The following is a 55,862-nucleotide window of genomic DNA, read 5'->3' as shown; positions in this document are numbered from 1 at the left end:
GAGCGGATCGAGGTGGGCATTCAGGGCATCGATCTCGGTCTCCAGGCGGGTTGCCTGGGCTTCGATGATGCGCAGCGGCTCGTAGTCCAGTGCTTCGCCCGTATCGGGTGCTGCAAGATCGGCGCCGAGATCGAAGAGGTCGTTCTGGATGCGGAAGAGCATAGCATCGAGCTCGGCCATGCCCGCGGTATGGAGCCGGGCCAGACCGACAGCCGAATTCGTTTCGTCGACAGTGCCGTAAGCCTCGACCCGGAGATCGTATTTCTCCCGCCGGGGGCCGGAAACCAGCGACGTCGTGCCCTTGTCGCCCGTGCGCGTATAAATCTTGTTGAGCTTTACCATCCCGCCATCATCAGAATCAGCTCGGGCGACCGCCGCCCGTGATCCACAGTGTGAGCATGATGAGGACGATTGCGATTGCCTGCAAGAGGATACGCAATTGCATCAGCTTGTTGGATTTGTTCGCATCCGTACCCTTCATCATGTTGAACAGCCCGCGGATCAGGACGATCACGACAAGCCCCATGACGATCACGGTAAGGACGGTGGTGAAAGTGGACATTCTAGGATTGCTTTCGTTCAGTCGAGCCGGCGCATGAGTTTGTAGAAGAGGTCGGCCGGAAGTATTCTTTTCAGGAAGGCGCCCTGCCTGGCGGGCTTCGTTACCAGATAATGTGGCCTCGGGCGAGGCGCGGTCAAGGCGTGCGTCAAGACATCATAAACCGCTTCGGGTCCGAGTTTGTGGCGGCTGATCGGACCTCTCCCATCGAGGCGCTTGAGCTGCCGCTTGTATTGCTGGGCATGCACCGAGCCTTCGAGATCGATATTCTCTTTGATCTTGGCGAGCGCGTTGGCCGTAAAACGGGAGGCGATCGGCCCCGGTTCGATGAGGCTCACATGGATGCCACTTCCTTCCAGCTCCATGCGCATCGTGATGGTGAGCCCTTCGAGCGCATGTTTCGAAGCCGTATAGGCGCCGCGATAGCGATAGGGCAGCAGGCCGAGGATCGACGAGCAATTGACGATGCGGCCGTGGCCCTTTGCGCGCATGATCGGGATCACCCGCCGCGTCAGCTCGTGCCAGCCGAAGACATTCGTTTCGAACTGTTCGCGCAGCACGTCGGTCGACAAATCCTCCACGGCGCCCGCCTGGCCATAGGCACCATTGTTGAAGAGGGCGTCGATCCGGCCGCCTGTGCGCTCCTTCACGGTTTCCACAAGTGCGGCAATCGTTTCGGGCTTCGTATAGTCCATCAGCAGAGCCTCGATGCCGTCGGCTTCGAGCGGAGCGAGATCGCTCTCTTTGCGCACGGTCGCGAAAACCCGCCAGCCATCCGCCTTCAGGGCACGGGCGCAATGGGCACCGATGCCGGAGGAACAGCCGGTGACGATGATCGTTCTCCTGTCATCCATTTGATCTCATCCCTTGCACAATGGAAAGGGTTCCTCACATATTTTGCGCCAAGTCACAACGGAGTTGCCCTTGTCCGAAGAGAACCGGCCCTACAGGTGGTACAAACTCGCCTTCAAGGTGCTTTGGGATGCCTATTGCCACTTTTCCGACGACGATGGTTGGGCGATGGCGAGTCATGTGGCACTCTCGGGCCTGCTGGCTCTCTTTCCGTTCCTGATCTTCGGCACGGCGCTGGCCGGTTTCCTCGGGGCCGGCGGTTTTTCCGAAACGGCGATACATCTGCTTTTCGATACCTGGCCGGCGGATATCGCGGCACCTATCGCATCCGAAATCCAGCGCGTCCTGACCATGCCTCGCGGCGGCCTTCTGACCGTATCCGTGCTGGCGGCAGCCTATTTCGCTTCGAATGGGGTCGAGGCGCTGCGGATTTCACTCAATCGAGCCTACCGCGTCACCGAAACCCGACCCTGGTATGTGACGCGCCTCGCCAGCCTCGGCTATGTGGTGATCGCGGTCGTGATCTTTGCCGTGATCAGTATCCTTCTGCTTGCCGTGCCTGTTGCAATGCGGTTCGCTGAAACGCGCTTTCCCTGGCTGATCAGCGATCTGGCAAGAGCCGCCAACTGGGGCCTTTACGGCACGGGGCTGCTTTTGATGATCGGTCTCCTGCTGTCGCATAAATGGCTTCCGGCGGGGCATCGGCGGATCATCGACATCCTGCCGGGCGTGCTGATGACGATCGCCTTGTGGATCGGCTTCGGCCTCGGCTTTGCTGCCTATCTCTCGACCTTCGCCAATTACGCCGCGACCTATGCGGGTCTGGCGTCGATCATGATCGTGCTGATTTTTCTCTACATGGTCGGCGTGATTTTCATGCTGGGGGCCGAACTCAACGCCGCCCTGATGAAGTACCGGGTTTATTCGGTATTCTCCCGGTTGAGGAATGAGCGTCGCCGGCGCGAGGAAGCGCTCTCAAAGACCGACGAGGCGGCGGATGTCGTGGGGAGCGAACCCCTGGTCGCGGAGCGCCGCGAGCCCCGTTGAGCCCTCGCTTTTCGAGAGTTTCTTGCCGTCCGGCCCAAGGATCAGCCTGTGGTGATGATAGACGGGTTGCGGAAGCTCAAGCAGTTCCTGCAATAACCGATGCACGGCGGTCGCTTCAAAAAGGTCCAGCCCGCGCACCACATGGGTAATGCCCTGGGCCGCATCGTCCACCGTTACCGAAAGATGATAGCTCGACGGCGCATCGGAGCGGGAAAGCACCACGTCGCCCCAGGCCGTGGGGTGCGCAGTGATTTCGCCGCGTGCGCCGTCACCCGTCTCCGTCCATTTCAACGCATCGCCCGTCAACCGGAGCGCCTTGTGCATATCGAGCCGGAAAGCGTGCCGCACGCCCTTTGCAATCAGTAACTGCCGTTCCGTCTCGCTGCGATGCCTGTCATCCTCGGGATAGAGCGGCGACCCGTCGGGATCGCGAGGCCAGCTCTTCCCGCTCTCCTCATGCTCCGCGACCCTGGCCTTCACCTCTCCGCGGGTCAGGAAGGCGGGATAGACAAGGCCCATTTCCATCAGCCGGTCCAGCGCGGCGCGATAGTCGTCGAAATGCTCCGATTGCCTCCATACCGGTTTTTCCCAGTCCAGCCCGAGCCAGGAAAGATCGCGATAGGCGGCCTCCTCGAATTCCGGCGTACAGCGGGCGAGGTCGATGTCCTCGATGCGCAGCAGGAAGCGCCCGTTCGTCTTCTTCGCCATGTCGTGGTTGAGGATCGCCGACAGCGCGTGGCCGAGATGAAGCAGCCCGTTCGGGCTTGGCGCAAAACGATAGGCCGGTTTATCAAAGGACATGGCGGGCATGGCTTCTTCTGCCATGCTTTTCGACAAACGGCCATGGGAGAGGTTGAACGGACTGATGAATGCCATTCGCGATCATTCGGACATCGAGGCAGGCCTCGATGCGCTTGTCCGTCTCGACCCGCGGCTTGGGGCGGTCGTCGAGGCCTCGGGTCCGGTGCCGCTGCGTCTCAGCAGGCCCGGTTTCGAAGGCCTTGCCTCGATCATCGTATCCCAAATGGTATCGAGAGCGAGCGCGGAAGCGATCTGGAGACGAATCACTGCGGCGGGGCCCGTAACGGCGGCCGATTATGCAGCGCTTTCCCCGGATGTTGTTGCGACATTCGGCCTCTCACGGGCAAAGGCGGCGGCGCTTCTCAATCTTTCCACAGCTATTTCGGAAGGGCGTTTCGATCTCGATTCCATCGGCAAGTTCGAAACAGCGGAAGCGATCCGGCGGATAACCGCGCTTCCCGGCATCGGCCCGTGGACGGCGGAAGTCTATCTGATGTTCTGCAGCGGTCATCGGGATATCTTTCCTGCCGGTGACGTGGCGTTGCAGGCGGCGGTCGCGCATGCCTTTGGCCTGGAGGCTCGTCCCTTGGCCAAGAGCCTGGCGTCCATGGCGGAAATCTGGAGCCCGTGGCGATCGGTCGCGGCGCGGCTTTTCTGGGCTTACTACGCGGCGAAAATGCGTCGCACCGTCACGCCTCTGGTGTGAAGGCGGGGTCGAGTTATCTCACTGCATTTATTGGGCTTCACAATCCTGTAACAACAGACCTAATATAGAAAGTACAGATGCCGAATCGGGTAGGAGCGTCACTTGACGATTGCAGTCTCCCCGCAGGCCCTGCCGGCGCTCGTGCTGAACGCTGACTACCGGCCGCTGAGTTATTATCCCTTGTCGCTGTGGTCCTGGCAGGACGCGATCAAGGCGGTTTTCCTCGACCGGGTGAACATCATCGCGGAATACGAACAGTCGGTCTGCTCGCCGAGTTTCTCGATGAGACTGCCGAGCGTCGTCAGCCTCAAGACTTACGTCCAGCCGACCCGCAACCCGGCCTTTACCCGGTTCAACGTCTTCCTGCGCGACAAGTTCGAGTGCCAGTATTGCGGCGAGCATGATGACCTGACTTTCGATCACGTCATCCCGCGCGCCCATGGCGGCGAAACGACCTGGGAGAATGTCGTGGCGGCCTGTTCGCCCTGCAACCTCAGGAAGGGCAGCAAGCTGCCGAAGCAGGCCGGCATGTTCCCGCACCAGAAGCCCTATCAGCCGACGGTGCAGGACCTGCACAACAACGGCAGGCTCTTCCCGCCGAACTATCTGCATGAAAGCTGGATGGACTATCTCTACTGGGATACGGAACTGCAGCCGTAACCCAGGCATCGTCGAAGGCTGTTCAGGCGGCCTTTTTCGCACCGATAAAGGCTATGGCTGCCAGCATCACGCTGGCGATGACGTTCCACCCCGCAAAGGACAAGCCCAGAACGCGGAGCGCCGCTTCCGTGCAGGAGGGGCCATGCACCGCGTTGAGATCCGACAGGAGGTTGCCGGCATTGGTGGTCACGCCGGCGCCGCCTCCGCAGCTTGCTGGGCCCTCCCAGAAGCCCCATTCGACGCCCGAGTGATAGACGCCCATGCCGGCGCCGACGAGCATCATCACGCCGATGGCGACGAGCAGCGCACGGGTGACCCAGGCGGGCAGGCCGATTGCGGCGGCGACAATGGCGAGAATGCCGACCGGAATACCGTAATAGTAGGGGTCGCGCTGCAGCAGGCAGAGGGCACAGGGAATATAGCCGCCGATATACTGGAAGGCGAGCGCGCCACCCACGGTCGCGGCCATGCCGAGCGTGACGAGAACGGCGTAGCCGATACCGGCGCGGGAGCCAGGGGTGGAAGCTGTCAGCGCCATTGCGCTCTTCTCCTGTTTCATTCCTGGCTCACTTAGAGCAGATCAAGCAGGGCTGTAAATGATTGTGGGCGAGACACATCGTCTCCATTCCGGCACTTTTTCGTGAGTTTGCGGAGGATTTGTGGTGTTATTTCTCCAAAAGAAGGCTATCCGGAAATAGCGCGACGATCGGCGATCGGTTCCCGGCTGCAAGCCGCAGCCATGCACTCGGTAAAGATAAAATTCATGTTCAAGACGGATGTCTGCATAGTTTCAGCCCGACGGCCGGATCTGCTCTCCGATACCCTTTCGAGCCTGTCACAACGGATTTTCAGCAACCTCGATCTTGTCAACGTCTACATGAACCTTGACCCGATCTTCGGCGATGCCAAGGATCACGAGGCCTGTGTTTCGCTGTTCCGGGGCCATTTTCCGACGGGCGTGCTTTTTGAGCCGGAGGCTCCCGGATTCGCCAATGCAGTCCGGAGACTGTGGCTGGCGACAACTGCCGATTTCGTCATGCATTTCGAGGACGATTGGGTTGCCTTGACTGACATCGGTGAGGAAGCCTTCGAACCCTTTTCCGACCCTACTGTCGCGCAGGTCTCCTTCCATACGGAGGAGAAGAATTGGGACGTCAAGAAAAACGGACATCTTCATCGGAAGAACGAATACTTCAGGCTTGCCGGCGTGAAGCTTCCGAAATTTACGCACAGGCCGATCTTTACGACCTCGCCGTCGATCCTGAGAGGTCCCTTTGCCCGCGCATGTGCGGGGCTTATGGACGTGACAAAAGATCCGGAAAAGCAATTCTATTCAGATGTCAACCTGCCCCTTCAGGCCTATGTCTGCAAATACGACAACTATATTTTTTCCCCTCAGAACAAACCGGTGATCAAGGACATCGGCCGGAATTGGAGAGAGGAAAAAGGGATCAAAAAGATCATCAGGGACTCCAGCTCTTTCTGGGAAGCCAGCTAATCGATACGTTCGGCCCTTTCTGTTTTCGAGTGCATGACCTGAAATACGGCAACCAAGTATTTGTTGATATTGTTGCATCATTGATCTTCGCCGTAGCGCAGATTGACAACAGAGGGAAAATAGTCAGAACCGCTTGCGTAAGGCGGGAATAGGTATCGGAGTGCTAGTTGAAGAGAGATGCAGTCCCTTTGGAAGTGGTGGTTGTGAACCTGGAGCGGTCATGGGAGCGGCGCCAGCAAATGACGGCCCTCTTAACGCCGCTCGGCCTTTCATTCAGCTTTTTTCAAGCGGTTGATGGTAAAGCTGCCCACCATCCTCTTTTTGACCGGGCCGATCAGAAGCTCGCTGAAATCCGCAGAGGGTTCACCCTGAACCCCGGTGAACTTGGATGTTTCGCCAGCCATTACCTTCTCTGGCAGCGCTGTGTTCAAGACAATCGACCGCTGCTTATTTTCGAGGATGATGTCGCGATCAACGACGGCTTCCTTGAAGCCTACAGGTTGGCTTCGGAACGGATCAGCCGTTGCGGCCTCATTCGCTTTTCCGGGCACAAAGAGAGAGCCTACACGCTCCAAGAAACGATTGACGATCAGTGGAGCATCGTGCGCTTCTTCAAGGGGCCGCATGGCACCTCTTGCTATGCGGTTTCACCGAAGGCCGCGGCGCGGTTGATCGCAACAGCTTCCGTCTGGTTCGAGCCGGTCGATTGCCATCTCGATCGGTTCTGGACACATGGCGTCAATTCTCTTGCAATCTTTCCGTATCCGGTAAGGCATGCTGCGGACACGGAGGAGCAGTCTGAGATCTGGCAGGGTACCAAACGGGCGCCGAAGTCGCGGCGCTTTCGTCGCTGGAGGGCCTTGTATCGCGCGCGGGACGACGTTGGGCGGTTTCTTGCCAATCTGCCCTATTCGTGGCGCAAATCCTTCTGACTGCGGGTTCAACGACATGCCGGCGCTGCAGGCGGGCAAACCAAACGACGAGATCTATGCCCATGGCCGTTATCGCACATATCGTCGGTGGACTTGGCAACCAGATGTTCCAGTATGCCATGGGCCGATCGCTATCCATCGCGACCAATCAGGAACTGAAACTCGATCTTACCTCGATGGAAAAATACACCCGTCGGCGGTTTGCGCTCGGCCAATTCGATATCAAGGCGACTGCAGCCGCTTCTCGGGATCTGCCTGCAACTCGCAAGCGGTCGAGCGTCGTCCGCCGGATGCAGCAAATATGGAGATCTCGAAGCCCGGGTCGGCATGTCGTGGAAAAAGGGCAGGCTTTTGATCCTGAGGTGCTGGGCCTGACGGGCCCGGTTTATCTGGAAGGGTATTGGCAAAGCGAAAAATACTTTTCCGCCATCTCGGACACGATCCGCCGCGACTTCAACCTTGCCTCTCCATTCACCCCTCCACGGGCGGCCGTTCTTAACAGGATCAAGAGTTCAAATGCGGTGTCCGTCCATGTCCGGCGGGGCGATTATGTCACCAACCCTCATGCAAATGCAGTGCATGGGACGTTGGAGCCTTCTTGGTATCAAGGTGCGATGTCTCGCATGGCGGAGCGGATGGGCGATGTGACCTTTTTTGTCTTCTCGGATGACCCTGCCTGGGCGCGGGCCAATTTGCCTGAAACCTGGCCGGTCATATTCATTGAGCCCCAGGATGATGATCTGGATGCGCAGGACATGCATTTGATGGCTGCCTGCCGCAACCACATCATTGCCAACAGCACCTTCAGCTGGTGGGGGGCATGGCTCAATCCCGAGCCTGCAAAGCACGTGATAGCACCTTTGAACTGGTTCAAATCCGCGGCTCATATCGAAAAGGACCTCGTGCCTGCGGACTGGGAGCGTTTATGATGCGCCGTATACTGGCTGGAACGGGCTGCGTTTTGCAGGCGGGTGCTCCATGATACGTGCCGGATTTATCTCAAGTTCTCCAAATTGGGACTGGCTACGTCAGTTTCCCGATTCAGTTCCCGAGTGGGATGGAGTCCGGTTCGACTTTTCCGGCAATACTGAAGCCTGCGATGTCATATTCGTCTATGATGGCTTGCCGACGAAGGTCATCACTGCGGCTGCCGGATATCGAGTGTTCGTTGCTTCCGAGCCGCGGGCCATCAAGGCTTATGATCCGCGTTTCCTCTCGCAGTTCGACATGGTGCTGACTACTGATCCGCAGACAGTCCATCCGAATTTCAGACTTTCTCAAATCGGATTGCCGTGGCTCGTCGGCGGCTGGAATTCCGATGGTTCCATTCGTCAAAGGGGGATGTGTTTTGACGAATTTGAGAACTGGCGCCCAGCCAAAACAAAACTTGCGTCCATCGTTTCCTCCAATAAAGCTTATGCAGAAGGGCATCGTAGCAGGCTAACATTCGTACAGCGTGTCAGAGAATATTTTGGCAACGAGATAGATTTTTATGGGCGTGGAGTTAACAGCTTTGCGGATAAATTAGAAGTCCTGGCGCCCTATCGATATCATATCGCCATTGAGAATTCGACATATAATCACTATTGGACAGAAAAATTGTCAGATCCATTCTTGGCGATGACTTATCCAATTTATTATGGTGCGCCAAATATTATTGATTACTTTCCAACCGGTGCTTTGACGTCGATTAATATCTTGGACATTGAGGGTGCGATCGGCAAAATAAAGAAGATCATCGAATCGGATCTGGCTGAGCGCGCAATTCCCATCCTGGAAGAAGCTCGTCGTCTGGTGCTGTACGAGAACAACCTCTTTGCGATCCTCGCGGAGGTCGCTAAGGACGTGGCAAAGATGGGTGCGCTCCAGAGAGGAAGTCATGGCGCTTTTCTCGAGGCTGAACAGGTCTATACGTCTTCCCGCGGAGCTAAACTTGCGAATTCGGCAAAAAAACAAGCGCGTAAGATTTTCAGTTTTCTGAATCGTGATCGCTTCTGACTTCTTGCCGGCAGCAGAAATCCGTTGCGATGTCGACTTTGAGAGCGACAAGATCGCTGCCGCCTCAGGCAGACATCTACAAAGGCTAAAGATGAAGATTCGACTTTTTAAGAGAAGAAACGACCGACGGTTCGATGTTACGACTGAGGTTCGCCCATCCAGTCGCGTCAGCCGAGACTCGAATGTCGGCAGGTATTGCTACATAGGGGAGCGATGCGACATCACGAAGAGCGAAATTGGAAACTATGTCTCGATAGCAAATAACGTAACTGTAGGTGCGGGAGAACACTATGTTTACGAGATTTCTACAAATAGTATTTTTTACCGCAATCCCTATGCCGAGCTGACCAGCGGAGAATGTTCCATAGGACACGACGCTTGGATTGGCGTCGACGCAATAGTCCGCAGGGGAGTTAAGATTGGTATAGGCGCGGTTGTCGGCGCAAATTCTTTTGTCAACTCAGATGTCCCTGATTTTGGGATCGTTGCCGGCTCCCCTGCAAAACTTATCCGCTATCGGTTCGAGGAAGCTCAAAGAGGGATGATACTTGATAGCCGCTGGTGGGAGGCGGACTTGAATGAAGCCAGGATCATCATTTCAGATTTGAAGGCCCGCATGTCTACCCAGCTTGGCTAGCCACGATAGACAATGACTGGGGCCTGTTGCCATAAATGGCCGATCCAACCCGGATTTTCTGAAGACAAAGCTCAAAAAACAGAAAATGGTGCCCCGTGCCGGAATCGAACCAGCACTCCTTTCGGAACCTGATTTTGAGTCAGGCGCGTCTACCAATTCCGCCAACGGGGCACTTTGGTAACGGCAAGCGCTCTAGCACGGGGCTGCAAGCCGATGCAAGAATGAAGTGCCGGTTACCATGTCGAAAGACTGTGACAAGTCCGATACTGCCTTGCAGCATGTTCCCGATAGCCCATTGCGTTAACAGGCTTCCGCACCCTTAGGTCCCCCCGGCGGTCCTCTTGTGCTTCAAGTTTCGAACATGTTAGCTGGTGCAGCAAAATGAGAAACATTGCCCATGAAACTGCCTGCCGGCGCCTCCTATGAGGACCTCATCCGCGATTTCGCCTGGGAGATTCCGTCCAGGTTCAATATGGGCGAAGTGGTCAGCGACGCCTGGGCCGCGGAGCATCCAGACAGCATCTGTCTTGAGCATTTCAGCCCGAACGGCCGACATCTGGCGCTGACCTATGGCGCGCTTTCGGGGCGGTCTGCGTCGCTCGCCAACGCCTTCCTGTCGCTCGGTTTGAAGCGTGGCGACCGGATCGCGCTTCTCCTGCCGCAGAGCTTCGAGACAGTCATTTCCCATGTGGCAATCTACAAGATGGGCGGTATCGCGCTGCCGCTCGCATTGCTTTTCGGTGCCGAGGCGCTGGAATACCGGTTGAAGGCATCGGGTGCTGCGGCCATCGTCACCAATGTCTTCGGTCTCGCGCGGCTTGCCGATATCCGGAACAAGCTGCCGGATCTCAGGCATGTGATCGTCACCGAGGATGTGCCGGCTGGGGAAGGCTTGGTCTCGTTCGACACGCTGATTTCCGCTCATCCGCCGCTTTTCGATGTAGTCGAGACCGGTCCCAACGATCCCGCGCTGATGATCTTCACGTCCGGCACGACCGGTCCGCCGAAAGCGGCGCTGCACGGTCACCGGGTGCTCGCCGGCCATATTCCCGGCTTCCAGCTCGGCCATGAATTCGCGCCGCAGGAAGGCGACAGGATCTGGACGCCGTCCGACTGGGCCTGGGCCGGCGGCCTGCTCAACGTGCTGATGCCGGCGCTGATGCTCGGAATACCGGTCGTCTCGTCGCCGGCGCAGAAATTCGACGCCGACATGGCCTTCCGCATCATGGCGGAGATGGGGGTGCGCAATGCCTTCATTCCGCCGACGGCGTTGCGGCTGATGAAATCGGTGGAGAAGCCGCTCGAAAAATACGATCTGAAACTTCGGACGATCGCCTCGGCCGGAGAGGCGCTCGGGCGCGAGACCTATGACTGGGCGAAATCGGCACTGGGATTGACGGTCAACGAATTGTTCGGCCAGACGGAATGCAATTTCGTTCTGGGATCGGCGGCCAATCTCGGCGTCTCGCGCGGTGGTGCGATCGGGCGCGCCGTGCCCGGCCACCATGTGGCTATCGTCGATGAGAAGGGTATCGAGGTGCCGGTCGGCAAAATGGGCCAGATCGCCATCCGCCGACCCGATCCGGTGATGTTCCTCGGCTACTGGAACGACGAAGCCGCAACGAAGGCCAAGTTCGTCGGAGACTGGCTGATGACCGGCGATCTCGGCCGGCAGGATGAATATGGCTACGTGGAATTCGTCGGCCGTGACGACGACGTCATTACTTCATCCGGTTACCGCATCGGTCCGAGCGAGATCGAGGACTGTCTGACGGGCCATCCGGCCGTGAGGCTGGCGGCCGCCGTCGGAAAGCCCGATCCGGTCCGCACCGAAATCATCAAGGCCTATATCGTTGTTTCCCCCGGCTACAGCCCAAGCGACGCGCTTGCCGCGGAAATCCGCGAATGGGTGAAGACGCGCCTCTCTATGCACGAATATCCGCGCGAGATCGCCTTCGTCGACGACATTCCGCTGACGACTACCGGCAAGGTCATCCGCCGACTGCTGCGCGAGAAGGCGGCCGCGGAATAGATTTCAGTCTCCGCGGCCGGCGATCGACAGGATCTTCTCTCTCAGGATACGGGCCATGTTGCGGGTGTTGCGATAGCGGTGAAGCTGGGCGGCCACCTGACGCACGTCGCGGTCGCCGTTCTGGTTGAGCCCGATGACCAGAGTGCCCATTTCCTCGCGCTCTTCCCAGAACCGGCTCATGATCGGATGGTCCGGTACGGCGCAGCTATCGGTACGCATGATGTTGGCATCTTCCAGATGCCATTCGGTGAGCTTGATCATCAGGAGCTTGCCTGGCGAGTAGGAGGCAAAATCCTCGTCATAGGCCGTCTTCCAGGTATAGGCCTCGCCGGCCATGACGAAGACGATGAGCGAGGCAATGGCGCGGCCGTCGAAATCGACGGTATGGATACGCACCGCGTCGACCTCGGCAAGGTTGGTGATCGCCTCGCGGGCGAAGGCCGAACGGTATCGGTCGTTGATGAGCGCCGAGCGGCGCCGACCCTTCCAGCCCTTGGCTTCGAGCAGAAGGAACTCTTCCATGCGCAACCGGACCTCTTCCGGCTGGCGCGCGACGGAATAGGCGAGCTTCCCCTTGGTTTCCAGTTTGCGCCAGAGGCGGCGCATCTCACGCACGTGATGCGGGGAGATCGCGTGCTTCAGGTAGGTCTCGCCGTCAGCCAAGCTCTCCAGCATCGGTCTCTGGAACGGATCGGTCACGGTGACCGGCAGGTTCCGGCTGATGGCGACCGCCTTGGCAAGCTGCGCGAAGCGGCCGTTGAGCCGCACGTCCGGCAGCACGAGCACGGAAGGAAGCCGCGCCTCCCGCAGGGCCAGAGCTTCCAGGAGGTTGTCGATCGTCTCGGCCGCATCTTCGGCATCGACGAGCGGGGTGCCGAGCGGGCCGAACGGGTTTGCCCAGGTGCGGATGATCGACGCGCCGATCGAGAATCCGGGTCTTTCGATCGTAAAGGGCATCAGCAGCCGGAGCCGGCTGCGGTTGTTGCTCTCGTCGCGGATCAGCGCCAGGTGCACCTGCTTGTCATCGACGCGCGGCATCGCGGGGGCCAGCAGCCGGGCCGAGAAGAAGATGTTCGGTTCCATGGCGCGGTTCGACAGGAATTCGAGCTCTTCCTGCAGATCGTAGCCGAGCGCTGCGGGATAGAGGCAGAGCTCGCGCCCCGGGCGGCCGACACGCAGGCGGGTATCGGCATCGGGACGTTCGGTACGGAAAGTCCGGATTGCGGAAAGCCCACCGCTGCCATTGCCTTCGAATTCGCCGCTGATCGGAGGTTGGGCCATGATCATGATGCCTTTGAAGGAACGGAGGTCATGGGGCCGGCGAAGGCGAAGAGCACGATGCCGAGCGTCCGGCGGACGGCAACATGCAGCAGGATGGCCTCGACCATCATCGCGGCGGCTGTCGCCATGGCGGCCCCGGTGAGGCCGAGCAGCGGGATCAGCACTATGTTGAGGCCGATGCTCACCGCAAGGGTTGCGGCGTAGAGCAACACGCAGAGGTTCTGGCGACCGGCCATGCTGAGCAGCACTTCGCCGGGACCGACCATCGATTTGGCGAGAATACCGGCGAACAGGATCGCCATCAGCGGGTATCCGGCCGTGAAGCCGGGGCCGAAGAGCGAGAGCAGCATTTCGCCGGCTGCAAGGGCGCAAAGGCCGATCGCAAGCGACGGCCAGAAGCTCCAGCGGGTGGTCTGGCCGGCAAAGGCGGCGAGTGCGGTCATGTCCTCCTCAGCCATGATCGCGGAAAAGCGGGGGCCGGCGGCGGCCTTGATCGAGAAATAGACGAACTGGACCAGCACGATGGTCTTGGCGGCGGCATAATAGATGCCGACCTGATCCGGCGGCAGGTAAAGGCCGACAACCACGACATCGGCATTGGTCAGCAGGAAGCCGATGCCGTCGACCAGGAAAAGCGGCAGCGAATAGCGGAACCAGGCAGCCGTCTCGAACTTCCCCGGGCCGGTGCCGTATTCCCGGCGCAGCCGCAATGTCAGGCGCAGGAGCTGCGAAAGCGTCGTGACATAGGTTGCGGCAAGTGCCGCCTGCATGGCAGTGACAGCCGTGTGCGGCGCGCCGAGCCAGAGAGCGAGAAGCATGAAGGCAAGAATCAGCGTGGGCCGGATCAGATAGGTGGGGCTCAGCGCCGTCGCTGTCCAACCGTTCGAGCGCGCGGTTCCGTCCAGCACGTCTCCCAGCGCAATCATCGGTATGGTGAAAAATGAGAGCGCGACCGGAATGAGGTAATAGGGTTCGATCCTCTCGCCGAATATATACAGGAAAAGAAAGCCGAGGCCCGCGACCGTGCTCGCCGAGGCAAGCGCCACGAGGCGGACAGCGAGGTTGAGGCCGCGCACCGTCGCCATCTCGCCCCGCGCTTTGTGCTGGTGCAGGAAGCGGATGACGGAGGTGTGGAAGCCGAGGCAGGACAGGTTGCCGGCGAGCACGACCAGAACCCAGACGAAAGCGAAGATGCCGTATTCGAATTCGCCCATCAGGCGGGCAAGAACGATCTGCGAGACGAAGGCGATGGCGGCACTGGCGACACGGATGACGAAGGCGGTGAGTGCCTGCCGCTGGGCGCGGCTCGTTTCGTTGTCATCCGTGATGATCGCGTCGAGCTTGCGTGTCAGCGGGGCGAGCCGGGCACGCAAGCCAGGCGGAAGCAATCTCTCCGCTGTTTCGATAACCGCCATGATGGGCACGCAATACTCGTAACGACGACGGGAACAATGGCGGAAAGTGTTGCCACAGCAGGGTTAAGAAAGGGTTCGCCGGGCCGTCAAAGTATTCACGATCTTCCGCTCGGGTCGCGGCTTTCGACCCGGCCGGCCGCAGGGCTGTAGCCGATCAATGCAAGCGCCAGCGCGGCGACAACGAGCCCGGTGGCGATGGCAAAGGCCGATCGCATGCCCGTGGCTACGGCCCCGGGAGAGGCGGTGCCAATATCTGCGCCGGTGGTGGCGGCAAATACCGCCCCCATGACCGAAGCGCCGGTCGTGAGGCCGAGATTGCGGGACAGGTTGAGCATGCCCGAAATCACGCCCCTCTCCCCGGAGTGGATATCGGCCATAACGGCCGTGTTGTTGGCCGCCTGGAAGAGTGCATAGCCCATCGTCGTGACGATGACCGGGAGAAGATAGCCTGGGATGCGGTACGTTGCCGGCAGGGTTGCGAGCAGGCAGACCCCGGCAGCCATGCCGGTCAGCCCGATGATGGTCGCCGAGCGTGCGCCGAAACGATCGGTGATGCGGCCGGCCGGGATGCCCGTCAGCGCCGAAACGACCGGCCCGGCCGAAAGTACGAGCCCCACCCCGGCCGCATCGAGGCCAAGTGCGTGCGACAGATAGAAAGGACCGACCACCAGCGTCGTCATGATGACCGCCGAAATAATCGCGCTCATCGCCAGGCCAGAGCTCAGAGCGGCATTGCGCAGCATCGACAAGCGCAGCAGCGGTGACCGGGTTTTCGCTTCGGCGAGAACGAAGAGGCCAAGCCCGGCGAACGCTGCCACGAGCAGCCCGACATTGAGGGGGCCGAAGCGACCTTTGCCCATGGTCATCGCCAGGGCGTAGGCCGCGAGTGTTGCGGCAAGCAGAAGTGTTCCCGTGCCGTCGAAGCCCGGGTGCGGTTCGGATCTTTCCTTGTGGTCATCGGGCAGATGCCGACGAATGAGAAGAATGGCTGTGACGCCGACCGGCACATTGACAAGGAAGATCGCCGGCCAGCCTGCCGTCGCGATGAGGATGCCGCCGAGAGAAGGCCCGAGAGCCGTTCCGACGGCCGACATGGTTCCGAGCAATCCCATCGCGCTGCCGGTTTTCGCTTTCGGCACGATATCCGCGACAGACGCCATGGCAAGCGCCATCATGATGGCGGCGCCAGCGCCCTGCGCCGCACGGGCGGCGATCAGAATGACGAGTGTGGGAGCGGTGCCGCAGAGGATCGAGGCGATGGTGAACAGCGCGATTCCGGAGAGAAGAAGCCGGCGTCTGCCAATCATGTCGCCTAGCCTGCCGGCGCCGACGATGAGCGTCGTGATGGAGAGGAGATAGGCCAGCAGCACCCATTGCACGTCCTGGAAGGAGGCAGAGAACGCCTGCGCGAGCGTCGGCAGGGCGACATTCGCGCTGCTCGTGCCGAGCGACGACAACAAGATCGAGAGCGACAGAGCGGCAAGCGCCTTCCGGCTCGTAGGAATATTTTCTGCCGTGCCCGTCGCGGGGTTCGGTGTTGCGGCGTTCGGTGTGGTGGTCGGTGACATCTCCAAGGCTCCGTTCTGCCGCCTGCATGGTCGGCGCGGCAAATCTAGCCTCAGGCATATCGTGGCGGAACGCGCATCATTTGCATTTTATTCGTGCATCTGACGCCATATCATTCGGCGAGGTCCGTGCTATTGTCCGGCGTATGTCGCATCCGGACCTCAACCTGCTTGTCACCCTTGATGCGCTGCTTGCGGAAGGCAGCGTGGCCCATGCCGCCAGGCGGCTCGGACTCAGCCCTTCGGCCATGAGCCGGGCGCTGGCGCGATTGCGGGAGGCGACGGGCGATCCGCTGCTGGTGAGGGCAGGACGCGGTCTCGTTCCGACGCCAAGGGCGCTCGAACTCAGCGAGCGCGTCGGCCTGCTTCTCGAAGAGGTCGAGGCGGTGCTGCGGCCGGCTGAGGCACTCGATCTTTCAAAGCTGACCCGGACGTTCACGCTTCGCGCAAGCGACGGTTTCGTAGAGAATTTCGGTCCGGATCTCATTGCCCGCGTGAACCGGGAAGCGCCCGGCGTGCGGCTCCGCTTCGTGCCGAAGCAGGACAAGGACAGCGGTCCCTTGCGCGACGGCAGCATCGACATGGAGACCGGCGTAATCGGCAAGGCTACCGGTCCCGAGGTTCGGGTGCAGGCATTGTTCAGCGACCGCTTCGTCGGCGTCGTTCGTGCAGACCATCCGCTGAGCGCCGGTCAAATAACGCCGTCCCGCTATGCCGCGGCCAGACACGTGCTCGTCTCTCGGCGCGGTTCCGAGAAAGGCTATCTGGACGATATCCTTGAAATTCAGGGGATCAGGCGAGAGATCGGGACGATGGTCGGCGGTTTTGCCGCGGCGCTGGCCCTTGCTCGGGCATCGGATATGGTCGCCACGGTTCCCGAACGCCATACGCGTGATCTGCGGGCGGATATGTTCAGCTTTGCCCTTCCGGTACCGGTGCCGGAGATCACGATATCGCTCTTCTGGCATCCGAGGATGGATGCCGATCCGGCGCATCGCTGGCTGCGTGGCTGTGTGAGGGACGTCTGCGCCGCTTCGGCGGGGCAAGGCCGCGCCGAAGCTTAAGCCCAGCCGGGCCTCACACCTGCTCGAACGCGCCGTGGCAGTGCTTGTATTTCTTGCCTGATCCGCAGGGGCAGGGCTCGTTGCGGCCGATCTTGCCCCAGGTGGAGGGGTCTTCCGGCCGGCGGTCCTGCGGCGCCGCAAGGAAGTTCTCGCCGTCGAGGCCGCTCACCTCATCCATGCCGGTCGTGGCATCGAGATGATGCGCTTCGAAAACCGGCGGCGGTTCCGGCGGCTGCGGGTTCTGCACCAGTTCGACGCGCATCATCTGTGCCGTCACCGCCTCGCGGAGGTTGGCAAGCAGCGCCTGGAAAAGCTCGAAGGCTTCCGCCTTGTATTCCTGCAGCGGGTCGCGCTGGGCATAGCCGCGGAAACCGATCACCGAGCGCAAGTGGTCGAGGTTGACGATGTGCTCGCGCCAGAGATGGTCCAGCGTCTGCAGCAGCACGGAGCGCTCGACATAGTTCATGATATCCGCACCGAAGCGTTCGCGGCGATCAGCGGCGGCCTGGTCGGCCGCTTGCGTGATGCGTTCGCGGATATCGTCCTCGCCGATGCCCTCTTCCTTGACCCAGTCTTCGATCGGCAGGTCGAGGTTCAGGAGGCGTCCGGCATCCTCGCGCAGGCCTGCCGCATTCCACTGTTCGGCATAGGCCCTTTCGGGGATGTGCTTGGCAACGATGACCTCGATCACCTCGTTGCGCATATCCTCGACGATCTCGGACACGTCTTCCGAATCCATCATTTCGATGCGCTGTTCGAAGATCACCTTGCGCTGGTCATTGGTGACGTCGTCGTATTTCAGAAGGTTCTTACGGATGTCGAAGTTGCGGGCTTCGACCTTCTTCTGGGCGCGCTCGAGCGCCTTGTTGATCCAGGGATGGACGATCGCTTCGCCTTCCTTCAGACCGAGCTTCTGCAGCATGCCGTCCATACGGTCGGAGCCGAAGATGCGCATCAGGTCGTCCTGGAGGGACAGGTAGAATTTCGAGCGGCCCGGGTCACCCTGGCGGCCGGAACGGCCGCGCAACTGATTGTCGATACGGCGGCTTTCATGGCGCTCGGTGGCGATGACGTAGAGACCGCCGGCGGCCAATGCTTTTTCCTTGAGGCTCTTCACTTCCTCGCGGATCGCCGCTTCCTTCGCCCGGCGCTCGGCCTCATCCTCAATGCCTTCGAGCTCGCGTTCGAGGCGCATCTCGACATTGCCGCCGAGCTGGATGTCGGTGCCGCGGCCGGCCATGTTGGTGGCGATCGTGACCGCGCCCGGCACGCCGGCCTGCGACACGATATAGGCTTCCTGCTCGTGATAGCGGGCGTTCAGCACCTGGAACTTATCGAAGCCCGACTGGCGCAGCAGGTTGGCGAGCAGTTCGGACTTCTCGATCGAGGTCGTGCCAACGAGCACCGGCTGGCCGCGCTCGTGGGCGGCCTTGATTTCTTCGATGATCGCCTTGAACTTCTCCTCGAAGGTCCGGTAGACCTCGTCGTCCTCGTCGATGCGGGCGATCGGAAGATTGGTCGGGACTTCGACCACTTCGAGCTTATAGATGTTGCCGAACTCTTCCGCTTCCGTCGAAGCCGTACCGGTCATCCCGGCGAGCTTTGAATACATGCGGAAATAGTTCTGGAAGGTGATCGAGGAGAGCGTCTGGTTCTCCGGCTGGATCTGCACCTTTTCCTTGGCTTCGAGCGCCTGATGCTGGCCTTCCGAATAGCGGCGGCCCGGCATCATGCGGCCCGTGAACTCGTCGATGATGACGATCTCGCCGTTGCGGACGATGTAATCCTTGTCGCGGGTGAAGAGCTTGTGGGCCTTCAGAGCGTTGTTGATGTGATGGACGATCGCGACATTTTCGACGTCGTAGAGGGCTTCGCCCTTCAAGAGCCCGGCCTGGCGCAGCAGGTTTTCCAGCTTTTCCGTGCCGACTTCCGAGAAGTTGGCGGAACGCTGCTTCTCGTCGATCTCATAGTCTTCCGGCGTGAGTTGCGGAATGAAGGCGTCGATGGTGTTGTAGAGGTCGGAACGGTCGTCGAGCGGGCCGGAGATGATCAGCGGCGTGCGGGCCTCATCGACCAGGATTGAGTCCACTTCGTCGACGATCGCATAGTTGTGGCCGCGCTGGACCATCTGCGCGCGCTCGTATTTCATGTTGTCGCGCAGATAATCGAAGCCGAGCTCGTTGTTGGTGGCGTAAGTGATGTCGCAGGCATAGGCCGCGCGGCGTTCCTCGTCGTCGAGACCGTGGACGATGACGCCGGTCGTCAGGCCGAGGAAGCCGTAAAGCCGGCCCATCGTCGTTGCGTCGCGGCGGGCGAGGTAATCGTTGACGGTCACGACGTGGACGCCCTTGCCGGCGAGCGCGTTCAGATAGACGGGCAGCGTCGCCACCAGCGTCTTGCCTTCGCCGGTCTTCATCTCGGCGATCGCGCCATCATGAAGGATCATGCCGCCCATCAACTGCACATCGAAGGGCCGCATGCCGAGCACCCGGCGCGAGGCTTCACGCACCACGGCAAAGGCGGGGATCAGGATGTCGTCCAGCGTCTTGCCTTCGGCCAGCAGCTTCCTGAATTCCGCCGTCTGGGCGGCAAGCTGCTCATCGGAGAGAGCCTTGGTCTTCTCCTCGATTGCGTTAATCGCGTCGATCCTCGGCGTGTAGCCGCGCAGGCGGCGATCGTTTGCCGAACCGAACAATTTGCGGGCGATGCCGCCAAGGCTGACCATACGAATGGTCCTTTCTGAATCAGTTCTCTCGGGATCGCGGGCCGGGCGGCCCATCATCATCCGATGACGACAAAATGACCCGCCACGCCCGGAAACTCTTCTGGACGCAAAGTTGCGTGACAGATAAGAGGGGGGTCGAATGATGTCAACGGTGGCGGCCGATACAGAATGGCCACATTCCGGTGTTTGTGAAGGTTTTCCGGCCGGAATCAGGCATTCTGAAACCGGTGCCCTATTGAAAGGTGAATTGATGTTGCGCCACAAATTTCTCGTAACGGCCGCGCTCGCTGCTGCAATCTTCTCCCAGGCTCCGGTGTTTGCGGCGGAAGATCCGGTCGTGGCGAAGGTCGGCAGCCTGGAAATCCGCCAGTCGGAACTCGACCTGGCCGTCCAGAACCTCGACCCGCAGCTTGCCCAGCTTCCGGACGAGCAGAAGAAAGTCGCCGCCCTTTCCGGCGCCATCGACGTCAAGCTTCTCGCATCGGGTGCGATCGCCGAAGGCATCAAGGATACGGACGATTTCAAGAAGCGGATGGCCTATATCGGCGACCGTGAACTTCATAACGCCTATTTCCGCAAGCATGTCATCGATGCCGTCACCCCGGAAGAGGTGAAGGCCCGTTACGACAAGGAAATCGCCTCTATCCCGAAGCAGGAAGAGGTGCATGCCCGTCACATCCTGGTGAAGACGGAAGACGAGGCGAAGGCGGTCATCGCCGATCTCGACGCCGGCAAGGATTTTGCCGAGATCGCCAAGGAAAAGTCGCAGGATTCCAACAAGGACGAAGGCGGTGATCTTGGCTGGTTCGGCCCCGGCCGCATGGTTCCGGAATTCGAGGAAGCCGCTTTCGCCCTCGAAAAGGGCGCCTACACGAAGACCCCCGTCAAGACGCAGTTCGGCTTCCATGTCATCAAGGTCGAAGACAAGCGTGACGCTCCCCCGCCGGCCCTCGAACAGGTCGAGGACCAGGTCAAGCAGCTCGTGATGCGTGACAAGTATGTGGCGCTGATCGAGAAGGCCAAGAGCGAGCAGAAGGTCGAGATCGTCGATGAGGCCCTCAAGAAGGGCTATGATGAAGTCAACAAGATGCAGGGTGCAAGCGACGCCCCGGCTCCGAAGCCGTAAGGATTAAGGATAAGGAGTCCATCTTCCCCTCGAGGTGGAGACCTCCGCATTTATCCGTCATCCTCGGGCTTGTCCCGAGGATCTATCCACTATCATGAAGGGCAGCAGATCCTCGGGACAAGCCCGAGGATGACGTCGAGCAGGTAGTCCAGCTTCGACTTTCAATTGAACCAAGGTCTAGCCATGTCCGCTTCCGTTTCGCCGCTCGCCCCTAAATCCTATCCCGACATGCCGCCATTGCGCGGTGTGCGCATGGCGACCGCCGCCGCCGGGATCAAGTACAAGAACCGCACCGATGTGCTGCTGATGGTTTTCGACCGGCCGGCCGCGGTGGCGGGCGTCTTCACGCGGTCCAAGTGCCCTTCCGCGCCGGTGGATTTCTGTCGCGCCAACCTGCCGCACGGGATCGCTCGCGCGGTCGTCGTCAATTCCGGCAATGCCAATGCATTCACCGGCATCAAGGGCAAGGCCGCGACGGCACTGACCGCGAAATCCGCGTCGCAAGCCGTCGGCTGCGGCGAGAACGAGGTCTACCTCGCTTCGACCGGCGTTATCGGCGAACCGCTGGATGCGACGAAATTCGCAGGCGTGCTCGGCGACATGAACAGGACCGCCGCCGGCGACTTCTGGCAGGAAGCGGCCAAGGCGATCATGACCACCGACACCTACCCGAAGGTCGCGACCCGCACCGCGGAGATCGGCGGCGTGAAGGTGACGATCAACGGCATCGCCAAGGGGGCCGGGATGATCGCGCCGGACATGGCGACGATGCTCTCCTTCGTGGTGACCGATGCGGACATCGCCTCGCCGGCCTTGCAGACCCTGCTTGCCGCGGGCGTCGGCCCGAGCTTCAACTCCGTCACGGTGGACAGCGATACTTCGACTTCCGATACTCTGATGCTGTTTGCGACGGGTGCTGCCGCCGATGACGGTCAGGTCCGCGTCGAGAGCGCGGACGATCCGCGTCTTCAAAGCTTCCGCGCCGCGCTCGACGATCTGCTCAAGGATCTGGCGCTGCAGGTCGTGCGGGATGGCGAAGGCGCCCGCAAGATGGTCGAGATCACCGTGACCGGCGCCGAGAGCGATGCGGCCGCGAAAGTGATCGCGCTGTCGATCGCCAACTCGCCGCTGGTCAAGACGGCGATCGCCGGCGAGGACGCCAACTGGGGCCGCGTCGTGATGGCCGTCGGCAAATCCGGTGAGATGGCCGACCGCGACCGGCTGGCGATCTGGTTCGGCGACGTGCGGGTCGCCGTCGAGGGCGAGCGCGATCCCAGCTATTCCGAAGCTGCCGCCACCGCCGTCATGAGGCAACAGGACATTCCTGTGAAAGTCGATCTCGGCCTCGGCAACGGCACGGCGACCGTCTGGACTTGCGACCTCACCAAGGAATATGTCGCTATCAACGGCGACTACCGGAGCTGATCATTTGATGCAGGCATCATCTCCGCAGAGCAATCTGCCCCTGGTTCGCCGGCTGGAGGCCGTGGGCTTCCGGGCCTGGCCGGCGGCTTCCGTCGTCTATGACGGGAGCTGGCAGGTACGGCTCACCGGCGGCCATCCATCCAAACGGCTGAATTGCATCGTCCCGCTCGATCCTTCCGATCATCGCGATATGGAGCAGCGGCTCGAAAGGGCACGCAAGCGGTTCGAGAGCTATGGCCGGCCGCTCATCGTCCGCGAGACGCCGCTCGCTCCTCCCGTCCTCATCGACCACATCAAGGCGGACGGATGGCGGATGTTCGAGACGGTCGACGTGCTGACCGTCGACCTGACGGCCTTGGCACTGCCCGATACGCTCGACTACCTGCCGAGTCACGACATCGGCCGGTTCATCGACGCCAGCCTTGCTGTTGAAGGCGAAAGCATCGCGCTGAAGCCGGCGCTTGCCGAAATCCTCTCGGCGATCAAGCCGCCGTCAGGCTTCTTCATGAAAGAAGATCCGGCGAATGGCGCGGTCGCCGTGGCGCTCTGCGTGCAAGATAACGATCTGGCCGGCATCATGTCTTTTGCCGTGGCGGAAGCCCACCGGCGGGAAGGCATCGGCACGCAGATCCTGTCTTCGGCATTGCGCTGGGCCCGCATCAGCGGTGCGCGGCAGGCCTGGCTACAGGTCGTCTCCACCAACGCGACGGCGCTGGCGCTCTACCGGAAATTCGGCTTTCGCAAGGCCTACGAATACCGTTACTGGTGGCGGGAAGGACGAGGATGAGCAGCGAAACACCCCGCAAGCTGGTGCTGGTCGCGGCCTGCGCGCTGATCGATGCCGACGGGCGCATCCTGCTGGCGCAGCGCCCGGAGGGCAAGACGCTCGCCGGCCTCTGGGAATTTCCCGGCGGCAAGGTCGAGCCGGGCGAAACGCCGGAGGAAACGCTGGTGCGCGAGCTCGAGGAAGAGCTCGGCATCACCACCAAAATCCCCTGCCTTGCGCCGCTCACCTTCGCCAGCCACACCTATGAGACCTTCCATCTTCTGATGCCGCTTTATATCTGCCGGCGTTTCGAGGGCATCCCGACCGGTCGGGAAGGCCAGGCGATCAAATGGGTCAGGCCGAACGCGCTACGCGACTACCCCATGCCGCCGGCCGACGAGCCGCTGATCCCCATTCTTCAGGACCTGCTATAGAGCGCCGTGCGTCCATTCGGACGCACAAAGGACGCTTTAAATTGTTGAATCTACGCATCGTGCTTTCCGAAAATCGATTCCGACCTTCGGGCCGATGCTGTAGGTCGCTGCCGCGGCTCAATCGTTCAAATTAGAATGACCGAATTCACTCGTTGTTAAGGGATCGTTTAGCCGCGTGTGATATTTTCAGGCCTCATCATCTGGTAACCGCGTTGACGAGGCTATGAAGGCATGGACGAGGAATTCTGGAAAACCGTGCGAGGCCGGCAACAGGCGCGGCACAGTTTCGGCAGGACCGGCGCGCTCAACATCGCACTCCTGTTCGGCACGGCTGCCATCGCTCTTTCCCTGATCATCACGCCGATGCTGGCGGGCCGCAATCACGAGCGTCAGCTGGGGCAGATTCAGGATGACTTCGACCTGATCACCACGGGCTCCATCAAACCGGCCGAAAAGAGCACGAAACATTATACAATTCGCCGTAGTGTCCTGCAGGAGACACCGGGCACGGTCTGCATCGTCGAGGGCTACGGAGCCGGTAGCGACTGCTGAAGCCGGAGCCGTTTTCAGGCGCCTGGATTCGTCCATTCCAGGCCCGAAGGATAATTGATGCGCCTTTTCAGCTCTCTCTTTAAGGATAACAGCGGCGCGACGGCCGTGGAATACGGCCTGCTCATTTCGATCCTGGCACTGACCCTGTTTGTCGCATTGGGCGATTACTACGAGTTGATGAACAATATGTTCGGCGGGATTGCCGATGCCTACGAGGACGCTACGCCTTAGAGCGAGCTACTCCGTCCCTCCGCGCAGGGCGTCTGCCAGCCGCATCCTGGCGGACCCCGGTTTCAGGGGCTGCTGCTGGCTTTCGTGCGGCGACCAGCCTGAGGCGTAGATGATCGAGAAAGTCGCGCGGATGCGGCCGTCCGGATCGGAATAGCGCTCGGCATAGATCTCCGCCGCCCTCACGAAGAAGCGCCTTGTCACCGGCACGCGGCTGCGGCCGGCGAGCGGGTTCGTCATGCCCATGGCACGCAGATCCCGCATCAGCGGAAAGAGCGAGTCGTAGCGCACCGTATAGGTCTCGATATCGACCACCGGCAGCGTGAAGCCGGCGCGCTGCAGAAGGCCCCCGACATCCCGGACATCGGCGAAGGGGATGACGCGCGGGCTTGCACCGCCCAGCAATTCCGCTTCGGCCGACAACAGGACGTCACGCAGTTCGGAAAGGGTCCCCACGCCGGGGATGGCGGCCAGAAAAAGCCCGTCCGGCTTCAGCGCACGGCGGAAGCGGATCAGCGTACCGGGCGTATCGTTGACAAGGTGCAGCGCCAGCGGCGACAGCACCAGGTTGACGGATTCCGGTTCCAGCGGCACGTCCTCCCAGGGAGCGGCCGTCACCGTCTCGCCATCTCCGGCGAAGGCCTCACTGGTTTCGATACGGCGCATGACACCGATCTTGCCGGTCGCCAGCGCATCACGGGCGGCGATGCCGGTGCCGCCATGCAGCTCGACGGCGGTTTCGAACCGGCGCTCGACGACGGCGAGGCGATCCGCGAGCTCGCGGCCGGCGATCTCCAGGAGGAAGGCGGCCTTGTGATCCCCACCGGCGAAGGCGCGTTCGCGCCTTGCCTCGATCAGCCGTTCATCGAAAAGAATTTCCATCGTATCAAACCCGTATCCTGCCGTCGCAAAGGCTCTCTTCATGCGCTAAAGTCAACCCATGTCCGCCGAGCCGAGCGCCAATGCCCTTCGATTTGTAGCATCGTTTGCCGCAGGGTGGACGAGATGGCTTACCGATCTCGTCTATCCGCCGGTCTGTCCCGGCTGCGGGGTCAGCACTGGGGCGCATGGCGGGTTCTGCCCCGCCTGCTGGCAGGAGATCCGCTTCATCGAACGGCCCTATTGCGAGGTGCTCGGCCTGCCGTTCTCCTACGATCCGGGAGAGGGCATGCTGTCGGCCGAGGCGATCGCAAACCCGCCCGTCTTCGACCGGCTGCGGTCCGCCGCGATCTTCGAGGGACCGGCGCGCGACCTCGTGCATTCGCTGAAATACCGGGACCGCACCGACCTTGCCCCGATGATGGCCGGCCTGATGCTGCGCGCCGCCGAAGACCATGTGGCAAAATCGGACGGTATCCTGCCGGTTCCGCTCCACCGCTCGCGCTTCGCATCCCGGAAGTTCAACCAGGCGGCCGAACTCGGGCGGCATCTTTCGCAAAAATCCGGCCGGCCGTTCCTGCCGTCGACGCTTGTCCGCGTCAAGCGCACCAGCCGGCAGGTGGGGCTTTCGGCCCGCGCCCGCGAGGACAATGTGCGGGCCGCCTTCCAGGTTGCGCCCGGCCATGAGGCGGATGTTTTCGGCAGGCGCCTGATCCTCATCGACGACGTCTACACGACCGGGGCGACCGTTTCCTCCGCCACCCGTGCGCTGAAGAAGGCAGGTGCCGCGGAGGTTACGGTTTTGACCTTTGCAATGGCCGTTTCCGGGCCTATATGACAGAAGATGACAGTTGACGCGCGGCCTTTTCCCAGCTCCTTCCCATCTGGCGGCGCCCGGAGACATTCATGGCAGATGTGACCATCTATACCCGCGAATATTGCGGCTACTGCGCCCGCGCGAAGGCTTTGCTCGAGTCCAAGGGCATCAAGTATACCGAGCATGATGCAACCTATTCCAGGGAACTGCGTGAGGAAATGATCCAGAAGGCCAACGGCCGTTCGACCTTCCCGCAGATCTTCATCAACGGGACGCATGTCGGCGGCTGCGACGACCTTCATGCGCTCGACCGGGCCGGCAAGCTGGACCCGATGCTGGCAGCGTGAGGACAGGGCGATGACGTTCAAGGCAGCAGCGATCCAGATGTGCTCCGGCGTTGATCCGCAGAAGAACGCCGCCGACATGGTCCGGCTGGTGCGCGAGGCGGCGGCGCATGGCGCGACCTATATCCAGACACCGGAAATGACCGGCGCTCTGCAGCGGGACCGCAAGGCGATGCGCGACATCCTGCGCGACGAGACGAATGACATCATCGTTTCGACCGCCCGCAACCTCGCCGGCGAACTCGGCATTCATCTGCATATCGGATCGACGGCGATCGCAAGGGACGACGGCAAGATCGCCAACCGCGCCTTGCTCTTCGCACCCGGAGGCCGGCTGGTTGCGACCTATGACAAGATCCACATGTTCGATGTCGATCTCGACAACGGCGAAAGCTGGCGCGAGAGCTCGGCCTACGAGCCGGGCGTCGCAGCACGGGTTGCCGACCTGCCGTTCGGCAGGCTCGGCTTCGCGATCTGCTACGACGTGCGTTTCCCGCAGCTTTTCCGCGCCGAGGCGCTCGTCGGCGCCGAGATCCTGACCGTGCCCGCCGCCTTCACCCGCCAGACGGGCGAGGCCCATTGGGAGATTCTGCTGCGCGCCCGCGCCATCGAAAACGGCGCCTTCGTGATCGCCGCCGCCCAGGCAGGGGTTCATGAAGACGGCCGCGAGACCTTCGGCCATTCGATGATCGTCGATCCCTGGGGTAAGGTGCTGGCATCCGCCGGCGGCACCGGCGAGGCGGTGGTGCTTGCGGAGATCGACATCGATGCGGTAAAGGCCGCACGCGTCAAAATCCCCAATCTCAGGAATGCCCGCGAATTCGCGCTGGACACTGTGTCCGATGTGGCGGGAGGTGTTGCCGCTTGATCAAGTATACGCTGACCTGTGAAAATGCTCATACGTTCGAGGGCTGGTTCTCCGAAAGTGCCGATTTCGATCGCCAGGTCGAAAGCGGCTTTCTCACCTGTCCGGTCTGCAATTCCCCCTCGATCTCCAAAACGCTGATGGCGCCCGCCGTTTCGACGGCGCGCAAAAAGGAAGAGAAACAGGCGATGGTCATGGACCTTGCCCGCCAGGAGGCGATGGCAAAGCTCAAGCAGGCGGTCGCCGAGATCAAGGCCAATGCGGAGGACGTGGGCGAGAAATTCCCCGAGGAGGCCCGCAAGATCCATTACGGCGAGGCGGATGCGCGCGGCATCATCGGCCAGGCGAGCCTTAGCGAGGTGCGCGATCTTCTCGAAGAGGGCATCGAGGTGGCGCCGATGCCGGTGCTCCCCGAGGACACGAACTGACCTCGTTTCCGCAAGACTTCATTTCAAAGAACCCGAAGGGCTGGATGGAGTGAAATCCGTCCGGTCTTTCGTGTATTCGTCGGGATGAAGTGTAGCAGGGGAATGAGGGGCGGGGATGATCCCTACGGCGAGAAAACGCTCTCAAATTTCCTCGTTGAGGATACGCAGATAATCCCTCGCACCGTGGACGACGCGGAGGATTCTCACGTCCGGGTTTTCTGCTCGATAGAAGATCACATAGGGAGCGAAGACACGCCGGCGAACTCCTGGATGATTTGACAGTTCCAGGATCTCGAAAGCATGGGGCATGCGCGCGAGCTCCAAGCATGCAGTGCGCAGGTCTTCCATATAAGGGATGGCGGGCCAGGATTCTGGTTCAGCAGGTATCGACCGATATCCCTGAGGTCTCCACGCGCTTGGCGAGAGAAGATGACTTTCATCGTGCCAGACGCTTCAGGCCGAGTTCCTCGTAGACACTATCGAAAGCCTCCTCGATCGACATGAACCGACCGGCCTCGATATCGTCGATGCCTTTCTGAAGTTCGGCATCCAGCTGCTCACGCGCGCGCTCAAAGCGTTCGCGAAGTACGGTTTCGATATAGTCGCTGGACGACGCAAAGGAGCCGCGTTCAGTCTGGTCGCGGACAAAATCCTCGATGTCCGGCTCCAGCGTTACTGTGACTTTCACGGCTTCAGCCATCGGTCTCTCCCAAAACGGAACGATGTGAAGATTACCACAGAACCGACGGGCCGTGGAAGCGGATCACGCTGCCCTTTTCGCCAGCAGCATGTAGTTGACGTCCATGTCCGCTGAGAGGTTCCAGCGGTCCTGCAGCGGGTTGAAGAAGACGCCGGTGCGGTGGATGATCTCCATGCCGGCGGCGTGGAGCGGCTTTTCGAGCTCTTCCGGACGCACCAGTTTTTCGTATTGGTGGGTGCCCCTCGGCAGCCAGCGCAGGACGTTTTCCGCCGCAAAGATCGCCAATGCCCCGGCCTTGAAGGTGCGGTTGATGGTGGCGACGAACATCAGCCCGCCGGGGCGGACCATTTTCGCGCAGGTGGTGATGAAGAAATCCACGTCCGCCACATGCTCCACCACTTCCATGTTCAAGACGACGTCGAAGGTTTCGCCCGCTTCGGCAAGCTGTTCGGCGGTGACGGCGCGATAATCAACCGACGTGCCGGTCTCGGCCGCATGGGTGGAGGCGATGCCGATGTTCTTTTCCGACGGGTCGGCGCCGACGACGGTGGCGCCCATGCGGGCGACCGGTTCCGACAGCAGGCCGCCACCGCAGCCGATATCCAGGATGCGGAGGCCGGAAAGCGGCAGGTGGCTTTTCGGGTCACGGCCGAAATTTTCGCAGATGCGGTCTCGCAGATAGGTGAGCCGGACGGGATTGAATTTGTGCAGCGGCCTGAATTTTCCCGTCGGGTCCCACCATTCGGCCGCCATGGCGGAGAACCGGTCGACTTCGCTCTGATCGATGGTGCTGCGGGCGGCTTCTGTCATGATCTTCATCCCTTCGTTTCACTGGTTGAAGTCGGATGATAGGGATTGGAAGTCAAGAGCGCTTCTTCGGCAAGCGCCGCATTGCCGCATTCTCGGCGCAAGCCAAGATCAAATCCATTTTCGGGCTGTCGAGCCTTACCTGCTGAAGGACGTTCATAAATTTCTTGTAGATATCGAATGCCCACGGCTCCTGGTTTGCAATGCAGAGGGGAAGCTCGGCACAAGCCTTGCCGCTAAGGCCGATTTCCCGCTGGGCGCGGACAGCCCATGCCTGGTGCGGCGAGGGCAGCATCGGCCCGACGCAGATGCGATAACGACGGCAAACCCGTAAATGGCAGATGCGATCCGAGATGCAAAACAATGTCGCAGCCGCGCGGCAGAGTTCCTCGTGCTGTTCGGCCCGGCGCTTTTCGTAGTTGCTGAAGTCCGGCTCATCCATGCTCTTCCTCCTTTGCGGCAAGACAGATTCACTCCTTGGCGATCTCGGTGGTTTTGTTTCGGCCGGGACACGTCGGGTGCCTCGAATTAGATTTTTATAGTGACACGCGACGTGTCCCGTTCAGTGTTCTTGTGCTGCGCAACTCCGGTTCCTCTACGGCGATATGGTCTTACGTCCTTGCGGATGCCATAGCGGGTTGGGTGCGACACACGCACGCCGCGCAACAAGGCACGGGGGGAACCATTTTCTGCGCAGCCCCTGACAACCCGCCTGCATCAACGGCAGGCCGAAAGGGCACCGGTCCCATCTCGCCGGCGATGCTTGAACCGGTGTAGCCGAAACGGAACGCGAAGATTGTAGGCACAAGGCGCGAGGGCGGGGATAAACGGAGGCAGTTTTTTCTGTCGATTTCTCGCAAGGTTTTGATTTGGCTCGCCATACCCCCCTCTGCCCTGCCGGGCATCTCCCCCACGGGTGGGGAGATCACAAGCGGCATGGCCTTCCCACAAAGCAATGACTCACCAAACTGCTCCGCAGTTGTTGGGGAAGCAGGTGCGTTCAGCCTATCTCCCCCGCAAGGAGGGAGATAGGGTTGTGCCATGCATAACGCCGTCCTCGGACGAAGCGGCTCACAGGGAGGGGAATATGGCGATCGCCGTGGCGCGGCTCAAGGAATTGCTGGCGTTCGAAGACGTGTCGCTGACGCTGATCGATAGCGCCGTCGAAATCCACGACGGATATGTTCTGGAGCGGCTGCGGTTCCAGCTCTCAGACGGAACGGAAGTCCGCGGCTTTCTGACCCGGCCGGGCGAAGCCTCCGCCAGTCCCGGACCGGCGATCCTTTATGCCCATGCGCATGGCGGCCGATACGATATCGGCGCTTTGGAGCTGACCGAGGGCCGCGCGGCGCTCCTCGATGCGCCGGGCCCCGTGCTGGCGCGGGAAGGGTATGTGACGCTGTGCATCGACATGCCGACCTTCGGCGAACGGGCGGGCGTCACCGAGGATGCGGCCGCAAAGGCGGCGCTCTGGCACGAGAAGACGCTGTTCGGGCAGATGGTCTCGGAACAGGTGGGGGCGCTTTCCTGGCTGGCGGCGCGGCCGGACGTCGATCCGGAGCGGATCGGGGTCACCGGACTTTCGATGGGGGCGACGCTCGCCTATTTTCTCGCGGCGGTCGATCACCGGGTGAAGGCGACCGCACATCTCTGTTGTTATGCGGATTTCGCCACCCTCGTGCAGACGGGCGCGCATGACCGCCATGGGCATTATCTGACGGTGCCGGGTCTTTTGAAGGAAACCTCGATCGGCGAGATCGCCGGGCTGGTGGCGCCGCGGGCGCAGCTCATCTGTGTCGGCTGGGATGATCCGCTGACGCCGCCGGAGGCGGTGGAGAAGGCCTTTGCCGAGACGGAAGCGGCCTATCTTGAAGCGGAGGCGCTTGGGGCGCTGGTGTTCCTGCCGGAAGCCGGCGTCGGGCATCAGGAAACGCCCGCCATGCGCCGGGCGGTGCTGGCGTTCTTCAAGGGGTATTTGTGAGGCTTGAGATCACGCTATTTGCCAAGGCCGGTGATGTGAACGCATTTGATGGATATCTGATCCCTCATTTTCGACCTGGCGTAACGCGCGATCTGTCCTGCAGGACATTTCTTGTTGTCGAAAAGAACGGCTCGTCCCGGCGGCAAGGTCTGAAGTGTCGGCTGGGTGGTCACTGTCCTGCTCTGGGCATAAGCCGAAGTGGCTGCGACCGGCTCCAGCAGAACCGCGACAGACAAGGCAATCATGGACATGCGATACATTCGGGCCTCCCTTCCGCTCGCTTCCGGCGAGTCTATAGACGGGCCGGCGGGGCGGCCAGCTGTCCATCCGGAGTAGGGGAGGCCAAAAGGGCAGGGGTGGGACTTACGCCCCTTTGACCCGCAATCCATTCTGATCGAACAGATGCAATGGCGCGCCGGCGACGGAGAAATGCACCTCGTCGCCCGGGGCGATATGCTTCTGGCCCTGGACGACCGCGAGCAGCTTTTCGCCGTTCAGATCCGCATGGATGACGGTTTCCGAGCCGAGGGCCTCCACCAACCGCACCTTGACCGGCAGGCTGCCCGGATTGTTCGCCAGCGTGATGTGCTGCGGGCGGATGCCGACCGTCAGTTTTTCGCCGGCCTTCAGCTTGTGGCCACGAAGCTTGTGGTCGGCAAGCGGCACGGTGAGGCGATGACCGCCACCGATGACAAGCGTGACCGAACCGGTTTCCACCTCCTGGACTTCGCCCGAGAGGAAGTTCATGTGCGGCGCGCCGATGAAGCCGGCGACGAAGCGGTTGGCGGGCGTGTTGTAGAGTTCGAGCGGCGTGCCGACCTGTTCGATCCTGCCGGCGCGCATGACGACGATGCGGTGGGCGAGCGTCATCGCCTCCACCTGGTCGTGGGTGACATAAATCATCGTCGAGCCGATGCGGGCATGGAGTGCGGCAAGCTCGGCGCGAGTCGAGACGCGCAATTCCGCATCGAGGTTCGACAATGGCTCGTCGAGCAGGAAGGCCGTCGGACGGCGGACGATGGCGCGGCCGATCGCGACGCGCTGGCGCTGGCCGCCGGAAAGCTGGCCGGGACGGCGCTCGAGATAGGGCTCGATCTCCAGCATGCGGGCGGCTTCCTGGATGCGCTCGGCGATCTCCGGCTTCGGCATGTTGGAGTTTTCCAGCCCGAAGGCGAGGTTCTGGCGCACGCTCATATGCGGATAGAGTGCATAGGACTGGAAGACCATGGCAAGCCCGCGGTCGGCGGCGGTCACCTCGTTCACCCGCTTGCCGTCGATCTCGATCTCTCCGCCGGTGACCTTCTCAAGGCCGGCGATGGTGCGGAGCAGCGTGGACTTGCCGCAGCCGGAGGGGCCGACGAAGACGACGAACTCGCCATCGTTGATATGCAGGTTGATGTCTTTCAGGACGTCGACGGCGCCGTAGGATTTCTTGACATCGGTGAGTTTGATCTCGCCCATCGGTGTTCCTTATTTAAGTCCGGTGCCGGCAATGCCGGTGGTGATGAAACGCTGCAGAAAGATGAAGACCAGCACGACCGGGATCATCGTCACGACGGTCATGGCCAGGATGAAGTGCCACTGGACGTTCAGTTCGCCGGAATAGATGCTGAGCCCCACCTGCAGGGTGTAGAGCTCGCGGCGGGACAAAACGATCAGCGGCCAGAGGAAGTCGTTCCAGCGCCAGACGACCGAGAAGATCGCGAGCACGGCGAGCGCCGGTGCCGTCAGCGGCAGCACGATGCGCCAGTAGATCTGCCATTCGGAGGCCTTGTCCATGCGCGCCGCGTCGATCAGTTCGTCGGGGATGGTCAGCATGTATTGGCGCAGGATGAAGACACCGGTCGGTGTGGCGACGGTCGGCAGGATGACGCCCCAGAGGCTGTTGAACAGGCCGAGCGACGAGATGATCGAATAGAGCGGCACCATGATGACCGAGAGCGGCACCATGAGCGTCGCAAGAATGATCAGCATGGCGGCGGAGCGGCCGCGGAATTCGTATTTCGACAGCGCGAAGGCGGCCATGGAGTTGACGACGAGGGTGATCAGCGTCGCCGTGACCGTCACGAAGACGGAGTTCCAGAGGTAGCGCAGGAAATCGAAATGGACGAAGGGTTCGGTATAGTTCGACGTCGCGAAGGAGAGGGTACGCACCGGCTGGCGGTCGTTGATGTTGACGCGGATGATCTCGCCCGGCGTCTTCGGATCGACCATCTGGGACATGATGCCGATGCGACGCACTTCCGCCAGCACGCGGGTCGAGCCGTCCGGCATCTTCGCATCAAAGAGCTGCAGCGGCTTGTCGTAGCCCTCGACCGTCGCCTGGCTGGTGACATAGGGCAGGATCGACGGCGGGAATTCGGCAAGTGCCGCCGGGGTCTTGAAAGAGGAAAAGGCAAGCCAGACGGCCGGGCCGAACATGATGATCAGCCCGCCGATCAGCCAGACCCAGGTGACGATGTCCGTCCAGTGCCAGCCCTTGCCGCCCTTGCGACGCAGAATGAAACGCGCAGCCGCACCCATCAGCGTTTCCCCTTGTTCTCGTTCTTCCGGCCGATGCCGAGCTGGATCAACGTGAGGACCACGAGTACGCCCCCCATCAGGATCGAGGCCGCGGCCGCGAGGCCAGGATTGCGGAGCGCCGAGGCAAAGCCCGTTTCATAGATATACTGCGTAAGGTAGAGCGTGCTGGTGCCCGGACCGCCGCCGGTCAGCACATAGACCTCATCGAAGATCTGGACCGCGCGGATCAGCGCCAGCACCACGACGACCAGGAGATTGGGAGCAAGCAGCGGCAGGGTAATGCGCCAGAAGACACGCGCGGGCTTCGTGCCATCCATCTCGGCCGCTTCATAGAGATCCTTGGGAATCGCCTGCAGGCCGGCGAGCAGGATCAGCGCATAGAAGCCCATATGCGCCCAGATCGACACGCCGATCGTGGCGGCGAAGGTCCAGGTGCGGTCGGTGAGCCAAGTATAGGGCTCGGTGTCGCCGAACTGGAAGAGGATGAAGTTCAACAGGCCCTGGCGCTGCAGGATCCATTTCCAGATCAGCCCGACGACGACGGGCGATAACAGGACGGGGAAGAAGAAGACGGCACGCCAGAAGGAGCGGGCAGCAAGATCGCGATTGAGGATCAGCGCCGTGATGAGCGCCGTCAGGATCATCAGAGCGACCTGCAGGATCACGAACCAGAACGTGTTGCCGACGGCCGTCCAGAAGGCATCCTCCTGACAGGACATCGGGTCGAGATAGTCGGCGCAGGTGAAGAGGCGCGCGTACTGATCGGCGCCGACGAAATTGCGCTCGGCGAGGAAGAAGGCAGTGCCGCCGGTCATCGAATAGACGAAGTTGATGACGAGCGGCAGCAGCACGAAGATGCCGAAGATCAGCATGTTCGGCGCCAGGAAGAAAGCCGCCATGCCGCCGATGCCGGTCGATTTCTGCAGACCGCGCAAAGGTACGTCGATGAGGCGCATGACGAAGTTGACGGGCGTCATGAGGAGAGCGGAGAGGCGGGAAGGTGAAGAAGCTGTGCTCATTGGATCGAACTCCTTCCCGGGGCTTGATTCCAGTTTCTACCTGACAGGATCGGTGTGTGTGGAAAAGGGACGGCGCGGCCGGCCGATCTCCCCCCTCGAGGGGGAGATGCCGGGCAGGGCAGAGGGAGGTATCGTTTCGACACTTCGCTTACCGTCGATTCTGCTGCGCGGGAGCCACCCCCCTCTGTCATCTTCGATGACATCTCCCCCTCAAGGGGGGAGATCAGAGGGAGCTTGCCGGGCCGCTTCGTACCTTCAACCACAACCGTCCTTCCCATGAAGAGAAGGCCGAGATGCCCCGCGGTGCGGGCGGAGCAATTTGGCCGGCCTGTCATCACTGACCAGCGTCCTTGACCTTCTGGGCGATATCGGCGTCGATGCGCGTGAAGGCGTCGTCGAGCTTCAGTTCGCCGGCGAGCGTCTGGCCGATGCGGGTGACGACGGCGGCATAGACCGTGTCGGACCAGCGCCAGCCGGGCAGTTTCAGAGCGGTTTCCGACGTCGTCTTGGTCGCTTCGACAAACTTGGTCAAAGCAGCCTTGGCTTGGGCATTGTCGGTCTTGAAGTCGAGACCGCCCTTGTCCACCACGCCCTTGTGGCCGGGCAGGAAGAGGGTGCGCTCGGAGAATTCCTTGACGATGTCTTCTCGGGCAAACCAGTCCATGACGGTCGCGACGTCTTTCGGGTTCTTGGTGTATTTGACCGCGACGAGGGCCGCGCCGCCGGGCATGCCGGTGCAGGCTGCCGAACCGCAGGGGCTGCCGACCGCGACCCAATCGAAGTTGTTGCCGATCTTGGTCGCGAGGTTCGCTACCTGCCAGGAACCGGAATAATAGAAGGCGAGCTGACCGTTGATGAAATCGTCGGCAGCAGCGCGATAGGTGGAGCCGGCGGCCGAGACCCAGACGTCCTTGGCGAACGTGCCTTCGCCTGTCCAGTTGACGAACTTGGTGAGGAAATCCCTGGCGCCCTGATCCAGCGGGGCGGGCTTGCCGTCCGTGCCGATGTAGTTCGCGCCGTAGGAGAGCATCGGGGCGGTGATGCGGTGGCCGGAGCGGTCGATCGCCATGGCGAACGGGATCTGCTGGCTCTCCTTGACTTTCTTGGCCGCAGCGGCCCAGTCATCCCAGGTGGCTTTCGGCCCCGGAATTTCGACGCCGGCCTGTTCGAACAGCGTCTTGTTGGCGAAGCCGCCGGTCAGCGTGATCTGCGTCATGAAGCCGGAGATCTGGTTGGAGCCGTCGGGACGCATCCAGTCCGCCTGGGCGCCGAAATTGTCGTCCCAATACTTGGCATCCTTGACCAGCGGGCGCAGGTCGAGCCAATGCCTGGAGAGGTCCTTGATCGCGGTGACGCGAGCGATATCCGGGCCGTTGCCGGCTTCGAGCTGGACGGGGAGCTGTTCCTTGATGACGCTGTAGGCGACGTTATCGAGGATGACGTTGATGCCCGGATTTTCCTTCATGAAGCGGCCGACGAGGTCCTTCATGACCTCGCCTTCGACGCCGTCCGAATACCACATAATGCGCACGTCGCCGGCGAAGGCCGCCGTCGTGCTCATGAGGGCAAGCGCTGCGCCTGCCAGGATGGATTTCATTTTCATGTTCATTTCCTCCTCTTTATGGACGGGGCCTCCTCCCGTCCTTGCTTTTTAAACCTGCATGCGCCGATGAGGCGGGACCAGCATTTTCGCCTCGCCCTTCACGGTATAATCGGCGCGCGTGATCACGCGGCCTTCCGCTTCTATCGCGCCGTCGGCCTTGAAGCGGACGGTACCATATTCGGGGTCTTCAACAAGGAATGCGCCGCCGGCTTCCTGCCTTGCGGCAAGGCCGCCGAAGCGGCTTTCGACGGAGGCCAGATCGCCGGCCTCGCAGACGCGGACGATCCAGCGGGTTTTCCGGCCGTATTGCCGCAGTTCCGCGCCGGCCGACGGGCCTTCGGTGACGGGGACGAGGTCGGAGCCGGCGCTGAGAAGAACGGCGCCATTGCCGGAGCGGGCGAGCGCCAGGCTGCCGGATACGCGGGTTTCGTCGAATTCCGCCTTCGGGAACCAGGCATGGGTGAAATCCGGCTGTTCCTCGTAGGTGGTGAATTCGAGGATCGCGAGGCCGCGATATTGCTGGACGCGCGGGATGGTGCCGCAGCCGCCCCAATAGGACGGGCGGCCGTATCCGAACTGGATGGTTTCCCCCGGATGGTTGATCCAGATCGCCGCTTCCGGCTTTTCGCCGAGGCGCAGATGCAGGACGGTTTCCTGGTAGCCCCATTCGTCCCAGCGGTAATGGACGGTGGAGCCCATGGCGAAGTGTTCGCTCTTATAATGATAAAGCGCGGCGAAGGAGTTCTCGCCCTGGGCGAAGCGCCATTCCTGATGTCTTGCGTCGCGATGATCGGCGATGGCCGCAAAGGCGGCGGGGATTTCGAGACCATGGTCGCGCAGGCACACCGCCATCTGCGGCAGGCAATGGACGCGGCGGCCGTAAAAACCCTTGCCCCAGAGCAGGCGGGCGACGGCGGAAAGCTCCAGCGAGCGGCCGGCGCAGAGCGTGTGTTCATAGGAGCGCCCTTGCGCCGCCGTGACCATGCCGTGATGGGCAGAGCGCGCGATGATTTCGCAGAGGCGGACGATGCCGGCCTTGGCGCGGTCGGCGATATCCCTGTCCGGCGAGAGAGCGGCAAGCGCCGTCAGGCCCTTGAGGTCGATCGGGAAATAGGGGGCGGAGTTGAACTCCGCCATTTCCCACTTTTCGAAATGGTCGAGCCAGGCGCGGACGCGCTCGGCGCCGACCTTCGCCTGCTCCGAGCCTCTACGGCCGGAACGGACGAAGGTGGCTTCCGGGAGGAGATTGCCGGCGAGATAAGCCGACGTATGGAAGAGAAGTGCGTGGTTTTCCGAAAAATACCACTGAACGTCGTTGCCCGGCTCGTCCATCCAGTAGCGGTAATTGAGGATGGCGCCGTCGATGCGGGCACGGGTCTTCTCGTTGATATCCTTGCCCCATACGGTGCGCGACCAGATAAGCGGCACGAGCGAGAAATCGGCGCAGTCGTGGCAATCCTCGATCGTTGGCAGGATTTCCTCGATCATCGCATCCGTGTCGGCGCCGGCGCGGCCGCTGGCGAGACGGGCGAAGGCGCGGACGGTATCGCGCTCGGAATATTCGGAGACTTCATCCAGCGTTTCGGCGATGCGATCAGACAGGGAGGCGGGGGCCTCACCCTGGCGGGCGGCATGGCAGATTTCGACGCCGACCGAGCGGGAAGCGATGAAGCCGCCGGCATTCAACGTCACACGCAGGTGGCGGAAATCGGCAGGCGCCTTCTCGGATGCGCCGATGTTGAGGCTTTTGGCACCGGCCGGCAGCGTGAAATCGAAATCGAAGCGCTCGCGCGACATGAAGTCGCCTTCGATCGCGACGTTGACTTCGACCTCGATCGGCAGCGGCTCGGCGAAGAGAACGGTGATATCGCCGCCGAAATAATGCTGGCGGTCGAGATGCATGCCGTCGAGCGCCGTTTCGAGGCTTTCGGCGACGTGGCCCGCGACCGGGACGGGGATGGCGACATTGACGGTCGGTCCGGAGAGATAGTCGAACTGGTAGAAATAGCGCGCATCGCGCTCGGCGAGATCGTCGAAGAAGAGGACGATTTCATTGAGGCCCGCGGTCAGCGGAAGGTCGAATTCCTGCTTGGCTTCGAGGTTACGGCTATAGGGCGCCATCCAGCCGATCTCGGTGCCATTCAGCCAGAGGACTGCGCCGCCGCAGGTGCCGAGGCGGATTTTTGCAGTGCCGGCGGCCTCGGCTTCGATATAGGTGCGGGTAAAGGTGGCGAGCCGCGTCGGGCGGAACCAGAAGCCGGAAAGATCGAGACGCGGCGAACCGAAGGGCAGCCACCAGCGGGCGGCCTCGAACTCGCCGCGCACGTCGGGCCTTTTTCCCCGATAGGTCTCGGCAAAGATGGTGCGGCAGGGATATTCGTGCGGGATGAAGTTCTTCACCTTGGTCAGGAAGAAGAACGGGTCCATTTCGCCTTTCATCGGCGCGTCCGGCACGTCGAACCGTTCCTGCGCCGTGCGGCCGAGCTGCCAGTACCGGACCGCTTCGCCCGGCTTCAAGGTCTTCCGCATCCAGTTTGCTTCAGGGTTCATGTCAGGTCCGCACTTATTTCAGTTCGCTGAGGGCCACGGGGGCCACGTCGTTATATTCCTGGTTTTCGCCGGTCATGCCCCAGACGAAGGCGTATTGCGCCGTGCCAGCGCCCATATGGATCGACCAGGCTGGCGAGAGCACGGCGTCGAGGTTCTTCACGACGAGATGGCGCGTCTCTTCCGGGCGGCCCATCAAGTGGATGACCCGCTCTTCGTCGGGCAGGTCGAAATAGCAATAGGCTTCCATGCGGCGCTCATGCAGGTGCGGCGGCATGGTGTTCCAGATGCTGCCTTCGGCGAGATCGGTGATGCCAAGCAGAAGCAGGCAGGATGGCGCCACTTCCGGATGGATGTACATCCGAAGATTCCGCAGGTTGGCACGCCTGGCCTCGCCGAACGTGAGCGGCTTCGATTCCGCCCGCTTGATGAGGCGATGCGGGATATCGGCGCCGGCCGGCACGGAATTCATGTAGAAGCGGGCGGGCTTTTCAGCAGATGCGCTGGCGGCCGAGATTTCCTGCGCGCCGCGGCCGACATAAAGCACGTCGCGGTTTTCCAGCGTAAAGCTCTTACCGTCGACGGTGATGGTTCCGGCGCCGCCGAGGTTGGCGATGCCCATCTCGCGGGCGGAAAGCAGGAAGGGGGTGCCGATCTCCTCGCCCGAGCCGAAAGTCAGCGTGGTGGAAACCGGGACGGCTCCGCCGAGGATCAGGCGATCGACATGGGTATAGGTGAAGCTCACCCTGTCGGCCTGGAACAGGTCTTCCATCAGGAACTCGGCGCGCAGCCTGGCCGTGTCATAGGTCTTGATGTCGTCGGGGCCTGCCCCGTAAAGCACTTTCATCGTCATGCCGTTTTTTCTCCCGCGTCCACGTGCCGAAGCGCTTCGGACAGGCAGAGAATGGAAAGCGCCTGTCCGTAGCCGGTCGGCTGGATCGGAATGTCCCGATAGAATTGCAGGTCGTGGCCCATGCGCGTGCCGTAGGAGACATTCAGCACGGTGCCGGTGTCATCGATATTGGCGAGCACTGCCTCGACGGCCTTGAGGCCGGCGGCGCGCCATTCGTGCGTGCCGAGGCCGAGGCGATAACCCTTCAGCAGGCCGTAACCGAAGCCGGCGGTGGCGGAGATCTCCTCGTAGGAGGAGGGATCGTCGATGAGGGTGCGCCAGGCGCCAGAGGCGGTCTGCAGCGGCAGCAGCGCGTTCACCTGTGCCACCAGCACGCCAAGGAGGTAGTCCTTCACCGGGTTCGGCATTTCCGCGAGGTCGAAGAGATCCAGCATGCCGGCGGTGATCCAGGCATTGCCGCGGGCCCAGCGGGCCTCGGCGAAATTGTGCCGGCCCCGGAACGTCCAGCCGTGGAACCAGAGCCCGGTCTTCTTGTCGGCGAGATAGCGGGTGTGGACGAGGAACTGCCTCGCGGCTTCGTCGACCAGTTCGGTGCGGCCGCTCGCCTGGCCGTAGGAGGCGAGGAAGAGGGCGACCATATAAAGCGTGTCGTCCCAGAGTTCGCCGTCGTTGACCTTGTCGGAAACGTGGTGCTCGAAGGCGCCTTCCTCGGTGCGGCCCATTCCGGCCATGACGTGGGTCGCCCAGGCATCGAGAACCGGCTGCCAGCGCGGATCACGCGTCTCCCGCCAGAGCACGGACAAGCCCAGCATAGGAGCGGTGGTGTTGACGTTGAGCGAGGGGAGGCCGGCTTCTATGCGGGCCGCATACCAATTTTCGATGAGGGCCTTCAAATCGTCGCGGCCGGTGAACAGCCAGAGGCGGATCAGGCCATAGAGGCCGACGCCCTGCGGCCATTCCCAGCTATCGAAGGAGATATAGTCGCCGGCGGTGCCGTCGAGATTGGGTTCGTGGAAGCGGCCATCGTGGCGAAGGCCGGTCATACCGGCCACCAGGCGGTCAAGCTTTTCACGGATATCCCGGGCTGAAAGGCCCATTATGCAACTCCTCCCTTCGCTGCAGCCATGTGGGCGCAGCATTGTCGATCCGTCTCTCCCGAACGGTAGCCTCATGAAAACATCTGAAAATTGATTGCGCAATATGAAAATTTTTTGCAGTCTGGTGTCCAATTTACGGGGAGGATGGCATGGCAACCTCAATCACTCCGGGCAAACGCGGCAAGAAGAGCCGTCGGGTTCGGCTGGAAGACATCGCGGAAAAGGTCGGTGTTTCGCTGAGCACCGTCTCGCGGGCGCTCGCCGGCGAGAAGGGGGTGCGCGCCGATATCCGCCAGCGCATCCTGGAGGCGGCGAAGGACATCAACTACACCGTGCCGACACCCGTTGCCGGCAAGAAGGTGGTGCTCGCCGCTTCGAGTGCCGCCATGATCGACTACGTGCGCAACCAGTTCACGCTCTACGTGCTCGAAGGCTTGAGGGACCGGGCGCAGGCGCTCGGGCTCGAAATCGTCACGCGCGCCGTCGCCGACGAGGCGGAAGAGAAGCTCGTGCTGGAAGAGGCGCGCGCCGACCCGGATGTGGCAGGGCTTTTGTTCCTGACCGTCGACGACGAAGGCATGCTGGCCGCCACCCGCGGTTTTGGCAAGCCGGTTGTCCTCATCAACGGCGACGATCCCTACATGCGGCTTTCGAGCGTGACGCCCTGCAATCGCTCGGCGGCGCGGCTTGCGGCGGATTATCTGATCCGGCTCGGCCATCAGCGCATCCTCTTCCTCATGCGTCCCGGGCGAAGCACCATCGACCGGCGGCGCGAAGGATGGCAGGACGCGTTTCTCCACCATGGCCTGCCGTGTCCGGCCGATCTGGTCCTGCCGGTGGACGACTGGCTGCCGGAGCTGGCGGCCCAGGCGATCGGCGAGAGGTTGCGCAGGAAGGGTCTCGATTTCACGGCGGTACTGGCAGCAGGTGACAGTCTAGCCGTCGGCGCGATGATGGGCGTGCAGCAGATGGGCCACACCGTTCCGGGAGATGTCTCCGTCATGGGCATGGACGACCTGCCGCAGGCGGCCTTCCTCAATCCGCCGCTGACGACGATGCATATCCCGATGCGCGAGCTCGGCGCGGTGGCGCTCGACCTGCTCCGCGACGCCATGTCCGGCTTCGCCACGCCGACGCGGCGGATAGAACTCGCCTGCCATATTGCCGAACGGCAATCTACAGGACCCGCGAGGAAGCCTTAACGCCAGCCAACGGGACATTCATGCGCCGTTCAGAGGTGTACTGGAACAATGGGCGCGTCTCGAACATTGATAAGCCGCAAAGCAATCGCACGGCAGATCGATAATGTCAGTTCGGACAACTACGGTTTCTCAGGAGGAAGCCCCCGTGAAGAAGATTCTGATGTCCGTTGCGGCCTTTTGCGCTCTGTTCGTGGCGCCGTCGCTGGCGGAAGCGGCCGTGCGTGGTTTCGCGACGGCCAATGTCAATATGCGGTCGGGGCCGAGCACCGGCTATCCCGCTGTTACCGTCATCCCGGTCGGCACGCCCGTCACCATCAACGGCTGCATGAACAGCGTCAACTGGTGCGACGTCTCGTTCTATGGCGGACGCGGCTGGGTGTCGGGCAATTATGTGCAGGCCAGCTACCGATCCGACCGGGTCTATGTCGGGCCGCAATATTATCGCCCGCTCGGCATTCCGATCATCACCTTCGACATCAACACCTATTGGGGCCGCTATTATCGCGACCGCGACTTCTACCGCGACCGCGACCGCTGGCGTCGCTATACGTGGGAGCCGAGCCGCAATCCGCCTCCGCCCCCGCCGCCGCGTTGGGAACGCGACCGCGACCGTTGGGATCCGCCTTCGCCGCCAAGGCCGCCCCGCTGGGAGCGGGAAAGGAGCGATATCCGTCCGCCCAGTTGGGATCGCGACAGAGCGCGCGAAGAGTGGCGCGATAGGGACCGCGATCGCGATAGAGAACGGGCCCGTATTGAACGCGAGCAGGAACGAAACCGCGAGCAGGTCGAGCGAGTGCGGGAAAGAGAGAGCGAGCGTGTTTCGCGTGATGGCGACAGACAACGCTTTGAGCGCGACTCCAGCCGCGATCGTGACAGACGAGAGCGTTCCAACAGCAAGTGCGACCAATCCGGTATCGGCTGCCAATTGAGGCCTTGACGATCCGTCATTCTATCAAAACCGCGTGACCGATGGCCGCGCGGTTTTCATTTGCGGGCGGCCGTTCCGACTGACGGCCATATATATCCTGCCCATTGCGCCTTTCCCCCCTTTTCGATAATAGACCGCCCAACTTGACAATCCTGTCATGGAAGGCGGGATTTAACGTGGTTCGAAAGCAGACGCCCTGGCGCTCGAAGGCCCGGGTGAGACAGTGGTTTTGGTCGTATGGCTCGCATCGTCATGAAGTTCGGCGGCACCTCCGTCGCCAATCTCGAACGCATTCACAACGTCGCGCGCCATGTGAAACGGGAGGTCGAGGCCGGCCACGAGGTGGCGGTCGTCGTCTCGGCCATGTCCGGCAAGACAAACGAGCTGGTCGGCTGGGTGCAGGACGCGCCGAAAGTGACCGGCGCCAACTCGCCCTTCTACGACGCCCGCGAATATGACGCGGTTGTCGCCTCCGGCGAGCAGGTGACGTCCGGACTGCTGGCGATCGCGCTGCAGTCCATGGGCATCAACGCCCGCTCCTGGCAGGGCTGGCAGATCCCGATCCGCACCGACAATGCCCATGGCGCGGCGCGCATCCTGGAGATCGACGGTTCCGAGATCATCAAGCGGATGGGCGAGGGGCAGGTCGCCGTCGTCGCCGGTTTCCAGGGACTCGGGCCTGACAACCGGATCGCCACGCTCGGCCGCGGCGGTTCCGACACGAGCGCGGTTGCGATCGCGGCCGCCGTCAAGGCCGACCGCTGCGACATCTATACGGATGTTGACGGCGTCTACACGACGGACCCGCGCATCGAGCCGAAGGCGCGCCGCATGAAGAAGGTCTCCTTCGAGGAAATGCTGGAAATGGCCTCCCTCGGCTCGAAGGTCCTGCAGGTGCGTTCGGTCGAGCTCGCCATGGTGTTCAAGGTCCGCACCTTCGTGCGCTCCAGTTTCGAGGATCCCGATGCGCCGGGCATGGGCGACCTTCTGAACCCGCCCGGCACTTTGATTTGCGACGAGGAAGAAATCGTGGAACAGGAAGTCGTCACCGGCATCGCCTATGCCAAGGATGAAGCGCAGATTTCGCTCCGGCGGCTCGCCGACCGGCCGGGTGTCTCGGCCGCGATCTTCGGTCCGCTCGCCGAAGCGCATATCAATGTCGACATGATCGTGCAGAACACGTCGGAAGACGGTTCCAAGACGGACATGACCTTCACGGTACCTTCCGGAGACGTGCAGAAGGCGCTGAAGGTGCTCGATGAAAACAAGGCAACGATCGGCTTCGACGTCGCCCAGAGCGAATCAGGTCTCGCCAAGGTGTCGGTCATCGGCATCGGCATGCGCAGTCATGCGGGCGTGGCCGCGCTCGCTTTCAAGGCACTTGCCGAAAAAGGCATCAACATCAAGGCCATTACGACCTCCGAAATCAAGATTTCCATCCTGATCGACGGTGCTTATTCCGAACTCGCAGTTCGGACTTTGCATTCCGCCTACGGTCTCGATAAGAGTTGATGGTGAGCCGGTTCGGCGCGCCGGCCAGAGTTCGGCGCGCCGTCTTCCGGATTTAATGACTGGGTTCGGGAGCACTGATGCCGATGAGAGACCTGTCGGCGGGTCCGCGCGTTCTTCTGAAGCGGCTGCGCGAATTGATGGCGGAGCCGCTCGATCCACAGGAGCGCCTTGACCGCATCGTCCGGCAGATCGCCAGCAACATGGTCGCCGAGGTCTGCTCGGTCTATGTGCTCCGCTCCGACGGCGTGCTCGAACTCTACGCGACCGAAGGCCTGAAGAAGGAGGCCGTCCACCTTTCGCAATTGAAGATGGGCCAGGGCCTGGTCGGCACCATCGCCGCCTCCGCCCAACCGCTCAACCTCTCCGATGCCCAGTCGCATCCCGCCTTCCGATATCTGCCGGAAACGGGCGAGGAGATCTACCATTCCTTCCTCGGCGTGCCGATCCTGCGCGCCGGTCGCACTTTGGGCGTTCTCGTCGTCCAGAACAAGGCAAGCCGAAACTATCGCGAAGACGAAGTCGAAGCGATGGAAACCACCGCCATGGTGATTGCCGAGATGATCGCGACGGGAGAACTGAAAAAGATCACCCGACCGGGGCTCGAACTCGACCTCACCCGCGCCGTGACGATCGAAGCCGACGGCTACAACGAAGGCATCGGGCTTGGCCACGTGGTGCTGCATGAGCCGCGCATCGTCGTGACCAACCTCTTGAACGAGGACGCGGACAAGGAAATCCAGCGCTTGGCCGAGGCGCTCGGTTCGCTGCGCATCTCGATCGACGACATGCTGTCGCGCCGTGAAGTGTCGCAGGAGGGCGAGCATCGCGAGGTGCTCGAAACCTATCGCATGTTCGCCCATGACCAGGGCTGGGTCCGCCGCATGGAAGAGGCGATCCACAACGGACTGACGGCGGAAGCGGCCGTCGAGAAGGTGCAGAGCGATACCAAGGCGCGGATGATGCGCCTCACCGATCCCTATCTGCGCGAGCGGATGCACGATTTCGACGATCTCGCCAACCGGTTGCTCAGGCAACTGACTGGCTTTTCCGGTCGTCTCACCGAAGAAGGCTTTCCGGTCGACGCGATCATCCTGGCGCGGGCCATGGGGGCGGCGGAGCTTCTGGACTACCCGCGCGAGCGGATGCGCGGCCTCGTGCTCGAAGACGGGGCGGTCACAAGCCATGTGGTGATCGTGGCGCGCGCCATGGGCATTCCGGTCGTGGGGCAGGCGGCGGGCGTCGTGGCGCTTGCCGAAAACGGTGATCCGATCATCATCGACGGTGACGACGGCCAGATTCATCTCAGGCCGATGTCGGACCTGCAGAAGGCGTACGAGGAAAAGGTACGGCTGAGAGCCCGCCGGCAGGAGCAGTTCCGGGCGCTGCGGTCGGTCGAACCGTTCACAAAGGACGGCAAGCGCATCAGTCTGCAGATGAATGCCGGCCTGATGGTCGATCTGCCGCAGCTGGCGGAATCGGGGGCGGACGGCATCGGCCTCTTCCGCACCGAGCTGCAGTTCATGATCGCTTCCACCATGCCGAAGCTGGAAGAGCAGGAAAACTTCTATCGCAACGTGATGCGGCAGGCTGGCGGGCGTCCCGTTACCTTCCGCACGCTCGATATCGGCGGCGACAAGGTCGTTTCCTATTTTCGCAGCCATGAAGAGGAAAACCCGGCGCTCGGCTGGCGGGCGATCCGCCTTGCCCTAGACCGGCCCGGGCTTTTGCGCACCCAGCTTCGTGCGCTCCTCAGGGCTTCCACCGGCGGCGAGCTCAGGATGATGGTGCCGATGGTGACCGAAGTCTCGGAGCTTCATGCGGTGCGCGACCTGCTGCAGAAGGAAGTGCAGCACCTTTCGAAATTCGGCTATAGCCTGCCGCGAAAGCTGCAGTTCGGCGCCATGCTCGAAGTGCCGGCGCTGATGTGGCAGCTCGACGAACTGATGGCGGAAGTGGATTTCGTTTCGGTCGGATCGAACGACCTCTTTCAGTTCGCGATGGCGGCCGACCGCGGCAATGCAAGGGTTTCCGATCGGTTCGATCTGCTTGGAAAGCCGTTCTTGCGCATCCTTCGCGATATTGCGCGGGCCGGTGAGCGCAACCAGACGTCTGTGACGCTGTGTGGCGAAATGGCGGGCAAGCCGCTTTCGGCCATGGCACTGGTCGGGCTCGGTTACCGTTCTGTCTCGATGGCGGCGACCTCGATCGGTCCTGTCAAGGCCATGCTTCTGGCACTCGACGCAGATCAGTTGGCGGCCGAGCTGAACGCTGCGCTCGATGACACCAGATCGTCGGAGCCTATCCGCGAACTGCTTGTCCGGTTCGCCGAGGCTCACAATATTCCGGTTTGAAATGGTTTCATGGGCGGCCTTCCCCGTCACCTGAAAAATCCAGCACTTAGCTTTCAGCTAAGATGCTGATTTTTCTACCTCTCCCACCAAGGGAGAGGTAGGGCGCCGAGTTTGCGGCATCGGTATCTCTCCCCTCATGGGAGAGAAAGCGATTTCAACATCTTAGCTTTAGCTAAGTGTTAGAAATCGCAAGTGAGGGGAAACGACATGGAAACCGGCTTTCACTTTTGGTGTTGATGCTCTAGCAAGCAGAATGAAAAAATGGAGTTCAAAGGGTGGCGAAGCTTCCTGTTGAAAAGATGCGCGAACTGGAGCGCCGTTTCGGCGAGATCGAGGCGCGCATGTCGGAAGGTCCGGCTGCCGATGTCTATGTGAAGCTGGCGTCGGAATATTCCGAACTGCAGCCGGTCGTGCGCAAGATCCGCGAATATGAAAAGACGGTCGCGGAAGTTGCCGATCTTCGAACCATGCTGGCCGACAAGGCGACGGACCGGGAGATGCGCGAGCTGGCGGAAGCGGAGCTGCCGGAGGCCGAAGAGCGGATCGAGGCGCTTGAAAAGGACATGCAGATCCTGCTCCTGCCAAAGGATGCGGCGGACGAGAAGAGCGCCATTCTGGAAATCCGTGCCGGCACCGGCGGCAACGAGGCGGCGCTTTTCGCCGGCGACCTCTTCCGCATGTACGAGCGCTATGCCAGTACGCATGGCTGGAAGGTGGAGGTGCTTTCGGCAAGTGAAGGCGAGGCCGGCGGCTACAAGGAAATCATCGCGACGATCACCGGCCGCGGCGTGTTTTCCAAGCTGAAGTTCGAATCCGGCGTGCACCGGGTGCAGCGTGTGCCCGACACCGAGGCAAGCGGCCGCATCCACACGTCCGCGGCGACGGTGGCGGTTCTGCCGGAGGCGGAGGATATCGATGTCGAAATCCGTCCGGAAGATATCCGTATCGACACGATGCGCTCTTCGGGCGCCGGCGGCCAGCACGTCAACACAACGGATTCGGCGGTGCGCATCACGCATCTGCCGACGGGCATCGTCGTCACCAGCTCGGAAAAATCGCAGCACCAGAACCGCGCCAAGGCGATGCAGGTACTGCGTTCCCGGCTTTATGACATGGAGCGGCAAAAGGCCGACAGCGAACGCTCCGCCGACCGCAAGAGCCAGGTGGGGTCCGGCGACCGTTCGGAGCGTATCCGCACCTATAATTTTCCGCAGGGCCGGGTGACGGACCACCGCATCAACCTGACGCTCTACAAGCTCGACCGGATGATGGAGGGCGAGATCGACGAGGTGGTCGATGCGCTGATCGCCGATTACCAGGCCGGCCAGCTCGCACAGATCGGGGAACAACAGGGATGACGACGCTGTCCGCGGCGGTCACGGAGGCGAGAAACCGGTTTTCGGAAGCCGGCCTGCCGGATGCGGCGATCGAGGCAAGGCTTCTCATCGGCGGCCTGCTCAAGCTCACGAGCACAGAAGTCTTCACCGGCGGCGACCGGGTGCTGACGGAGGATGAACTCGCCCGGATATCAAATGCTGTCGAACGGCGCTTGAAACGGGAGCCCGTGCATCGCATATTAGGTTCACGGGAATTCCACGGGGTGGATCTGCTGATTTCGAAAGAAACGCTGGAGCCACGCCCGGACACCGAAATCCTGGTGGATTCGGTGCTTCCCTATCTGAGGCAGATTGTCGCAGCCAAGGGCGCGGCACGCCTCCTGGATCTCGGCACCGGCACAGGCGCGATCATTCTGGCGTTGTTGAAGGAAAGTCCGGAGACGCAAGGAATCGGCAGCGATATTTCGGAAGATGCGTTGAAAACAGCGGCTGAAAACGCAGCGCGACTGGGATTGTCGGAGAGATTTGAGGCAATCCGAAGCGACTGGTTCGAGAACATTTCCGGGCGTTTCGACATAATCGTGTCAAATCCGCCCTATATACGGAGTGATGTTATCCCCGTACTGGAACCGGAAGTAAGGGATTTCGATCCTTCGGCGGCGTTGGACGGAGGGCCGGACGGGCTCGCTGCCTATCGCGCGATCGCCGCGGATGCTGGGAATTTTCTCGAAAAGGACGGCGTTATCGGCGTCGAAATCGGGTTCGATCAGAAGGAAACCGTGGCCGCGATTTTTCGCTCGGCCGGCTTCAAGCTGGCGCAGGCAAAATGTGACTACGGTGACAATGATCGTGTTCTCGTATTCACCGTGAAAGAGGCCTGATTTGCATAGTGAAGAAAAGGCTTGGATTTCCGAAGGAAGCGGGATAGCTTGCGAGCTACGCACTGGGACGGCTGGGAATGAACAGCGATTCGTTCGGGTTATAGGTCAACCCTTGATCCTGCTCTTTTCGAAGAGTTGCGAAGGTTGAGCAATTCCCGGTGCGTGATTCAGTTAATTTAACTTTCACAAGCGGCAGGACGCTTTGTTCGCCCTGTGCGCGGCACGCGAAGTCTTGTTCCGGCATGGTCCGGTATGGCCGCGTGGCCCCTTATCAGCGAAGACAGAGAATTGGTGAACGATAGATGAGGCCAGGACAGCAGAACAAACGCGGTCGAGGGCGCGGCAGTAACAATGGCGGCGGCAACTTCAACCGTAACAAGGGCGGCAATCCTCTCAGCAGGAGCTATGACAGTTCCGGCCCGGACGTGAAAATCCGCGGCACCGCCCAGCATATCGCTGAGAAATATTCAGCGCTTGCCCGCGATGCGCAGAGCGCCGGCGACCGGGTCATGGCCGAGAACTACCTGCAGCACGCAGAACATTATAACCGCATCATAGCCGCCGCTCAGGCGCAGATGCAGGATCGCTTTCATCGCGACGATCGCGGCGATCAGGACCGTGACGGCAGCATGCTGGATCAGGATGATCTGGAAGCCGGCGATACGGATGAACTCGGTTTCGGCCAGCAGCCGGTCGTCGACGAAGCTCCGGCACCGCAGCAACAGCAGCCGCGCCGCGAACAGCGCGACCAGGCCCAGGACCAGCAGCCGCGCGAGAACCGGCGCGACCGCGACCAGCGCCGCGATCGCCGGCAGGATCGGCAGGAACGCCGGGAGCAGCAGCCCGCCGTGGCCGAGCAGCAGCCGACCGTCGTTGACGGTTCCGGTCCGCAACCCGTCATCGAAGGCACTCCAGCGGAAGTCGTGGTCGAACAGGCCGAACAGGTAGATGCCGCAGCCCCGGCGGAACGGGCTCCGCGCCGCCGGGCAGCGAGCCGTCCGCGTCGCCAGCCGCGCAAGAGCGCCGAGGATGGTGAAACCGCCAACGACGACACCCAGCCGGCACTTGCAGAAGCTGCCGGCGAGTAAGCTTCGGCTGCAGAATTGCGCATTTTCGAAAAACTCCGGCCGCAAGCCGGAGTTTTTTGCGTTTTGGAGGGCTCAGTCAGGCGAGGGGACGGAGTGCTTGCCATGTTCAGCGGCCAGGTTCACCGCCGGCCGAAGTGGCTATCGTACGTCCTATGAAGCGCCCGGCCGCCACGAAACCACCGAGAGGGACGAGAGGCAGAGGGCTACGAACACGATCAACGCATTGACCGCATGGGAATACTCCCACTGCTGCCTCAGCACCTGCCAATTTTCCGGCGCTGTTGTCCAGTTCTCGGTCGCCTGATTGGCCGGCAATGTCCAAAGAAGGAAAATTGCCAGCATGGCCACGAAACAAAGTGCGGCAAGTAGCGCAAACCAGAATGGCCGCTGCTGCGAGCGGACCATGAAGGCCAGCACTCCATTTGCAATCATGGCAGCCGGCCAAAGCGTTCCGAGAAACGCCCACCCGTAGTAGATGCCCTGGATGGAAAAATATTCGGCTTGAGCCAGCGCGATCTTGTTCGGCAAGGCGGCCAAATGCGCGCCCGACGGAATAAGTGCCAGTGCGGAAATGATAATCGCGAGAAACTGGACGATCCTGATCGCCATCGATCTTCCCTCCTTCTGGCCAGAAGTCCACGCTATTCAGGGGCGGTCCGTTCCCACAGGGGTGAGACTGCGAAGGGAAACTTCCACCCGAGAAACGGGCTAAAGGTTGCGATGCCCTTGCCGTGTCTCAAGATAGTGCCAAACTCCGGCTGCAACAGCGCCGACCGCGATGCATATTGCGATTCCAATGCCGGTGTTTCCGCCGATTTGACCGAACGCCGCTCCGAGCACCGTACCGCCAAGTATTCCCCACACGAGCTTGCTCGCCATCAATGCCTCCTTCTGCTGCTCTGGATCAATGGCAGGAATGCCGGATCGTTCCGAGGTGGCTTTCCATTTCGGCCCGGACCTGCCGCCGGCCATTCCAGGCGTGCCTTCAGGCTGGATCAAAAGCTCCCGGCAGGTCCTTTAAATCCGCAAAATCGCTTACCATATCTCAATCCGAAGCCGGTTGCCGCCGGCCGGGCTCGCCTTTGAGGGAGCTCAATCTCAATCATCGGCTTGTGCCTTAAAGTAGGGCAGGTCGATCACTGGAGGTCAGAGAATGAACATCGAAAAATATTCCGAGCGAGTCCGCGGCTTCCTGCAGTCGGCGCAGACGCAGGCGCTTGCTGCCGGTAATCAGCAGTTCGCGCCCGAGCACGTGCTGAAGGTCCTGCTCGACGATGACCAGGGCATGGCGTCTTCGCTCATCGAGCGCGCCGGCGGCAGCGCCAAGGAAGCCCGCATCGCCAATGATGCCGCGCTTGCAAAGCTTCCGAAAGTTTCCGGCGGCGGCGGTGAAATCTATCTTTCCCAGCCCCTTGCCAAGGTTTTTGCAACGGCCGAAGACGCCGCCAAGAAAGCCGGCGACAGTTTCGTCACCGTCGAACGCCTGCTGCTCGCGCTTGCCATCGAGAGCTCGGCTTCGACGTCCGCGACCTTGAAGAAGGCAGGCGTTACCGCGCAGGGTCTCAACCAGGTCATCAATGATATCCGCAAGGGCCGCACAGCCGATAGCGCCAATGCGGAACAGGGCTTCGAGGCGCTGAAGAAATATGCGCGCGATCTCACCGCGGAGGCCCGCGACGGCAAGCTCGATCCGGTGATCGGCCGCGACGACGAGATCCGCCGCACGATCCAGGTCCTTTCCCGCCGCACCAAGAATAATCCTGTGCTGATCGGCGAGCCCGGCGTCGGCAAGACGGCGATCGCGGAAGGCCTTGCGCTCAGGATCGTCAACGGCGACGTTCCCGAGAGCCTCAAGGACAAGAAGCTGATGGCGCTCGACATGGGCGCGCTCATCGCCGGCGCGAAATATCGCGGCGAATTCGAGGAACGCCTGAAGAGCGTGCTGAACGAAGTCCAATCGGAAAACGGCGAGATCATCCTGTTCATCGACGAGATGCACACGCTGGTCGGCGCCGGCAAGTCCGAAGGCGCGATGGATGCCTCCAACCTTTTGAAGCCGGCACTTGCCCGCGGTGAGCTGCATTGCGTCGGGGCGACCACGCTCGACGAATACCGCAAGCATGTGGAAAAGGACGCCGCACTTGCCCGCCGCTTCCAGCCGGTCATGGTCGACGAGCCGACGGTCGAGGACACGATCTCGATCCTGCGTGGTCTCAAGGAGAAATACGAACAGCATCACAAGGTCCGCATCTCGGATTCGGCCCTGGTGGCGGCTGCGACGCTTTCCAACCGCTACATTACCGACAGATTCCTGCCGGACAAGGCGATCGACCTGATGGACGAAGCCGCTTCGCGACTTCGCATGCAGGTGGATTCGAAGCCCGAAGAGCTCGACGAACTCGATCGGCGCATCATGCAGCTGAAGATCGAGCGCGAGGCTCTGAAGAAGGAAACCGACAGCGCTTCGGCCGACCGGTTGTCGCGTCTCGAAAGCGAAGTCACCTCGCTCGAGGAGCAGGCGGATGCGCTGACGGCCCGCTGGCAGGCGGAAAAGCAGAAGCTCGGTCTTGCTGCCGACCTCAAGAAGCAGCTCGACGAGGCCCGCAACGAACTGGCGACTGCCCAGCGCAAGGGTGAATACCAGCGCGCGGGCGAGCTGACCTATGGCGTGATCCCCGATCTGGAAAAGCGTCTCGTGGACGCCGAAGCCAAGGACGGCTCGACCAATGCCATGGTGCAGGAAGTCGTCACCCCGGATGCAATCGCCCATGTGGTTTCCCGCTGGACGGGCATTCCGGTCGACAAGATGCTGGAAGGCGAGCGCGAGAAGCTGCTCAGGATGGAAGACGAACTGGCGAAGTCCGTCGTCGGCCAGGGCGATGCCGTGCAGGCGGTCTCGCGTGCGGTTCGCCGTTCGCGCGCCGGCCTGCAGGACCCGAACCGGCCGATCGGCTCGTTCATCTTCCTGGGCCCAACCGGTGTCGGTAAGACAGAGCTGACGAAGTCACTCGCCCGCTTCCTGTTCGACGACGAGACGGCGATGATCCGCATGGACATGTCGGAATACATGGAGAAGCACTCGGTCGCCCGGCTGATCGGTGCGCCTCCCGGTTATGTCGGCTATGACGAAGGGGGCGCGCTGACGGAGGCTGTCCGCCGCAAACCCTATCAGGTGGTGCTGTTCGACGAGATCGAGAAGGCGCATCCGGACGTGTTCAACGTCCTCCTGCAGGTGCTTGACGACGGGCGTCTGACGGACGGGCAGGGCCGCACGGTCGACTTCAAGAACACGATCATCATCATGACCTCGAACCTCGGCGCGGAATACCTTACCAATCTGCGCGAGGGCGAGGATGTGGACAGCGTCCGCGACCAGGTGATGGATGTGGTCAAGGCCTCGTTCCGTCCGGAATTCCTGAACCGCGTCGACGAGATCATCCTGTTCCATCGCCTGGCCCGCAGCGAGATGGGGGCGATCGTCGACATCCAGATGAAGCGGCTTGTCGCGCTTCTGGCGGAACGCAAGATCACGATCGAGCTCGGCGAGGATGCCCGCGAATGGCTGGCCGACAAGGGTTATGATCCTGTGTATGGCGCCCGGCCGCTGAAGCGGGTGATCCAGAAATACGTGCAGGATCCGCTCGCCGAGCAGATCCTGGGCGGCTCAGTCCCGGACGGCTCGACCGTCGCGGTCAGCTCCGGATCCGACCGGCTGCTCTTCCGCGTCAAGCGGGAAGTCAGCGAGGCGGCGTAACCGCTTTCCCAAGGCCGCTCTTCGGGGCGGCCTTTTTCATTTGGGGATAGGGGGATGCGACATGTCCGAGCCGCTTTTTCCATCGAAAATCAAACCGGGCGACAAGATCAGGTTCGTATCGCCGGCAAGTACGCCGGATCGCGACCTCATCCTGAAGCGGGCAGAGCGCCTGAGGGGCATGGGCTTCGATGTCGATTTCGGCACCTATGCCTTTGCCGAGCACGGTCTTTATGCCGGCACGCATGAGCAGCGTCTATCCGACCTCAATCAGGCCCTGTCCGATCCGCAGGTAAGGGCGGTTTTTGCGACACGTGGCGGCCGTGGCTCATACAGAATAGCAGGCAGTCTCGATTTCGATGCGGTCCGGCGCGACCCGAAACCCCTTCTGGGGTTCAGCGATATCACGGCCATCCACATGATGCTGATGCGGCGCTGCGGTCTCATCGGTCTGCATGGCACGCTTTATGGCGATGACGGCGGGCAGGGTCCCTCCAATACCGATATCCTGATGCGCTTCCTGATGGAGGCAGGCACGATCGTTTTCACGGCCCGCGACGATGAAGTCAGCGCGAAGACGACGACGTCAGGCCGGGCGCAGGGTCGGTTGATCGGTGGCAATCTCGAGACATTGGCGACGATGATCGGCTGGGGACTTCCTTCGTTCGACGGCGCGATCCTGCTGATCGAAGCCGTGGATTGCATGCCCGGGCTTACGGATCGTATGTTGACCCTGCTGATGAAATCGGGAGCCCTGGACGGAATCGCGGGCATAGCCGCCGGGCAATTCACGCTGTCGAACCGCGAGAAGGGCGAGGCGATCATCGCCATCATCGACGAACATATCCGCGCGCTCGGCATTCCCGTATTAGGGGGGCTTCCGTTCGGTCACGGTAAAGGAGCGCTGACCACTCCTATCGGCGGCATGGCGGTCCTGGACGCTGATGCCCGCACGCTTACTGTCGATTATTGAGCGAACTCACCGGCTGGCGAGTTCATCGGATGGCTGGATGTCGAGCAATGCGTCGATGCGCTTGCGCTCTTCCTCGAAACGGGCGAGTGCCTTGTCCTTAAGCGAACTGCCGCCCGGTAGCCGCACCTTCATCGGGTCGACCTTCGTGCCGTTGACGATCAGCTCATAGTGAAGGTGGGAACCGGTGGACTGGCCGGTCGAGCCGACATAACCGATCACCTGGCCCTGCGTTATCTTTGCGCCTTCGCGAACTCCCGAAGCGATCGCGCTCTGGTGATTGTAGGAGGATTCGTAACCGTTGGCATGGCGGATGATCGTCTGGTTGCCGTATCCGCCGGAATCCCAGCCGGCCTTTTCGACGACGCCGTTGCCGGTCGCGATGATCGGGGTGCCGCGCGGCGCGGCCCAGTCGGTGCCGGTATGCATAAGGGCTCGCCCAAGGATCGGGTGGCCGCGCATGCCGAAGCCCGACGTCATGCGGCCGTTCGGGACCGGGTTGCGCAGCAGGAACTGCCGGATGCTCTTGCCGTTTTCGTCAAAATAGTCGATCGAGCCGTCGTCGGCATTCTGAAAACGATAGAAGCGGGTCGTCGTGTCGCCGAAGTGAGCGCTCACATAGAGCAATTCGGAATTCTTGTCCGCCTGGCCCTTTTCATCTGTGACGGAGAAGAACGCTTCGATGTTGTCCGACGGCTTCAACTGGGCCTGGAGGTCGGCATTGCTTGCGAGCAGTTTCACAAGCAGCCCCGTCATTTCCTTGCTCATGCCGTAAGAGAGAGCGGCACGATAGATACCGTCATAGACGCGCGGCAGTTCGCGGCTGGTGGCGATCTGTGGCGGCTGTTCGCTGAAGGCGGAGGCGACGGCATCCAGCATCGGCGGCTCCTCGCCGGCGACGAAACGGCCATGATCGTCGATGGCAACCGTAACCTGATGCTTACTGCGACGGTAAACGCTCGCGCGGACGACCAGAACCATGTCGCCTTCCTGGATCACGCCGATGCGCAGCACATCGCCAGGGCCAAGATCTGCTTCTCCGGTCTGTGACTGAAGGTAACCGGAAATCTCCCGCG

Annotated in this window: 55 protein-coding genes and 1 tRNA gene (2 of these 56 cut by a window edge); 30 read left to right on the top strand and 26 right to left on the bottom strand. The window is 61.6% G+C overall.

The features are described from left to right. The 3 genes in view from QEO92_RS20585 to QEO92_RS20575 are tightly spaced (at most 17 nt apart) and all read right to left on the bottom strand, a layout consistent with a single transcriptional unit that may run on beyond the window. Positions 1–342, bottom strand: partial view of a cob(I)yrinic acid a,c-diamide adenosyltransferase gene (locus QEO92_RS20585; RefSeq protein WP_210053889.1) — the 5' portion only. It extends 231 nt beyond the left edge of the window; 342 of the gene's 573 nt are visible here — the first part of the coding sequence; its start codon is at positions 340–342; its stop codon lies off the left edge, out of view. A 16-nt stretch (positions 343–358) separates the two neighbouring features. Continuing rightward, complete coding sequence (locus tag QEO92_RS20580) at positions 359–562, bottom strand: twin transmembrane helix small protein (protein WP_037157119.1); 204 nt, start codon at positions 560–562, stop codon at positions 359–361. A gap of 17 nt (positions 563–579) precedes the next feature. Beyond that, positions 580–1,413: an SDR family oxidoreductase gene (locus QEO92_RS20575; protein ID WP_037157121.1), complete on the bottom strand. Its 834-nt coding sequence runs from the start codon at positions 1,411–1,413 to the stop codon at positions 580–582. 70 nt (positions 1,414–1,483) lie between these two features. Between QEO92_RS20575 and QEO92_RS20570 the strand changes: the two genes are divergently transcribed. Continuing rightward, positions 1,484–2,458 (top strand): YihY/virulence factor BrkB family protein, encoded by a 975-nt coding sequence (locus QEO92_RS20570; protein WP_052183099.1) that lies wholly within the window; start codon positions 1,484–1,486, stop codon positions 2,456–2,458. Here QEO92_RS20570 and gluQRS read toward each other — a convergent pair. After that, complete coding sequence (gene gluQRS / locus QEO92_RS20565; RefSeq protein WP_227704253.1) at positions 2,387–3,283, bottom strand: tRNA glutamyl-Q(34) synthetase GluQRS; 897 nt, start codon at positions 3,281–3,283, stop codon at positions 2,387–2,389. The genes QEO92_RS20570 and gluQRS overlap by 72 nt on opposite strands. A gap of 40 nt (positions 3,284–3,323) precedes the next feature. Between gluQRS and QEO92_RS20560 the strand changes: the two genes are divergently transcribed. Together QEO92_RS20560 and QEO92_RS20555 are read left to right on the top strand one after the other, a co-directional pair. Beyond that, positions 3,324–3,965: a DNA-3-methyladenine glycosylase family protein gene (locus QEO92_RS20560; protein WP_407721639.1), complete on the top strand. Its 642-nt coding sequence runs from the start codon at positions 3,324–3,326 to the stop codon at positions 3,963–3,965. A gap of 102 nt (positions 3,966–4,067) precedes the next feature. Beyond that, on the top strand, positions 4,068–4,625 hold the full coding sequence (locus QEO92_RS20555; protein WP_037157127.1) for an HNH endonuclease: 558 nt from the start codon (positions 4,068–4,070) through the stop codon (positions 4,623–4,625). Positions 4,626–4,647: 22 nt separating this feature from the next. Here QEO92_RS20555 and QEO92_RS20550 read toward each other — a convergent pair whose 3' ends face one another. Further along, a complete protein-coding gene (locus QEO92_RS20550; protein ID WP_227704251.1) occupies positions 4,648–5,163 on the bottom strand; it encodes a disulfide bond formation protein B in 516 nt (171 codons plus the stop codon). A 225-nt stretch (positions 5,164–5,388) separates the two neighbouring features. Here QEO92_RS20550 and QEO92_RS20545 point away from each other — a divergent pair, with 225 nt between their 5' ends. The 5 genes from QEO92_RS20545 to QEO92_RS20525 all read left to right on the top strand — a co-directional run bounded on the left by QEO92_RS20545 (position 5,389) and on the right by QEO92_RS20525 (position 9,690). Next, complete coding sequence (locus tag QEO92_RS20545; RefSeq protein WP_227704250.1) at positions 5,389–6,123, top strand: hypothetical protein; 735 nt, start codon at positions 5,389–5,391, stop codon at positions 6,121–6,123. Between the two features lie 167 nt (positions 6,124–6,290). Next, on the top strand, positions 6,291–7,055 hold the full coding sequence (locus tag QEO92_RS20540) for a glycosyltransferase family 25 protein (RefSeq protein ID WP_227704249.1): 765 nt from the start codon (positions 6,291–6,293) through the stop codon (positions 7,053–7,055). A gap of 62 nt (positions 7,056–7,117) precedes the next feature. Next, a complete protein-coding gene (locus QEO92_RS20535) occupies positions 7,118–7,984 on the top strand; it encodes an alpha-1,2-fucosyltransferase (protein WP_227704248.1) in 867 nt (288 codons plus the stop codon). Positions 7,985–8,033: 49 nt separating this feature from the next. Then, positions 8,034–9,053 (top strand): glycosyltransferase family 10 domain-containing protein, encoded by a 1,020-nt coding sequence (locus QEO92_RS20530; RefSeq protein ID WP_227704247.1) that lies wholly within the window; start codon positions 8,034–8,036, stop codon positions 9,051–9,053. 91 nt (positions 9,054–9,144) lie between these two features. After that, a complete protein-coding gene (locus QEO92_RS20525; RefSeq protein ID WP_227704246.1) occupies positions 9,145–9,690 on the top strand; it encodes a CatB-related O-acetyltransferase in 546 nt (181 codons plus the stop codon). Positions 9,691–9,776: 86 nt separating this feature from the next. On the opposite strand, the gene QEO92_RS20520 is transcribed toward QEO92_RS20525, so the two are convergent. After that, a tRNA-Leu gene (locus QEO92_RS20520) sits at positions 9,777–9,861 on the bottom strand. 226 nt (positions 9,862–10,087) lie between these two features. Here QEO92_RS20520 and QEO92_RS20515 point away from each other — a divergent pair. Further along, complete coding sequence (locus tag QEO92_RS20515) at positions 10,088–11,722, top strand: AMP-binding protein (RefSeq protein ID WP_227704245.1); 1,635 nt, start codon at positions 10,088–10,090, stop codon at positions 11,720–11,722. Between the two features lie 3 nt (positions 11,723–11,725). Here the strand turns inward: QEO92_RS20515 and QEO92_RS20510 are convergent, their stop codons facing one another. The 3 genes from QEO92_RS20510 to QEO92_RS20500 all read right to left on the bottom strand — a co-directional run bounded on the left by QEO92_RS20510 (position 11,726) and on the right by QEO92_RS20500 (position 15,986). Beyond that, the gene (locus QEO92_RS20510; protein ID WP_407722145.1) at positions 11,726–13,006 is read right to left on the bottom strand and encodes a GNAT family N-acetyltransferase; all 1,281 of its coding nucleotides are present in this window, start codon (positions 13,004–13,006) and stop codon (positions 11,726–11,728) included. Then, complete coding sequence (locus QEO92_RS20505; RefSeq protein WP_227704244.1) at positions 13,006–14,418, bottom strand: lipopolysaccharide biosynthesis protein; 1,413 nt, start codon at positions 14,416–14,418, stop codon at positions 13,006–13,008. The genes QEO92_RS20510 and QEO92_RS20505 overlap by 1 nt, the downstream gene beginning before the upstream one ends. Before the next feature lie 95 nt (positions 14,419–14,513). Further along, positions 14,514–15,986 (bottom strand): MFS transporter, encoded by a 1,473-nt coding sequence (locus QEO92_RS20500; protein ID WP_227704243.1) that lies wholly within the window; start codon positions 15,984–15,986, stop codon positions 14,514–14,516. Positions 15,987–16,129: 143 nt separating this feature from the next. On the opposite strand from QEO92_RS20500, the gene QEO92_RS20495 reads away from it, so the two are divergent. Next, a complete protein-coding gene (locus tag QEO92_RS20495) occupies positions 16,130–17,047 on the top strand; it encodes a LysR family transcriptional regulator (protein WP_227704242.1) in 918 nt (305 codons plus the stop codon). Between the two features lie 13 nt (positions 17,048–17,060). Here QEO92_RS20495 and secA read toward each other — a convergent pair whose 3' ends face one another. Then, positions 17,061–19,772, bottom strand: coding sequence for a preprotein translocase subunit SecA (secA, locus tag QEO92_RS20490; RefSeq protein ID WP_227704241.1), 2,712 nt, complete (start codon positions 19,770–19,772; stop codon positions 17,061–17,063). Between the two features lie 250 nt (positions 19,773–20,022). Between secA and QEO92_RS20485 the strand changes: the two genes are divergently transcribed. The 6 genes from QEO92_RS20485 to QEO92_RS20460 all read left to right on the top strand — a co-directional run bounded on the left by QEO92_RS20485 (position 20,023) and on the right by QEO92_RS20460 (position 24,306). Continuing rightward, entirely contained in the window at positions 20,023–20,898 is an 876-nt protein-coding gene (locus QEO92_RS20485; protein WP_037157144.1) for a peptidylprolyl isomerase, read from the top strand. 183 nt (positions 20,899–21,081) lie between these two features. Further along, positions 21,082–22,323, top strand: coding sequence for a bifunctional glutamate N-acetyltransferase/amino-acid acetyltransferase ArgJ (gene argJ / locus QEO92_RS20480; RefSeq protein WP_227704240.1), 1,242 nt, complete (start codon positions 21,082–21,084; stop codon positions 22,321–22,323). 7 nt (positions 22,324–22,330) lie between these two features. Beyond that, a complete protein-coding gene (locus QEO92_RS20475) occupies positions 22,331–23,110 on the top strand; it encodes a GNAT family N-acetyltransferase (RefSeq protein WP_227704239.1) in 780 nt (259 codons plus the stop codon). Further along, positions 23,107–23,523, top strand: coding sequence for an 8-oxo-dGTP diphosphatase MutT (gene mutT / locus QEO92_RS20470; RefSeq protein WP_037157150.1), 417 nt, complete (start codon positions 23,107–23,109; stop codon positions 23,521–23,523). The genes QEO92_RS20475 and mutT overlap by 4 nt, the downstream gene beginning before the upstream one ends. Positions 23,524–23,754: 231 nt before the next feature. Continuing rightward, positions 23,755–24,075, top strand: a complete 321-nt coding sequence (locus QEO92_RS20465) for a hypothetical protein (protein WP_037157152.1) — start codon at positions 23,755–23,757, stop codon at positions 24,073–24,075. A gap of 57 nt (positions 24,076–24,132) precedes the next feature. Next, positions 24,133–24,306, top strand: coding sequence for a Flp family type IVb pilin (locus tag QEO92_RS20460; RefSeq protein WP_081952981.1), 174 nt, complete (start codon positions 24,133–24,135; stop codon positions 24,304–24,306). A gap of 6 nt (positions 24,307–24,312) precedes the next feature. On the opposite strand, the gene QEO92_RS20455 is transcribed toward QEO92_RS20460, so the two are convergent. Beyond that, positions 24,313–25,185 (bottom strand): methyltransferase domain-containing protein, encoded by an 873-nt coding sequence (locus QEO92_RS20455; protein ID WP_037157356.1) that lies wholly within the window; start codon positions 25,183–25,185, stop codon positions 24,313–24,315. Between the two features lie 58 nt (positions 25,186–25,243). Between QEO92_RS20455 and QEO92_RS20450 the strand changes: the two genes are divergently transcribed. The 4 genes from QEO92_RS20450 (at position 25,244) to QEO92_RS20435 (ending at position 27,636) form a co-directional block, all read left to right on the top strand. Further along, on the top strand, positions 25,244–26,020 hold the full coding sequence (locus QEO92_RS20450; protein ID WP_227704238.1) for a ComF family protein: 777 nt from the start codon (positions 25,244–25,246) through the stop codon (positions 26,018–26,020). Between the two features lie 68 nt (positions 26,021–26,088). Further along, positions 26,089–26,346 (top strand): glutaredoxin 3, encoded by a 258-nt coding sequence (gene grxC, locus QEO92_RS20445; protein WP_037157154.1) that lies wholly within the window; start codon positions 26,089–26,091, stop codon positions 26,344–26,346. A 10-nt stretch (positions 26,347–26,356) separates the two neighbouring features. After that, on the top strand, positions 26,357–27,211 hold the full coding sequence (locus QEO92_RS20440) for a carbon-nitrogen hydrolase family protein (protein WP_227704237.1): 855 nt from the start codon (positions 26,357–26,359) through the stop codon (positions 27,209–27,211). Further along, entirely contained in the window at positions 27,208–27,636 is a 429-nt protein-coding gene (locus QEO92_RS20435) for a DUF1178 family protein (protein WP_037157158.1), read from the top strand. Before QEO92_RS20440 ends, QEO92_RS20435 begins: the two co-directional genes overlap by 4 nt. A 141-nt stretch (positions 27,637–27,777) precedes the next feature. Here the strand turns inward: QEO92_RS20435 and QEO92_RS20430 are convergent, their stop codons facing one another. The 4 genes from QEO92_RS20430 to QEO92_RS20415 all read right to left on the bottom strand — a co-directional run bounded on the left by QEO92_RS20430 (position 27,778) and on the right by QEO92_RS20415 (position 29,585). After that, entirely contained in the window at positions 27,778–27,945 is a 168-nt protein-coding gene (locus QEO92_RS20430; protein WP_265105717.1) for a type II toxin-antitoxin system RelE/ParE family toxin, read from the bottom strand. A 127-nt stretch (positions 27,946–28,072) separates the two neighbouring features. After that, positions 28,073–28,336: a ribbon-helix-helix domain-containing protein gene (locus tag QEO92_RS20425; RefSeq protein WP_037157160.1), complete on the bottom strand. Its 264-nt coding sequence runs from the start codon at positions 28,334–28,336 to the stop codon at positions 28,073–28,075. 63 nt (positions 28,337–28,399) lie between these two features. Further along, complete coding sequence (ubiG, locus tag QEO92_RS20420) at positions 28,400–29,146, bottom strand: bifunctional 2-polyprenyl-6-hydroxyphenol methylase/3-demethylubiquinol 3-O-methyltransferase UbiG (RefSeq protein WP_037157357.1); 747 nt, start codon at positions 29,144–29,146, stop codon at positions 28,400–28,402. Between the two features lie 52 nt (positions 29,147–29,198). After that, positions 29,199–29,585, bottom strand: coding sequence for a hypothetical protein (locus QEO92_RS20415; protein ID WP_037157161.1), 387 nt, complete (start codon positions 29,583–29,585; stop codon positions 29,199–29,201). Positions 29,586–30,230: 645 nt separating this feature from the next. On the opposite strand from QEO92_RS20415, the gene QEO92_RS20410 reads away from it, so the two are divergent. Next, entirely contained in the window at positions 30,231–31,124 is an 894-nt protein-coding gene (locus QEO92_RS20410; RefSeq protein ID WP_227704235.1) for an alpha/beta hydrolase family protein, read from the top strand. A gap of 14 nt (positions 31,125–31,138) precedes the next feature. Here the strand turns inward: QEO92_RS20410 and QEO92_RS20405 are convergent, their stop codons facing one another. The 8 genes from QEO92_RS20405 to bglB form a co-directional block, all read right to left on the bottom strand. Next, complete coding sequence (locus QEO92_RS20405; RefSeq protein WP_037157165.1) at positions 31,139–31,384, bottom strand: DUF6719 family protein; 246 nt, start codon at positions 31,382–31,384, stop codon at positions 31,139–31,141. A 103-nt stretch (positions 31,385–31,487) separates the two neighbouring features. Beyond that, positions 31,488–32,585 carry an ABC transporter ATP-binding protein gene (locus tag QEO92_RS20400; protein ID WP_227704234.1) on the bottom strand — a complete coding sequence of 366 codons (1,098 nt, stop codon included), beginning with the start codon at positions 32,583–32,585 and terminating at the stop codon, positions 31,488–31,490. A gap of 9 nt (positions 32,586–32,594) precedes the next feature. Next, positions 32,595–33,647 (bottom strand): carbohydrate ABC transporter permease, encoded by a 1,053-nt coding sequence (locus tag QEO92_RS20395; protein ID WP_227704233.1) that lies wholly within the window; start codon positions 33,645–33,647, stop codon positions 32,595–32,597. After that, positions 33,647–34,666: a carbohydrate ABC transporter permease gene (locus QEO92_RS20390; protein ID WP_227704232.1), complete on the bottom strand. Its 1,020-nt coding sequence runs from the start codon at positions 34,664–34,666 to the stop codon at positions 33,647–33,649. The genes QEO92_RS20395 and QEO92_RS20390 overlap by 1 nt, the downstream gene beginning before the upstream one ends. 334 nt (positions 34,667–35,000) lie before the next feature. Beyond that, a complete protein-coding gene (locus QEO92_RS20385; protein WP_227704231.1) occupies positions 35,001–36,269 on the bottom strand; it encodes an ABC transporter substrate-binding protein in 1,269 nt (422 codons plus the stop codon). A 48-nt stretch (positions 36,270–36,317) separates the two neighbouring features. Then, positions 36,318–38,819 carry a hypothetical protein gene (locus QEO92_RS20380; RefSeq protein ID WP_227704230.1) on the bottom strand — a complete coding sequence of 834 codons (2,502 nt, stop codon included), beginning with the start codon at positions 38,817–38,819 and terminating at the stop codon, positions 36,318–36,320. A gap of 13 nt (positions 38,820–38,832) precedes the next feature. After that, positions 38,833–39,669: a 5-dehydro-4-deoxy-D-glucuronate isomerase gene (gene kduI, locus QEO92_RS20375; RefSeq protein WP_081952982.1), complete on the bottom strand. Its 837-nt coding sequence runs from the start codon at positions 39,667–39,669 to the stop codon at positions 38,833–38,835. Then, positions 39,666–40,766 (bottom strand): beta-galactosidase BglB, encoded by a 1,101-nt coding sequence (bglB, locus tag QEO92_RS20370; RefSeq protein ID WP_037157174.1) that lies wholly within the window; start codon positions 40,764–40,766, stop codon positions 39,666–39,668. The genes kduI and bglB overlap by 4 nt, the downstream gene beginning before the upstream one ends. A 149-nt stretch (positions 40,767–40,915) precedes the next feature. On the opposite strand from bglB, the gene QEO92_RS20365 reads away from it, so the two are divergent. The 7 genes from QEO92_RS20365 (at position 40,916) to QEO92_RS20335 (ending at position 50,065) form a co-directional block, all read left to right on the top strand. Then, positions 40,916–41,968: a LacI family DNA-binding transcriptional regulator gene (locus QEO92_RS20365; RefSeq protein ID WP_037157175.1), complete on the top strand. Its 1,053-nt coding sequence runs from the start codon at positions 40,916–40,918 to the stop codon at positions 41,966–41,968. 145 nt (positions 41,969–42,113) lie between these two features. Beyond that, positions 42,114–42,905, top strand: coding sequence for an SH3 domain-containing protein (locus QEO92_RS20360; protein WP_052183104.1), 792 nt, complete (start codon positions 42,114–42,116; stop codon positions 42,903–42,905). Between the two features lie 228 nt (positions 42,906–43,133). Beyond that, the gene (locus tag QEO92_RS20355; RefSeq protein ID WP_037157177.1) at positions 43,134–44,408 is read left to right on the top strand and encodes an aspartate kinase; all 1,275 of its coding nucleotides are present in this window, start codon (positions 43,134–43,136) and stop codon (positions 44,406–44,408) included. Positions 44,409–44,491: 83 nt separating this feature from the next. Further along, a complete protein-coding gene (ptsP, locus tag QEO92_RS20350; protein ID WP_037157364.1) occupies positions 44,492–46,759 on the top strand; it encodes a phosphoenolpyruvate--protein phosphotransferase in 2,268 nt (755 codons plus the stop codon). 275 nt (positions 46,760–47,034) lie between these two features. After that, positions 47,035–48,117: a peptide chain release factor 1 gene (gene prfA, locus QEO92_RS20345; protein WP_037157179.1), complete on the top strand. Its 1,083-nt coding sequence runs from the start codon at positions 47,035–47,037 to the stop codon at positions 48,115–48,117. After that, complete coding sequence (gene prmC / locus QEO92_RS20340; protein WP_227704229.1) at positions 48,114–48,977, top strand: peptide chain release factor N(5)-glutamine methyltransferase; 864 nt, start codon at positions 48,114–48,116, stop codon at positions 48,975–48,977. Before prfA ends, prmC begins: the two co-directional genes overlap by 4 nt. A 302-nt stretch (positions 48,978–49,279) precedes the next feature. Then, complete coding sequence (locus tag QEO92_RS20335; RefSeq protein ID WP_081952984.1) at positions 49,280–50,065, top strand: DUF4167 domain-containing protein; 786 nt, start codon at positions 49,280–49,282, stop codon at positions 50,063–50,065. Between the two features lie 150 nt (positions 50,066–50,215). On the opposite strand, the gene QEO92_RS20330 is transcribed toward QEO92_RS20335, so the two are convergent. Beyond that, complete coding sequence (locus tag QEO92_RS20330) at positions 50,216–50,674, bottom strand: DUF1772 domain-containing protein (protein ID WP_037157184.1); 459 nt, start codon at positions 50,672–50,674, stop codon at positions 50,216–50,218. 99 nt (positions 50,675–50,773) lie between these two features. After that, positions 50,774–50,944 (bottom strand): hypothetical protein, encoded by a 171-nt coding sequence (locus tag QEO92_RS20325; protein ID WP_161784801.1) that lies wholly within the window; start codon positions 50,942–50,944, stop codon positions 50,774–50,776. Positions 50,945–51,218: 274 nt separating this feature from the next. Between QEO92_RS20325 and clpB the strand changes: the two genes are divergently transcribed. Both clpB and QEO92_RS20315 read left to right on the top strand, forming a co-directional pair. Continuing rightward, positions 51,219–53,819, top strand: a complete 2,601-nt coding sequence (gene clpB / locus QEO92_RS20320; protein WP_037157188.1) for an ATP-dependent chaperone ClpB — start codon at positions 51,219–51,221, stop codon at positions 53,817–53,819. 61 nt (positions 53,820–53,880) lie between these two features. Beyond that, positions 53,881–54,789, top strand: a complete 909-nt coding sequence (locus tag QEO92_RS20315; protein WP_037157190.1) for a S66 peptidase family protein — start codon at positions 53,881–53,883, stop codon at positions 54,787–54,789. A gap of 6 nt (positions 54,790–54,795) precedes the next feature. Here QEO92_RS20315 and QEO92_RS20310 read toward each other — a convergent pair whose 3' ends face one another. Next, positions 54,796–55,862, bottom strand: partial view of a M23 family metallopeptidase gene (locus QEO92_RS20310; RefSeq protein ID WP_227704228.1) — the 3' portion only. 874 nt of this gene lie beyond the right edge of the window; 1,067 of the gene's 1,941 nt are visible here — the last part of the coding sequence; its start codon lies off the right edge, out of view — the gene reads right to left on this strand; the stop codon is at positions 54,796–54,798.

Origin of the sequence: Neorhizobium petrolearium (genome assembly GCF_029854435.1) — a bacterium.
Classification (GTDB): domain Bacteria; phylum Pseudomonadota; class Alphaproteobacteria; order Rhizobiales; family Rhizobiaceae; genus Neorhizobium; species Neorhizobium petrolearium.
Note: the sequence above shows the minus strand (reverse complement) of the source record. Positions and strands in the feature narration are given on the sequence as shown.

Excerpts from the sequence above, each read along its gene's own strand:
- QEO92_RS20580 (WP_037157119.1), bottom strand. The coding sequence starts at position 562 with ATGTCCACTTTCACCACCGTCCTTACCGTGATCGTCATGGGGCTTGTC.
- QEO92_RS20575 (WP_037157121.1), bottom strand. The coding sequence starts at position 1,413 with ATGGATGACAGGAGAACGATCATCGTCACCGGCTGTTCCTCCGGCATC.
- gluQRS (WP_227704253.1), bottom strand. The coding sequence starts at position 3,283 with ATGGCAGAAGAAGCCATGCCCGCCATGTCCTTTGATAAACCGGCCTAT.
- QEO92_RS20560 (WP_407721639.1), top strand. The coding sequence starts at position 3,324 with ATGAATGCCATTCGCGATCATTCGGACATCGAGGCAGGCCTCGATGCG.
- QEO92_RS20550 (WP_227704251.1), bottom strand. The coding sequence starts at position 5,163 with ATGGCGCTGACAGCTTCCACCCCTGGCTCCCGCGCCGGTATCGGCTAC.
- QEO92_RS20545 (WP_227704250.1), top strand. The coding sequence starts at position 5,389 with ATGTTCAAGACGGATGTCTGCATAGTTTCAGCCCGACGGCCGGATCTG.
- QEO92_RS20535 (WP_227704248.1), top strand. The coding sequence starts at position 7,118 with ATGGCCGTTATCGCACATATCGTCGGTGGACTTGGCAACCAGATGTTC.
- QEO92_RS20530 (WP_227704247.1), top strand. The coding sequence starts at position 8,034 with ATGATACGTGCCGGATTTATCTCAAGTTCTCCAAATTGGGACTGGCTA.
- QEO92_RS20525 (WP_227704246.1), top strand. The coding sequence starts at position 9,145 with ATGAAGATTCGACTTTTTAAGAGAAGAAACGACCGACGGTTCGATGTT.
- QEO92_RS20515 (WP_227704245.1), top strand. The coding sequence starts at position 10,088 with ATGAAACTGCCTGCCGGCGCCTCCTATGAGGACCTCATCCGCGATTTC.
- QEO92_RS20505 (WP_227704244.1), bottom strand. The coding sequence starts at position 14,418 with ATGGCGGTTATCGAAACAGCGGAGAGATTGCTTCCGCCTGGCTTGCGT.
- QEO92_RS20500 (WP_227704243.1), bottom strand. The coding sequence starts at position 15,986 with ATGTCACCGACCACCACACCGAACGCCGCAACACCGAACCCCGCGACG.
- QEO92_RS20495 (WP_227704242.1), top strand. The coding sequence starts at position 16,130 with ATGTCGCATCCGGACCTCAACCTGCTTGTCACCCTTGATGCGCTGCTT.
- secA (WP_227704241.1), bottom strand. The coding sequence starts at position 19,772 with ATGGTCAGCCTTGGCGGCATCGCCCGCAAATTGTTCGGTTCGGCAAAC.
- QEO92_RS20485 (WP_037157144.1), top strand. The coding sequence starts at position 20,023 with ATGTTGCGCCACAAATTTCTCGTAACGGCCGCGCTCGCTGCTGCAATC.
- argJ (WP_227704240.1), top strand. The coding sequence starts at position 21,082 with ATGTCCGCTTCCGTTTCGCCGCTCGCCCCTAAATCCTATCCCGACATG.
- QEO92_RS20475 (WP_227704239.1), top strand. The coding sequence starts at position 22,331 with ATGCAGGCATCATCTCCGCAGAGCAATCTGCCCCTGGTTCGCCGGCTG.
- mutT (WP_037157150.1), top strand. The coding sequence starts at position 23,107 with ATGAGCAGCGAAACACCCCGCAAGCTGGTGCTGGTCGCGGCCTGCGCG.
- QEO92_RS20465 (WP_037157152.1), top strand. The coding sequence starts at position 23,755 with ATGGACGAGGAATTCTGGAAAACCGTGCGAGGCCGGCAACAGGCGCGG.
- QEO92_RS20460 (WP_081952981.1), top strand. The coding sequence starts at position 24,133 with ATGCGCCTTTTCAGCTCTCTCTTTAAGGATAACAGCGGCGCGACGGCC.
- QEO92_RS20455 (WP_037157356.1), bottom strand. The coding sequence starts at position 25,185 with ATGGAAATTCTTTTCGATGAACGGCTGATCGAGGCAAGGCGCGAACGC.
- QEO92_RS20450 (WP_227704238.1), top strand. The coding sequence starts at position 25,244 with ATGTCCGCCGAGCCGAGCGCCAATGCCCTTCGATTTGTAGCATCGTTT.
- grxC (WP_037157154.1), top strand. The coding sequence starts at position 26,089 with ATGGCAGATGTGACCATCTATACCCGCGAATATTGCGGCTACTGCGCC.
- QEO92_RS20440 (WP_227704237.1), top strand. The coding sequence starts at position 26,357 with ATGACGTTCAAGGCAGCAGCGATCCAGATGTGCTCCGGCGTTGATCCG.
- QEO92_RS20430 (WP_265105717.1), bottom strand. The coding sequence starts at position 27,945 with ATGCCCCATGCTTTCGAGATCCTGGAACTGTCAAATCATCCAGGAGTT.
- QEO92_RS20425 (WP_037157160.1), bottom strand. The coding sequence starts at position 28,336 with ATGGCTGAAGCCGTGAAAGTCACAGTAACGCTGGAGCCGGACATCGAG.
- ubiG (WP_037157357.1), bottom strand. The coding sequence starts at position 29,146 with ATGACAGAAGCCGCCCGCAGCACCATCGATCAGAGCGAAGTCGACCGG.
- QEO92_RS20415 (WP_037157161.1), bottom strand. The coding sequence starts at position 29,585 with ATGGATGAGCCGGACTTCAGCAACTACGAAAAGCGCCGGGCCGAACAG.
- QEO92_RS20410 (WP_227704235.1), top strand. The coding sequence starts at position 30,231 with ATGGCGATCGCCGTGGCGCGGCTCAAGGAATTGCTGGCGTTCGAAGAC.
- QEO92_RS20405 (WP_037157165.1), bottom strand. The coding sequence starts at position 31,384 with ATGTATCGCATGTCCATGATTGCCTTGTCTGTCGCGGTTCTGCTGGAG.
- QEO92_RS20400 (WP_227704234.1), bottom strand. The coding sequence starts at position 32,585 with ATGGGCGAGATCAAACTCACCGATGTCAAGAAATCCTACGGCGCCGTC.
- QEO92_RS20395 (WP_227704233.1), bottom strand. The coding sequence starts at position 33,647 with ATGGGTGCGGCTGCGCGTTTCATTCTGCGTCGCAAGGGCGGCAAGGGC.
- QEO92_RS20390 (WP_227704232.1), bottom strand. The coding sequence starts at position 34,666 with ATGAGCACAGCTTCTTCACCTTCCCGCCTCTCCGCTCTCCTCATGACG.
- QEO92_RS20385 (WP_227704231.1), bottom strand. The coding sequence starts at position 36,269 with ATGAAAATGAAATCCATCCTGGCAGGCGCAGCGCTTGCCCTCATGAGC.
- QEO92_RS20380 (WP_227704230.1), bottom strand. The coding sequence starts at position 38,819 with ATGAACCCTGAAGCAAACTGGATGCGGAAGACCTTGAAGCCGGGCGAA.
- kduI (WP_081952982.1), bottom strand. The coding sequence starts at position 39,669 with ATGACGATGAAAGTGCTTTACGGGGCAGGCCCCGACGACATCAAGACC.
- bglB (WP_037157174.1), bottom strand. The coding sequence starts at position 40,766 with ATGGGCCTTTCAGCCCGGGATATCCGTGAAAAGCTTGACCGCCTGGTG.
- QEO92_RS20365 (WP_037157175.1), top strand. The coding sequence starts at position 40,916 with ATGGCAACCTCAATCACTCCGGGCAAACGCGGCAAGAAGAGCCGTCGG.
- QEO92_RS20355 (WP_037157177.1), top strand. The coding sequence starts at position 43,134 with ATGGCTCGCATCGTCATGAAGTTCGGCGGCACCTCCGTCGCCAATCTC.
- ptsP (WP_037157364.1), top strand. The coding sequence starts at position 44,492 with ATGAGAGACCTGTCGGCGGGTCCGCGCGTTCTTCTGAAGCGGCTGCGC.
- prmC (WP_227704229.1), top strand. The coding sequence starts at position 48,114 with ATGACGACGCTGTCCGCGGCGGTCACGGAGGCGAGAAACCGGTTTTCG.
- QEO92_RS20335 (WP_081952984.1), top strand. The coding sequence starts at position 49,280 with ATGAGGCCAGGACAGCAGAACAAACGCGGTCGAGGGCGCGGCAGTAAC.
- QEO92_RS20330 (WP_037157184.1), bottom strand. The coding sequence starts at position 50,674 with ATGGCGATCAGGATCGTCCAGTTTCTCGCGATTATCATTTCCGCACTG.
- QEO92_RS20325 (WP_161784801.1), bottom strand. The coding sequence starts at position 50,944 with ATGGCGAGCAAGCTCGTGTGGGGAATACTTGGCGGTACGGTGCTCGGA.
- clpB (WP_037157188.1), top strand. The coding sequence starts at position 51,219 with ATGAACATCGAAAAATATTCCGAGCGAGTCCGCGGCTTCCTGCAGTCG.
- QEO92_RS20315 (WP_037157190.1), top strand. The coding sequence starts at position 53,881 with ATGTCCGAGCCGCTTTTTCCATCGAAAATCAAACCGGGCGACAAGATC.